General features: G+C 68.0%; 49 protein-coding genes and 1 riboswitch (1 of these 50 running past the window's edge). Of the genes, 30 read left to right on the forward strand and 19 right to left on the reverse strand.

Annotation, left to right across the window (positions count from 1 at the left end):
• A complete protein-coding gene (locus tag VV02_RS25105; protein ID WP_169787648.1) occupies positions 1 to 1,116 on the forward strand; it encodes an integrase core domain-containing protein in 1,116 nt (371 codons plus the stop codon).
• Between the two features lie 79 nt (positions 1,117 to 1,195).
• Here the strand turns inward: VV02_RS25105 and VV02_RS25110 are convergent, their stop codons facing one another.
• Genes VV02_RS25110 through pdhA form a run of 3 tightly spaced genes read right to left on the reverse strand, consistent with a single transcriptional unit; the run spans position 1,196 to position 4,897 of the window.
• A complete protein-coding gene (locus VV02_RS25110; RefSeq protein WP_052596120.1) occupies positions 1,196 to 2,665 on the reverse strand; it encodes a dihydrolipoamide acetyltransferase family protein in 1,470 nt (489 codons plus the stop codon).
• A 25-nt stretch (positions 2,666 to 2,690) separates the two neighbouring features.
• The gene (locus VV02_RS25115) at positions 2,691 to 3,680 is read right to left on the reverse strand and encodes an alpha-ketoacid dehydrogenase subunit beta (RefSeq protein WP_052596122.1); all 990 of its coding nucleotides are present in this window, start codon (positions 3,678 to 3,680) and stop codon (positions 2,691 to 2,693) included.
• Positions 3,680 to 4,897: a pyruvate dehydrogenase (acetyl-transferring) E1 component subunit alpha gene (gene pdhA / locus VV02_RS25120; protein ID WP_052597551.1), complete on the reverse strand. Its 1,218-nt coding sequence runs from the start codon at positions 4,895 to 4,897 to the stop codon at positions 3,680 to 3,682. The genes VV02_RS25115 and pdhA overlap by 1 nt, the downstream gene beginning before the upstream one ends.
• 337 nt (positions 4,898 to 5,234) lie before the next feature.
• Between pdhA and VV02_RS25125 the strand changes: the two genes are divergently transcribed.
• A complete protein-coding gene (locus VV02_RS25125; protein WP_052596123.1) occupies positions 5,235 to 6,482 on the forward strand; it encodes a hypothetical protein in 1,248 nt (415 codons plus the stop codon).
• 149 nt (positions 6,483 to 6,631) lie between these two features.
• Here the strand turns inward: VV02_RS25125 and VV02_RS25130 are convergent, their stop codons facing one another.
• Positions 6,632 to 7,813 carry an MFS transporter gene (locus tag VV02_RS25130; RefSeq protein WP_052596125.1) on the reverse strand — a complete coding sequence of 394 codons (1,182 nt, stop codon included), beginning with the start codon at positions 7,811 to 7,813 and terminating at the stop codon, positions 6,632 to 6,634.
• Positions 7,814 to 7,825: 12 nt separating this feature from the next.
• Positions 7,826 to 8,782: an NAD-dependent epimerase/dehydratase family protein gene (locus tag VV02_RS25135; protein ID WP_052596127.1), complete on the reverse strand. Its 957-nt coding sequence runs from the start codon at positions 8,780 to 8,782 to the stop codon at positions 7,826 to 7,828.
• Positions 8,783 to 8,872: 90 nt separating this feature from the next.
• On the opposite strand from VV02_RS25135, the gene VV02_RS25140 reads away from it, so the two are divergent.
• The 3 genes from VV02_RS25140 (at position 8,873) to VV02_RS25150 (ending at position 11,400) form a co-directional block, all read left to right on the forward strand.
• A complete protein-coding gene (locus VV02_RS25140; RefSeq protein WP_052596129.1) occupies positions 8,873 to 9,775 on the forward strand; it encodes an RNA polymerase sigma-70 factor in 903 nt (300 codons plus the stop codon).
• Between the two features lie 114 nt (positions 9,776 to 9,889).
• Positions 9,890 to 10,699, forward strand: coding sequence for a hypothetical protein (locus VV02_RS25145; RefSeq protein WP_052596131.1), 810 nt, complete (start codon positions 9,890 to 9,892; stop codon positions 10,697 to 10,699).
• Positions 10,700 to 10,704: 5 nt separating this feature from the next.
• Complete coding sequence (locus VV02_RS25150; protein ID WP_083450421.1) at positions 10,705 to 11,400, forward strand: class F sortase; 696 nt, start codon at positions 10,705 to 10,707, stop codon at positions 11,398 to 11,400.
• Between the two features lie 563 nt (positions 11,401 to 11,963).
• On the opposite strand, the gene hisC is transcribed toward VV02_RS25150, so the two are convergent.
• On the reverse strand, positions 11,964 to 13,058 hold the full coding sequence (hisC, locus tag VV02_RS25155) for a histidinol-phosphate transaminase (RefSeq protein ID WP_052596134.1): 1,095 nt from the start codon (positions 13,056 to 13,058) through the stop codon (positions 11,964 to 11,966).
• A 72-nt stretch (positions 13,059 to 13,130) separates the two neighbouring features.
• On the opposite strand from hisC, the gene VV02_RS25160 reads away from it, so the two are divergent.
• Positions 13,131 to 13,520 carry a phage holin family protein gene (locus VV02_RS25160; protein ID WP_052596135.1) on the forward strand — a complete coding sequence of 130 codons (390 nt, stop codon included), beginning with the start codon at positions 13,131 to 13,133 and terminating at the stop codon, positions 13,518 to 13,520.
• 72 nt (positions 13,521 to 13,592) lie between these two features.
• On the opposite strand, the gene VV02_RS26220 is transcribed toward VV02_RS25160, so the two are convergent.
• The 5 genes from VV02_RS26220 to VV02_RS25185 all read right to left on the reverse strand — a co-directional run bounded on the left by VV02_RS26220 (position 13,593) and on the right by VV02_RS25185 (position 19,062).
• Positions 13,593 to 14,645, reverse strand: a complete 1,053-nt coding sequence (locus VV02_RS26220) for an NUDIX hydrolase (RefSeq protein WP_083450422.1) — start codon at positions 14,643 to 14,645, stop codon at positions 13,593 to 13,595.
• Between the two features lie 84 nt (positions 14,646 to 14,729).
• Entirely contained in the window at positions 14,730 to 15,449 is a 720-nt protein-coding gene (locus VV02_RS25170) for a hypothetical protein (RefSeq protein ID WP_052596137.1), read from the reverse strand.
• 27 nt (positions 15,450 to 15,476) lie between these two features.
• Positions 15,477 to 16,367: a L,D-transpeptidase gene (locus VV02_RS25175; protein WP_052596139.1), complete on the reverse strand. Its 891-nt coding sequence runs from the start codon at positions 16,365 to 16,367 to the stop codon at positions 15,477 to 15,479.
• 112 nt (positions 16,368 to 16,479) lie between these two features.
• On the reverse strand, positions 16,480 to 18,405 hold the full coding sequence (locus tag VV02_RS25180; protein WP_083450423.1) for a S53 family peptidase: 1,926 nt from the start codon (positions 18,403 to 18,405) through the stop codon (positions 16,480 to 16,482).
• Between the two features lie 201 nt (positions 18,406 to 18,606).
• Positions 18,607 to 19,062 carry a hypothetical protein gene (locus tag VV02_RS25185; RefSeq protein ID WP_052596144.1) on the reverse strand — a complete coding sequence of 152 codons (456 nt, stop codon included), beginning with the start codon at positions 19,060 to 19,062 and terminating at the stop codon, positions 18,607 to 18,609.
• 103 nt (positions 19,063 to 19,165) lie between these two features.
• Between VV02_RS25185 and VV02_RS25190 the strand changes: the two genes are divergently transcribed.
• From VV02_RS25190 to VV02_RS25205, 4 genes are all read left to right on the forward strand, one after another.
• Positions 19,166 to 20,392: a 3-hydroxyacyl-CoA dehydrogenase NAD-binding domain-containing protein gene (locus VV02_RS25190; protein ID WP_052596146.1), complete on the forward strand. Its 1,227-nt coding sequence runs from the start codon at positions 19,166 to 19,168 to the stop codon at positions 20,390 to 20,392.
• 20 nt (positions 20,393 to 20,412) lie between these two features.
• A complete protein-coding gene (locus tag VV02_RS25195) occupies positions 20,413 to 20,847 on the forward strand; it encodes a hotdog fold thioesterase (protein WP_052596148.1) in 435 nt (144 codons plus the stop codon).
• Positions 20,844 to 22,157, forward strand: a complete 1,314-nt coding sequence (locus VV02_RS25200) for a phenylacetate--CoA ligase family protein (RefSeq protein ID WP_052596150.1) — start codon at positions 20,844 to 20,846, stop codon at positions 22,155 to 22,157. The genes VV02_RS25195 and VV02_RS25200 overlap by 4 nt, the downstream gene beginning before the upstream one ends.
• Before the next feature lie 168 nt (positions 22,158 to 22,325).
• The gene (locus tag VV02_RS25205) at positions 22,326 to 24,059 is read left to right on the forward strand and encodes an alpha/beta fold hydrolase (RefSeq protein ID WP_052596151.1); all 1,734 of its coding nucleotides are present in this window, start codon (positions 22,326 to 22,328) and stop codon (positions 24,057 to 24,059) included.
• 75 nt (positions 24,060 to 24,134) lie between these two features.
• Here VV02_RS25205 and VV02_RS25210 read toward each other — a convergent pair whose 3' ends face one another.
• Positions 24,135 to 24,773, reverse strand: a complete 639-nt coding sequence (locus VV02_RS25210) for a DivIVA domain-containing protein (protein ID WP_157063559.1) — start codon at positions 24,771 to 24,773, stop codon at positions 24,135 to 24,137.
• A gap of 97 nt (positions 24,774 to 24,870) precedes the next feature.
• Here VV02_RS25210 and galE point away from each other — a divergent pair, with 97 nt between their 5' ends.
• Positions 24,871 to 25,893: a UDP-glucose 4-epimerase GalE gene (gene galE, locus VV02_RS25215; RefSeq protein WP_179945371.1), complete on the forward strand. Its 1,023-nt coding sequence runs from the start codon at positions 24,871 to 24,873 to the stop codon at positions 25,891 to 25,893.
• A 46-nt stretch (positions 25,894 to 25,939) separates the two neighbouring features.
• Entirely contained in the window at positions 25,940 to 26,377 is a 438-nt protein-coding gene (locus VV02_RS25220) for a nitroreductase family deazaflavin-dependent oxidoreductase (RefSeq protein ID WP_052596158.1), read from the forward strand.
• 78 nt (positions 26,378 to 26,455) lie between these two features.
• On the opposite strand, the gene VV02_RS25225 is transcribed toward VV02_RS25220, so the two are convergent.
• Entirely contained in the window at positions 26,456 to 27,127 is a 672-nt protein-coding gene (locus VV02_RS25225; protein ID WP_052596160.1) for a mycothiol-dependent nitroreductase Rv2466c family protein, read from the reverse strand.
• Between the two features lie 160 nt (positions 27,128 to 27,287).
• Here VV02_RS25225 and VV02_RS25230 point away from each other — a divergent pair, with 160 nt between their 5' ends.
• From VV02_RS25230 to VV02_RS25240, 3 genes are all read left to right on the forward strand, one after another.
• Positions 27,288 to 27,806: a DinB family protein gene (locus tag VV02_RS25230; RefSeq protein WP_052597555.1), complete on the forward strand. Its 519-nt coding sequence runs from the start codon at positions 27,288 to 27,290 to the stop codon at positions 27,804 to 27,806.
• Between the two features lie 70 nt (positions 27,807 to 27,876).
• Complete coding sequence (locus VV02_RS25235) at positions 27,877 to 28,389, forward strand: XRE family transcriptional regulator (RefSeq protein ID WP_052596162.1); 513 nt, start codon at positions 27,877 to 27,879, stop codon at positions 28,387 to 28,389.
• Positions 28,386 to 28,724, forward strand: a complete 339-nt coding sequence (locus VV02_RS25240) for a HepT-like ribonuclease domain-containing protein (RefSeq protein WP_052596164.1) — start codon at positions 28,386 to 28,388, stop codon at positions 28,722 to 28,724. Before VV02_RS25235 ends, VV02_RS25240 begins: the two co-directional genes overlap by 4 nt.
• 52 nt (positions 28,725 to 28,776) lie before the next feature.
• Here VV02_RS25240 and VV02_RS25245 read toward each other — a convergent pair whose 3' ends face one another.
• The gene (locus VV02_RS25245; RefSeq protein ID WP_157063560.1) at positions 28,777 to 29,205 is read right to left on the reverse strand and encodes a hypothetical protein; all 429 of its coding nucleotides are present in this window, start codon (positions 29,203 to 29,205) and stop codon (positions 28,777 to 28,779) included.
• Positions 29,206 to 29,270: 65 nt separating this feature from the next.
• Positions 29,271 to 29,335, forward strand: a riboswitch (guanidine-III (ykkC-III) riboswitch).
• Between the two features lie 15 nt (positions 29,336 to 29,350).
• Between VV02_RS25245 and VV02_RS25250 the strand changes: the two genes are divergently transcribed.
• The gene (locus VV02_RS25250; RefSeq protein ID WP_052596168.1) at positions 29,351 to 29,665 is read left to right on the forward strand and encodes a DMT family transporter; all 315 of its coding nucleotides are present in this window, start codon (positions 29,351 to 29,353) and stop codon (positions 29,663 to 29,665) included.
• Here VV02_RS25250 and VV02_RS25255 read toward each other — a convergent pair.
• Positions 29,597 to 30,922: an MFS transporter gene (locus VV02_RS25255; protein ID WP_179945372.1), complete on the reverse strand. Its 1,326-nt coding sequence runs from the start codon at positions 30,920 to 30,922 to the stop codon at positions 29,597 to 29,599. The genes VV02_RS25250 and VV02_RS25255 overlap by 69 nt on opposite strands.
• Positions 30,923 to 31,005: 83 nt before the next feature.
• On the opposite strand from VV02_RS25255, the gene VV02_RS25260 reads away from it, so the two are divergent.
• Complete coding sequence (locus tag VV02_RS25260) at positions 31,006 to 31,896, forward strand: winged helix-turn-helix transcriptional regulator (protein WP_052596171.1); 891 nt, start codon at positions 31,006 to 31,008, stop codon at positions 31,894 to 31,896.
• A 238-nt stretch (positions 31,897 to 32,134) separates the two neighbouring features.
• Here the strand turns inward: VV02_RS25260 and argS are convergent, their stop codons facing one another.
• Positions 32,135 to 33,886, reverse strand: coding sequence for an arginine--tRNA ligase (gene argS, locus VV02_RS25265; protein ID WP_052596173.1), 1,752 nt, complete (start codon positions 33,884 to 33,886; stop codon positions 32,135 to 32,137).
• A 112-nt stretch (positions 33,887 to 33,998) separates the two neighbouring features.
• On the opposite strand from argS, the gene VV02_RS25270 reads away from it, so the two are divergent.
• From VV02_RS25270 to VV02_RS25285, 4 genes are all read left to right on the forward strand, one after another.
• The gene (locus tag VV02_RS25270) at positions 33,999 to 37,877 is read left to right on the forward strand and encodes a Pls/PosA family non-ribosomal peptide synthetase (RefSeq protein ID WP_052596176.1); all 3,879 of its coding nucleotides are present in this window, start codon (positions 33,999 to 34,001) and stop codon (positions 37,875 to 37,877) included.
• Complete coding sequence (locus VV02_RS25275) at positions 37,874 to 39,193, forward strand: M1 family metallopeptidase (protein WP_157063561.1); 1,320 nt, start codon at positions 37,874 to 37,876, stop codon at positions 39,191 to 39,193. The genes VV02_RS25270 and VV02_RS25275 overlap by 4 nt, the downstream gene beginning before the upstream one ends.
• Positions 39,194 to 39,227: 34 nt before the next feature.
• Positions 39,228 to 40,031 (forward strand): hypothetical protein, encoded by an 804-nt coding sequence (locus VV02_RS25280; protein WP_052596181.1) that lies wholly within the window; start codon positions 39,228 to 39,230, stop codon positions 40,029 to 40,031.
• Between the two features lie 70 nt (positions 40,032 to 40,101).
• Positions 40,102 to 40,923: a hypothetical protein gene (locus tag VV02_RS25285; RefSeq protein WP_052596183.1), complete on the forward strand. Its 822-nt coding sequence runs from the start codon at positions 40,102 to 40,104 to the stop codon at positions 40,921 to 40,923.
• A 106-nt stretch (positions 40,924 to 41,029) separates the two neighbouring features.
• Here VV02_RS25285 and VV02_RS25290 read toward each other — a convergent pair whose 3' ends face one another.
• Positions 41,030 to 41,866 (reverse strand): methyltransferase domain-containing protein, encoded by an 837-nt coding sequence (locus VV02_RS25290; protein ID WP_052596185.1) that lies wholly within the window; start codon positions 41,864 to 41,866, stop codon positions 41,030 to 41,032.
• A 75-nt stretch (positions 41,867 to 41,941) separates the two neighbouring features.
• Here VV02_RS25290 and VV02_RS25295 point away from each other — a divergent pair, with 75 nt between their 5' ends.
• The 4 genes from VV02_RS25295 (at position 41,942) to VV02_RS25310 (ending at position 48,173) form a co-directional block, all read left to right on the forward strand.
• On the forward strand, positions 41,942 to 43,363 hold the full coding sequence (locus VV02_RS25295; RefSeq protein WP_052596187.1) for a cytochrome ubiquinol oxidase subunit I: 1,422 nt from the start codon (positions 41,942 to 41,944) through the stop codon (positions 43,361 to 43,363).
• 84 nt (positions 43,364 to 43,447) lie between these two features.
• A complete protein-coding gene (cydB, locus tag VV02_RS25300) occupies positions 43,448 to 44,482 on the forward strand; it encodes a cytochrome d ubiquinol oxidase subunit II (protein ID WP_052596189.1) in 1,035 nt (344 codons plus the stop codon).
• Positions 44,482 to 47,790 carry a thiol reductant ABC exporter subunit CydC gene (gene cydC, locus VV02_RS25305; RefSeq protein ID WP_052596191.1) on the forward strand — a complete coding sequence of 1,103 codons (3,309 nt, stop codon included), beginning with the start codon at positions 44,482 to 44,484 and terminating at the stop codon, positions 47,788 to 47,790. Before cydB ends, cydC begins: the two co-directional genes overlap by 1 nt.
• A complete protein-coding gene (locus VV02_RS25310) occupies positions 47,787 to 48,173 on the forward strand; it encodes a BlaI/MecI/CopY family transcriptional regulator (RefSeq protein ID WP_052596192.1) in 387 nt (128 codons plus the stop codon). The genes cydC and VV02_RS25310 overlap by 4 nt, the downstream gene beginning before the upstream one ends.
• On the opposite strand, the gene VV02_RS25315 is transcribed toward VV02_RS25310, so the two are convergent.
• Positions 48,145 to 49,569 (reverse strand): MFS transporter, encoded by a 1,425-nt coding sequence (locus VV02_RS25315; protein WP_052596194.1) that lies wholly within the window; start codon positions 49,567 to 49,569, stop codon positions 48,145 to 48,147. The two genes, VV02_RS25310 and VV02_RS25315, sit on opposite strands and share 29 nt — an antisense overlap.
• Before the next feature lie 58 nt (positions 49,570 to 49,627).
• On the opposite strand from VV02_RS25315, the gene VV02_RS25320 reads away from it, so the two are divergent.
• The 4 genes from VV02_RS25320 (at position 49,628) to VV02_RS25335 (ending at position 54,833) form a co-directional block, all read left to right on the forward strand.
• A complete protein-coding gene (locus VV02_RS25320) occupies positions 49,628 to 50,104 on the forward strand; it encodes a winged helix-turn-helix transcriptional regulator (RefSeq protein WP_052596196.1) in 477 nt (158 codons plus the stop codon).
• Positions 50,105 to 50,186: 82 nt separating this feature from the next.
• Positions 50,187 to 51,185 (forward strand): hypothetical protein, encoded by a 999-nt coding sequence (locus VV02_RS25325; protein WP_052596198.1) that lies wholly within the window; start codon positions 50,187 to 50,189, stop codon positions 51,183 to 51,185.
• 677 nt (positions 51,186 to 51,862) lie between these two features.
• Entirely contained in the window at positions 51,863 to 52,378 is a 516-nt protein-coding gene (locus VV02_RS25330; protein WP_052596200.1) for a TetR/AcrR family transcriptional regulator, read from the forward strand.
• Positions 52,379 to 52,517: 139 nt separating this feature from the next.
• Positions 52,518 to 54,833 (forward strand): MMPL family transporter, encoded by a 2,316-nt coding sequence (locus VV02_RS25335; RefSeq protein WP_052596202.1) that lies wholly within the window; start codon positions 52,518 to 52,520, stop codon positions 54,831 to 54,833.
• 104 nt (positions 54,834 to 54,937) lie between these two features.
• On the opposite strand, the gene VV02_RS25340 is transcribed toward VV02_RS25335, so the two are convergent.
• A complete protein-coding gene (locus VV02_RS25340) occupies positions 54,938 to 57,487 on the reverse strand; it encodes a tetratricopeptide repeat protein (protein WP_157063563.1) in 2,550 nt (849 codons plus the stop codon).
• 117 nt (positions 57,488 to 57,604) lie between these two features.
• Between VV02_RS25340 and VV02_RS25345 the strand changes: the two genes are divergently transcribed.
• Positions 57,605 to 57,671, forward strand: the beginning of a protein-coding gene (locus VV02_RS25345) for a helix-turn-helix domain-containing protein (RefSeq protein WP_083450625.1). 263 nt of this gene lie beyond the right edge of the window; only the first 67 of its 330 coding nucleotides appear in the window; the start codon lies at positions 57,605 to 57,607; the stop codon falls past the right edge of the window.

Consider the following 57,671-nt stretch of genomic DNA (forward strand, 5'->3'; position numbering starts at 1 on the left):
GTGGCGGCATTTTGTGCCCAGCAGGGCCTGTCGCGTAAGTCGTTCTACAAGTACTTGGCCCGGTTTGCCGCTTCAGGAGTGTCGGGCTTCTACCCCGATTCGCGCCGCCCGCACGCCTGTCCGACAGCCGTCTCGTCCGTTGTCGAGGACCTGATTGTGTTGGCCCGCAAGCGTTTAGAGGATCAGGGCTGGGACGCCGGAGCGAACTCGATCGTGTACTGGCTGCTGGATCACCCCGCTGAGTGGCCGGTCACGATGCACGGTGTCCCATCGCGGTCGACGATCAACCGAGTCCTTAAGCGTCGCGGTCTGCTGGTCCTGGTGCCACGGCGGGCTCCCAGCCGGCATCGGCGTCGGTTCGAGGCCGCCCACCCCAACACCCGTTGGCAGATGGACGGATTCGAGTACACCCTGGCCTCCGGAGCCATCGTTGTCGTGCTGCACCTCGTGGATGACTGCTCACGGATGGACCTGGCTTGCCACGCCGCTCGCAGCGAGAACTCCCAGGACGTGTGGGCGGCATTCGCCGGCGCAGTCCAGAGGTACGGGCTGCCAGCACAGCTGCTCACCGACAACGGCACCGCGTTCTCAGGTCGCCGTCGAGGCTGGACATCGACCCTGGAAACGAACGCCAATGTCCTCGGCGTGCACCACTTCACCTCCTCGGTCGGACACCCGCAAACCTGCGGCAAGGTCGAACGAGCCCATCAGACCTGCTTGAAATGGCTCCGCAAACGCCCGCCTGCCCAGGACCTCGCACAGTTGCAAGACCTGCTGGATCGCTACCGCGAGCACTACAACCATCGGCGGCGTCACCAACATCTCGATGGCCTGACACCAGCCCAGCGCTACGAGCTAGGTCCCAAAGACCAGCCCGGGCCAGCCACGACTGCACCGGTCTATGTAACCCGCCGCATCGTGGCCAAGAACGGCTCCATCGGGATCGAAGGCGTCCTGGTCGGCGTCAGCAAGAAAGTCGCCTCGCAGGAGGTCCTCGTGATCCACCGCGGACGCCACCTGGCCATCTTCATCGGCAACAACCTCATACGCGAGATCACCCTCACTGTCGCCAAAGGTGGCTACCAACGAATCGCCAAAGCGTCACCGAAGTCCTGAACCGCAAACTGTCACCGATGTCCTGAGACATCACAGTGCGCTCGAGCGCACGGTGACCAGGACCCTGTCGTGCCAGTGCTCAGCCCCAGACGAGTCCGCGGCTCGGGTCCTCAAGGATCGCGGCCACATCGGCCAGGAACCGCGAGCCGAGCTCGCCATCGATCAACCGGTGGTCGAACGACACCGCCAGCTGGGTGACGTGCCGCGGGACGATCGCGTCGTTGCCGTCCGCGTCGGTCACCACCCACGGCTGCTTGCGGATCGCGCCGAAGCAGACGATCGCCGACTCGCCCGGGTTGATGATCGGGGTGCCGGTGTCGACGCCGAAGACGCCCACGTTGGTGATCGTGATGGTGCCGCCGGACATCTCGGCCGGCTGCGTACGACCCTCCCGGGCCGTGGCGATCAGCCCACCGAGCGCGGCGGCCAGGCCGCGCAGGTCGAGTGACTGGGCTTCCTTGATGTTGGGCACCAGCAGCCCACGCGGCGTGGCCGCCGCGATGCCGAGGTTGACGTAGCTCTTCTGGACGATCTCCTGCGCCGCCTCGTCCCAGGTCGCGTTGATACCCGGGTTGCGCCGGATCGCGACGCACAGCGCCTTGGCCAGCACCAGCAGCGGCGTGACCTTCACGTCGCGGAACTCGCGATCAGCCTTGAGCCTCTCGACGAGCTCCACCGTGCGCGTGACGTCGACGGTGATGAACTCCGTCACGTGCGGCGCCGTGAACGCCGAGCCGACCATCGCCTGCGCCGTCATCTTGCGCACGCCCTTGACCGGGATCCGCGTCTCCCGCTCCCCGGCCACCATGCCGTACGCCGGTGGCGCACCTTGTGCCGTCGGCGTCACCTCGGGCACGCCACCAGCAATGAAGGCCTCGACGTCCGCGCGCGACACGACACCGTCCTCGCGCGTCGGAATCACCTGGGACAGATCAATCCCGTTGTCCTTGGCGAACTTCCGCACCGGAGGCTTAGCCAGCACCTTGGTCTCGATACGGCTCGCGCCAGGGCGCTCGCCTACTCGACCAGCGGTGGCGGCCGGAGAAGTGACGTCCGGGAGAGGCGCAGGCAGGGGGGCCTGCGGAGCGGACTGGATGGGCCTGGCGGGAGGCGGAGCTTGCGAGGCCGGATGGTCGGTCCGCGCAGCAGGCCCCCCTGCCGGAGCCGGACTCGAACCAGCAGCCTTACGTGCTCGACGGCTAGTCGTACCGGCGGATGGCCCGTACCCGACGAGGTTGGCAACCCGCTCACCTTCATCTTCAGACGAAGCCGCGGGCGCTACCAACGGGGCCGAATCTTCTTCAGCACCAACCACATCCACCGTGACAATGGGAGCACCCACATCAACCGTGGTGCCCTCGGCGACCAGGATCTCAACGACCGTGCCCTCCCAGGGGATGGGCAGCTCGACGAGCGATTTGGCGGTCTCGATCTCGACCACGATGTCGTTGGTCTTGACGGTGTCGCCCGCCTTGACCTTCCAGGTGACGATCTCCGCCTCGACCAGACCCTCACCGGGATCGGGGAGGTTGAACTGCTTCACAGCCATGAAACCCGTTCTCCTTGCTCGCGGCTCAGTACGCCAGGGACTTGTCGACGGCGTCCAGGACACGATCGAGGTTGGGGAGGAACTCCTCCTCGAAACGGCTGGGCGGGTAGGGGATGTTGTAGCCGCCGACGCGCAGCACCGGCGCCTCCAGGTGATAGAAGCACTCCTGCTGGATGAACGACGCGACCTCGGAGCCCATGGCCAGGAACGTTGACGCCTCGTGCACGACGACGATGCGACCGGTCCGCTTGGCAGCCTCCGCGATCGCACCGGTGTCGAGCGGGGAGAGCGAGCGCAGGTCGAGGACGTGCAGCGAGATGCCTTCTGCTGCAGCGGCTTCCGCGGCTTGCAGGCACGTCTTGACCATCGGACCGTAGGTGACGAGCGTGACGTCGGTGCCCTCACGGCGTACGGCCGCTTGGTGCAGTCCGAGCGGCGCGCCGACGGTCTCGTCGAGGTCGACCTCGGCGCGCTCGTGGTAGCGACGCTTGGGCTCGTAGAACACGACCGGGTCATCGGAGGCGATGGCCTGCTGCATCATCCAGTACGCGTCAGCCGGGTCCGCGCACGTGACGACTCGCAGGCCGGCCGTGTGGGCGAAGTAGGCCTCGTTGGACTCGGAGTGGTGCTCGACCGCGCCGATGCCGCCGCCGTAGGGGATGCGGATGACCATCGGCAGACGCAGCGCACCCAGCGAGCGGGCGTGCATCTTGGCGACCTGGCTGATGATCTGGTCGAACGCCGGGTAGACGAACCCGTCGAACTGGATCTCGACCACGGGCCGGTAGCCGCGCAGGCACAGGCCGATCGCGGTGCCGACGATGCCGGACTCCGCGAGCGGCGTGTCGATGACGCGGTCCTCGCCGAAGTCCTTCTGAAGGCCTTCGGTGATGCGGAAGACGCCGCCGAGCTTGCCGACGTCCTCACCCATCAGGACCACCTTGGGGTCCGCCTCCATCGCGGCGCGGAGGCCGGAGTTGAGACCCTTGGCGAGCGTGAGCTTCTGGGCGGCCATCAGTGACCCGCTCCCTCGAACGATGCGTGGTAGGAGACGAATTCGGCCTTCTCAGCGGCCACGACCGGGTGCTCGTCGACATAGATGTCGTCGAACATCGTCGGCAGCTCGGGGTCGGGCATCTCCTGGCAGGCCTTGCGGATGCGCGCGGCCAGCTCATCGGCTTCGGCGTCGACGCCGTCGAAGAACTCCTGGTCGGCGTAGCCCTTGGTCTCCAGGAAACCGCGCATTCGCTTGATCGGGTCCTTCTCACGCCAGATGTCGACCTCGGCCGCGACGCGGTACTTGGTCGGGTCATCGGAGGTGGTGTGGGCACCCATCCGATAGGTGAACGCCTCGATCAGCGTCGGGCCCTGCCCGGACCGGGCGGCGTCCAGCGCAACCTTCGCGACGGCGTACGTCGCGAGCACGTCGTTGCCATCGACCCGGACACCCGGGAAGCCGAAGCCGCGGGCGCGCAAGTAGGGCGGGATGCGGAACTGCTTGTAGTTGGGCTCGGAGATCGCCCACTGGTTGTTCTGCACGAAGAACACGACGGGCGCGTTGGCGACGCCGGCGAAGACCAGCGCCTCGTTGTAGTCGCCCTGTGCCGTGCCGCCGTCGCCGGTGAACGCCATGACGGCGGTGTCGCGGGACTCATCGCCCGTGCCGACCGCGCCGTCGCGCTGCACGCCCATGGCGTAGCCGGTCGCGTGCAGCATCTGGTTGCCGATGACGATCGTGTAGAGGTGGAAGTTGTTCTCGTTGGAGTCCCAGCCACCGTTGTTGACTCCGCGGAACATGCCGAGGAGGTTTTCGGGCGGGACGCCCTTGCACCAGGCGACGCCGTGCTCCCGATAGCCCGGGAAGGCGTAGTCCTGCTTGCGCATCGCGCGGCCGGCGCCGACCTGAGCGGCTTCCTGGCCGAGGAGCGAGGGCCACAGCCCCAACTCACCTTGGCGCTGCAGCGCGTGGCCTTCGGCGTCCACCCGTCGCACGAGCACGAGGTCGCGATACATCGCGCGCCCGTCCTCGGGGGTGAGCGCCTCGACGATCGCGGCGTAAGGGGCATTGGTCTCGTTGGTCGCCAGACGGTTGCCCTCGGCATCGAGGAACTGGACCATGTCGGGTCCGCCGTCGGTGATGTCATGCTCTCCGGGAGGGGTCACCACGTTCTCATGGTGTCGCACCACGCCTTCGGGATGCACGTCGGTCACTGCGTCTCCTTCTCTTGCCATCGACACGGTGTGGTCGACGGTTCGCGTCCCCCGCACAGCCGGGGTCTCCGGCGTACGACGGTCGGCGTCACGTCGTTGTGGCGCCGCTCACAGTCCTGTGCTTCGCAGGCTACCTGCGCCCCTCGCAGTCTCACCAATCGGGACGGACGGGCGGTCGTACGCCGGTGCGCGCCGAAATCTTTCGCCGGCGGCCCGCGAAACGAAAATTCAAGGCTTGGTCAACAAAAGGGCAGGCTTACCTGATTTGTCTCTTGATACCGAGTGGTCGTGCTCAGAATGCGACCAACGGCCGCATTCGGGGATTCGGTGGGCGGCCGTTCACCAAGGAGGAAATCTTTTGAAGAAGACCCTTGCCTGGTCAGTGACGACCGTCGCTGCCCTCGCCCTGTCAGTCGGTACGGCTCTGCCCAGTCAGGCATCGCCCGGCCCGTCGAGCCCGTCCGCCAAGTACCTCAACGCCAAGTCCAACGTCTCCGCCAAGGACCAGGCCACGATCGACCGGATCATGAAGCGCCTCCCGGCCAACTGGGAGACGCGTCGCGACAACGTCCTCAAGAAGCACAACATCGAGGCGTCGCCGGTCCAGGACGTGCTGAAGGCCAAGGTTGCCAATGTCATCAACCCGGGCGACTACGAGTGCGGGCCGACCAAGCTCGACGCCTACGTCGACTCGATCCTTAAGGACGTCGACCCGGGCAACCTGTTCCTGCTGAGCATCCTCGGCGCCCTGGACTTCCCGACGTACGACTCGTTGATCTACGGCACGTCCAAGGGCGCTGACTACCAGCTCCCGGCGGCGTACAAGGCACCGCTGACCACGACGTTCGGCTACGCCCAGCGCTTCTGGGACGTCCGCCTCAACGACGTGCAGCTGATGGCGATGCACGGCTCGATGATCACCGACCCGGTCCGTGTCGCTCGGATGGTCACGTTGTTCTACGGCCTCGAGGGCCAGGACGCGATCGACATGGCCAACGACATCATCAGCGTCGTGAAGGGCGACGCGGGTCTGCAGAACGGTGAGAACCCGATCTTCACCCTCAACGCGTTCGCCTTCTCGGCCGTCGGCGAGACCGACCCGGTGTTCAAGAACCTGAAGGACAAGATGATCTTCGGCGACGGCATCCTCGCCGCGCTCAAGGGCATCGGCCTCAACCAGGTCGGTCCGAAGGCGGTTCTCGGTCACGAGATGTCGCACCACGTGCAGTACGAGGACAACCTGTTCGACTCCGACCTCACCGGCCCGGAGGCGACTCGTCGCACCGAGCTGATGGCGGATGCGTTCGGCACGTACTTCGTGACGCACAAGAAGGGCCTCGGCCTGGGACCGAACCAGGTCCTGCAGGCGCAGCAGTCCTTCTACGACGTGGGTGACTGCCAGTTCGACTCCAGCGGTCACCACGGCACGCCCAACCAGCGGCGCGCTGCGTCCGCGTGGGGTGCTGCGGTCGTCGCCGCGTCGAACAACCCCAACAAGGTGCTGCCGAGCATGTCGCTCGACAAGAAGTTCGAGAAGGTGCTGCCGCAGCTGGTCGCGCCGGACGCCCCGACCTCGGTCAAGGCGTACATGAGCGTCGCCAAGTAGGCACTCACACCGCACGCCACGGGGCGCCTGTCACCTTCGGGTGGCGGGCGCCTCGTCGTACGTCCCCCGCTTCCGGGCCGACAGTGCAAGCCGCGTCGCTTCCCGAGTTTCGGTAGCGACGCGGCTTGCACTGTCGGCCAAGAAGGGGGTCAGGCGCGGCGGAGGGCGCGTTGGCCCAGAGCGGCGAGTACGACGGCGGCCGCGCCGGCGATGACCGGCACCCAGAAGCCGTCGTGCGCGCCGTGCTGCTCGATCACCCAGCCGCTCGCGGCGGACCCCGCGGCCACCCCGATGATGAGGCCGGTCAGCACGATGCTCATCGCCTCGTTGACCTGCCGGGCGGGCACCAGCCGCTGCGAGAGGTTCATGCTCGTGATGAGCGTGGGTGCAGTGGCGACACCCGCGATCAGCATCACCACACTCAGCCAGAAGATGCTGTGCGCCAGCAGCACGGGCGCCTCGAGCACGACCATCGCCACGGTGCCGACGAGCAGCGAGGTCGACAGCGGCAGGCTGACCGCACGTGCGCCGTAGATCAGGCCGGCGCTGGCCGAGCCGACCGCGAACAATGCGAGCACCAGGCCCGACCAGCCCTTCTGCCCGAGGTCCTCGGCCACCGCGATGGTGGTGACCTCGTTGGAGCCAAAGATCGCGCCGGTCATGAACATCACCACGGACAGCAGGGCGATGCCCGGCCGCAGCAGAGCCAGCCCGGTCGACTCGTGCGATCCGGGGTGCACAGGCGGCTCGGTCGCACGCGCGGAGAGGAAGACCAGTGAACCGATCGAGTAGCACAGCCCCGCGACGATAAGGCCCGCCTCCGGGAAGACCTGCGTCGACAGCAGCACCGCGAGCGCCGGGCCCGCGACGAAGGACAGCTCGTCGATGACCTGCTCGAACGACATCGCGGTGTGCAGCCGCTCGGGCTCGTCGGCGAGCAGGTGGGACCACCGAGCGCGCGACATCGTGCCGGTACTGGCCACCACGGCCGAGCAGCCGTAGGCGACGAACAGCGTCCATGCCGGCGCCGATGTCAGGGACAGCACGATCAGTGCCGAGCCCCACAATGCCGACCAGAACGCCAGTGGCAGCGTCACCCGTCGTTGGCCGAACCGGTCGATCAGTCGACCGACCACCGCGGCAGTGAGGGCGAGCACCACGAGCCCGACCGCGGAGACGGCGCCGGCGAGGCCGTACGACTCACGACGGCCCGAGACCATCGCCACGACCGCCACGCCGAACATCGCTCCGCCCGTGCGAGCGAGGGCCGCGCCGAGCACGAATCGGCGCGCGCCCGGCGTACGCAGCAGAGGAAGGTACGCCGAGAGCACGCCCTCATCACATCAGGCGGCTGGACCGACCCCTGCGGTGGCCCGGAAGCCGTCGCGCCAGGAGGCGTACGTCGGGGTCCAGCCGAGCTCACGCTTGGCCTTGGCGTTGGACGAGCCGCGCCCGGTGGTCATCATCCCGACCGCGAAGCCGCCGGCGAGCGGCTTGGCCAGCCAGGCCGGTACGCGGAGCGGAGGTTTGGCACCGACGACCTCCGACAGGTACGGCAGCCACACGCTGACCGGCGCCGGCTCGTCGTCGACGATGTTGTAGATCCCCGGACCTCCGTGGTCGACCGCTACGACAGCAGCCGAGGCCGCGTCCTCGATGTGCGTGAAGGAGAAGACGCCGCTCGCGTCACCGACGAGCGGGAGCTTGCGACCGCGTACCTGCTCCCACATCTCACCGCCCGGCGCGAGCGCGTTGCCAGGACCGTAGAACGCGCCGTAGCGCAGCACGACACCCTCGATGTCGACTGCCTCGCTCACGACGCGCTCCATGTAGCGGATCGCTGCCAAGGTCTCCTTGCTGTCCGAATGTGGTTGCGTATCAAGCGGATCCGCCTCCGTCTTGACCGGACCGCCAGTGCGCTCGTTGGGCCAGCCGGTGTACGACGCCGCGATGAATCGCTTCGCCCCCGCCTCCCGAGCCGCGGCCAGCAGGTGGTCCGTACCGTCCGTGCGCAGCAGGTTGGTCCGGTGGAACTGCCGGTCGAAGTGCTTCATGTCCTTCAGCGACGCCAGCGCGGTCATCTGATGGATGACGACATCCGGCTCGGCAGCCAGCACCGCGGCCCGGACCGAGTCCGCATCCAGCCCGTCCATCACCGCGGGTACGACGCCCGCGTCCCTCAGCCGTCGCGCCCCGGCCTCGGACGTGGTGCTGCCCGTGACGTCGTGTCCGGCCCGAATCAGCTGTGGCACCAGGTGCTTTCCGACGGCTCCACTGGCTCCGGCGACGAAGATCTTCATGGTTCGTGCTCCTCATCTCTCGTTGGTCTGGCCCGTACGACGAATGAGGACCGCGGCGTGTGACATCACGCGCGGTGAGAGGCTGGAGGCATGACCGATCTCGCCGTGGAGCACGACCAGCTGCGGCCGCTCATGTTCTCGATCGCCTACCGGATGCTCGGCAGCGTCGCGGAGGCCGAGGACGTCGTACAGGACGCGTTCCTGCGCATGCACGAGAGCGGCGTCGACGCGAGCTCGCCGGACGCGTACGCCACGACCGTCACGACGCGCCTCGCGATCGATGTGCTGCGGTCGGCCCGGCACCAGCGAGAGACGTACGTCGGGTCCTGGGTGCCCGAGCCGCTGCTCGCGGCCGACCCCGATCCGAGCCACCGGATCGAGATGGACGAGACGGTGTCGGTCGCGTTCCTCATCGTGCTGGAGCGACTCTCGCCTCTGGAGCGGGCGGTGTTCGTGCTCCGCGAGGCGTTCGACTACCCCTACCCGCGCATCGCCGAGATCGTCGAGCGAGCCGAGGCGAGCTGCCGTCAGCTGATGACGCGGGCTCGCCAGCACGTGCACGACGCGCAGCCGCGCTTCCCCGCCGACGACGGGCGACGTACGGCCATTGCGGGCGCCTTCATGGAGGCCGTGCGCAGCGGCGAGCTCGGTGCACTGGAGCGGCTGCTGGCCGAGGACGTCACCTTCCAGGGCGACGGCGGCGGCAAGGCGCCGGCGATCTCCAAGCCGCTGCGCGGGCGTACGCAGGTGGCTCGCTTCCTGGGCGGCCTCCTGCGACAAGGCGCTCGGCTCGGCGCCGTGGTGGAGGCCGTCGAAGCGAACGGCCAGCCGTCAGTGCGGGTTTCGAGCGCCGACGGTGCTGTCCTGTCCGTGCTGTCGGTCGAGGTGGCCGGGGACGAGGTCGTCGCGGTGCACAACCAGCTCAACCCCGACAAGCTGCGTCACCTCGGCGACGTCGGCAACCTGTACGAGCTGCTTCGCTCCGCTCCCTGATTCCCGTCTGCATCGGCACCCATCCGTCTCGGCGACGGTGCCGAACTCCTTCCGCAAACCCCGGTGGGTCGGCGTCACATGACCCGTCGCGGCATTCAATCGAAGGAGCTTGAGATGCGCACCACCATGAAGGCCGCCTTGGCGGTCCCCGCAACATGCGCGCTGATCTTCGTCGGCGCGGGAGGCGCCATGGCGTCCGGTCTGCACGCCGACGACGACGCGACGTACACGATGAAGCTGACCGACACGATGGGCAACAAGAGCGGCTCGTCGTCGACCGCCAAGGTCACCGTCGAGGGGGACAAGCTCTCGGTCGAGATCAACGGCAAGGGCTTCACTCCGAACTCGCCGCACGCCCAGCACTTCCACGGCTCGTTCTCGGAGAACAAGAACTTCACCTGCCCGACGTCCGCTGCTGACAAGGACGGCGATGGACAGGTGAACACCGAAGAGGGTCTGCCGATGTACGGCGACATCATGATCTCGCTGACCACCACGGGCGACACCAGCCCCAAGAGCGGTCTCGCGATCGACCGGATGCCGACCGCTGACGCAGAGGGCAACCTGTCCTACACCCGCACGATCGACCTTCCGGCCGGCGCCGGCGCCAAGCTGAAGAACCTGCACATCGTGCAGCACGGCCTGGACGCGAACGGCAACGGCAAGTACGACCTCGACGCCCTCGGTGAGTCGACGTTCGCGAAATCCCTTGGTGCCAGTGGGGTTCCGGAGGAAGCCACCAACCCGGCTACCTGCGGCACGATCTCCGGCGCCGCAGTCGGTGCAGCGCCCACGGGTGGTGTCGACACCGGTGACGGCACGACTGGTGGTGTCGAGGCCATGGGCACTCTCGGTCTCGGTGCTCTCGCTCTGACCGGTGCAGGCGGCGCGATGGCCTACCGCCGTCGGCTCAACCAGCGCTGATCAACATGCCCATCAAGCCCGGTCGTGGTCGACTCCGTATGGTGTCGGCCGCGGCCGCGGTCCTTGCCCTCTCCGGGGCAGGACTGGTCGCGTACGGGTTGTCACAGCAGGACACTGCGACGCCTCCGTCACCCGGCACGTCAGGTCATCACCACGGCGCGGCCCCTCCGCCTGCGAGCACAACCACGCGGGCGGCCGGGCGGGCCGGGGCGGCGTACGTCCTGCCGGTCGGCCAGCAGATGGCCCGGTCTCAGCCGACCCGAGTCCGAATCCCTTCGCTCGGCGTCTCGAGCGACATGATCAAGCTCGGACTCCAGCCGAACAAGCGCATGGCGGTCCCCCAGAACGGTTCGCAGAGTGGCTGGTTCGACCAGAGCCGCACTCCTGGCGAGCTCGGTCCGGCCATCGTGGCGGCGCACGTCACATGGCACGGCAAGCGAGGGGTGTTCTTCAACCTCGGCGCCATGAAGGAGGGTCAGAAGGTCGAGGTCGACCGTGCAGACGGCTCGACGGCGATCTTCCAGGTCGAGGACATCGGCCAGTACCCGAAGGCGAAGTTCCCCACTGACAAGGTCTACGGCAGCGTCGATCACGCCGCGCTCCGGCTGATCACCTGCGGTGGGGTCTACGACGGCGATGCCGGCCATCACCTCGACAACGTCGTGGTGTTCGCCAAGCTCGTCGGCACGAAGAAGGCCTAAAAGCCCCGGCGTACGACGGTAGGTGGCCTTCCCGTCGTACGCCGGTTGTGGCAAGTGCCGCGCAGATCGCGGCCAGCGGCACCTCTGCACCGATCGCCAGCGCCAAGGCTGTGGCGAAGTCCCCGCCGGGCGCTGCGGTCGTCACGTCGAACCAGGCATCGACGAGGAGCAACGATGCGGTGGCAGCGACGGCTGCGGTCAGCCGCGCATCGCGGTTGACCGCCAGGACACCTGTCGCGATCAGGCCCAACGCCTCCGCAGCATCCAGCCCCACCCACGCGAGGCGCCAATGACTGGCGGTGGCGGTGGTCGGCAAGGTCATCGCGAGGACGACGAGCCACGGTACGAGGAGCAGGCCCGCGGTCAGCAGCAATGGACCCGCAGCTCGCTCCCGTCGACTCTGGCGGCCGGCACGAGGGGAGATGGGTCCCCTGGACGTTCGGGTCGTCATGCTGAGGACGCTATGAACGGCCTCTCCCGAACGCCGTCACTCCTAAGAGCCATCCCGGCCTACATCCCGCGCCGACCAGTGTCACCTTCAGGGGCTAGAGGGCACGTGCCCCTCACCGAGCTCGGAAGGCGCCCGCGACCTCGATCAGTCGGTCGTTGGCCTCGGTCTCGGCAACGGTGCAGCGGCACCCCTCGCCGGCGAACGGTCGTACGACCAGGCCCGCCTCGTCGGCGGCCTTCGCGAAGTCGACGGTGTCGTCTCCCAACGGCAGCCAGACGAAGTTGGCCTCGCTGTCGGGCACCGGCCAGCCTTGCTCGCGCAGCGCCGCGATCACCCGACTGCGTTCTGCCACAAGGGAGTTCACGCGCTCGGCCAGCTCGTCGAAGGCGTCCAAACTGGCGATCGCCGCCTCCTGGGCCAGGGTGCTGACACCGAACGGCACCGCTGCCTTGCGCAGTGCAGCAGCAACCGGCTCGTGCGCGACGGCGTAGCCCACGCGGAGCCCGGCGAGACCGTACGCCTTCGAAAACGTCCGCAGCACAGCGACATTCGCGTGCTTGCGGTAGAGGTCGAGAGCCACCGGCGCAGCCTCGTCGCCACCGAACTCGAGGTAGGCCTCGTCGATGACCACGAGGACGTCGGACGGCACCTTGGCCAGGAACGCGTCGAGCTCGTCCGCGTGGACCGCAGGCCCGGTGGGGTTGTTAGGGGTGCACACGAGGATGAGGCGGGTGCGGTCGGTGATCGCCGCCGCCATCGCGTCGAGGTCGTGACGTGACTCGGCGGTCAACGGCACCTGCACGGCCTTGGCGCCGGCGAGCGCCGTCACGATCGGGTAGGCCTCGAACGACCGCCACGCGTAGATGACCTCGTCGCCCGGCTCGCAGGTGATCTGCATCAGCTGACCGAGCACACCCACGCTGCCCGTGCCGGTCGCAATGTCCTCAGCCGGTACGTCGAGCGCCTCGGCGAGCCGCTGGGTCAGGCCCGAGACGGCCATGTCCGGGTAGCGGTTCATCGAGGTCGCCGCCTCCTGCACCACCTTCAGGACCGAGGGCAGCGGCGGGTAGGGGTTCTCGTTGGAGGAGATCTTGTACGTCGTCACGTCGGTCCGCGCAGCCGCGGGCTTGCCGGGCTTGTAGCCGGGAACGCCGTCGAGCGTGGAGCGCAGCCGAACGTCGTTGGTCGGCGAGGTCTGGTCGGTCATACCCCCACTCTAGAAGCCGCTCCCTGCGCGTCCCGGCGGGTATTGGGCAGTCCGTCCTGCCAGGATGTGACCATGGTCAACTTTGCGATCAAGACCGGGATCAACGCGGTAGCCCTGTGGGTCGCCGCAGCCGTGATCTCCGGCATCACTCTCGTGCAGGACGGCGCCGAGACCAGCTCCAAGGTCATCACGATCGTCCTCGTCGCGGCGATCTTCGGACTGATCAACGCGATCATCAAGCCGATCGCCGTGCTGTTCTCCCTGCCGGCGCTGATCCTCACGCTCGGCCTGTTCACGCTGGTGATCAACGCGTTCATGCTGGAGATCCTGTCGTGGATCTCGGACAAGCTGGACCTGTCCTTCCACGTCGAGCACTTCTGGTGGGACGCGATCAGCGGCGCGGTCATCATTACGCTGGTCAGCTGGATCCTCAACATCTTCCTGCGCGACGACGAGGACTGACCCACCCGCCCTCCTACACAAATTGACTGGGGTAGCACGCATGCGTGCTACCCCAGTCAATTTGTGTTGGGGTCACCAGGCGGGGTCGTCGCCGTTCTCGAGGTACGCCGTCCCTGCCTTCTCGTCGACCTGGCGCACTGCGCGCTCCACCAGTCTCCCGGTGTAGTCCGCAGCACGCTCTTTGACGGTCGCCTCGTCCGCCCAGTGGATCCCGCGAATCTCCCTGGGCTCCAACACAACTCGGGCAAGATCATCGGCTGTGACCTCGACGTCGTACAAGAACAGCATCGCGTCGTCCCAGCCGTTCCACGGCGGCAGCCAGCTCACGACGGCGAGCGACCGGATGCGGCCCTCGACGCCGAGCTCCTCGCGGATCTCGCGCAGCACCGCGTGCGCCGGTGACTCACCGGGGTCGACCACTCCACCCGGGAGGTCCCAGAAGCGTTTGTAGACCAGCTCGCACAGCAGCACCTGGCCGTCGTCGTTGCGCACGAGTGCCTGCGCGATGGCGCGCTTGGTCGGCAGGCCGGCGTTGAGCGTCGCGGTGAACGCCTCGCGGCTGAAGGGTTCCGGGTCATCGACCAGCCGTCCCATCAGGACCATCGGCCCGCGCACCCCGTGCGTCTCCCCATAGCCGCGCACGAGCCCTTCCTTGCGCAGCCCGGCTCGCGACGCCGTCCGCAGCGAGGAGCGGTTGTCGGGGTCGACGTACGCCTCCACCCGCGCCAGGTCGAGCTCACCGAACGCGTAGTCGACGAGCAGGCGTACGGCGTGACTGCCGTGGCCCTGACCGCGGTAGCGCGGGAACATCGCCCACGAGAGGTGACCGGTGCGGTCCCGGTCGGCGATCTGTCGTAGCTCGACGGTGCCGGCCACCTCGCCACGCACCTCGACGAGAAAGCTCACCACGCGCCGGCCGTCGGCGTACGCCGCGTGCCAGTCCCGGATCGCCTGCGCCTGCCGCTGCGCGGTCGGCACGACGTCGGTGAAGCCGAACCACCGCGCGATCTCGTCGTCGTGCTGCAGGCGCGCCACGTCGACGTCAGCCTGAGACCAGGGACGGAGGACGACATCTCCATCGGTCAGTGTCGGCTGGGGCGGCACGGACGCAGCGGGCGACGTCATGCCTTGACCCTATGCGGCCCCGACCGGGCACGACGACGCCCCCGTCACGCAGTGCGTGACGGGGGCGTTGACGATCGATTCAGGTCAGCCCGTGACGGGGAGACCGGTGGTCGACGGCGTCGGGGTGGGGGGCTCGGACGGCTCCCCGGTCGGCGACGCGGTCGGGCTCTCGGTGGGCGTGCCCGTCGAGGTGCCGGTCGGCGTGGAGGTGCCGGTCGGCGTGCTCGTCGAGGTCGGCGAGCTCGTGGACGTCTCGGTGCCGGTCGGCGTGCTGGCGTCACCGCAGGCGGCGTAGCCGAGCTTGATGTACTTGCCCTCGCCGATGGCGTCCTTCAGGTCGACGTACGCGCCGACCTTGCCGTCACCCTCGGTCTTGCCGAAGGTCACGGTGCCCTCGGCGCCGCTCTTGCCCGTGAACTGCGCGAGCGAGACCGACGAACCGGCAGCCTTGGCGCCGGCCGAGCCGCCACCGGCGACGGAGACGGTGTACTTGCCCGCGTCACAGTTGACCGTGACGCTGATGCCCGAGGCACCGAGCGCCGGGATGGCCAACTTCGTGACCTTGGCCGAAGCCTTGGAACCGCTGGACGACGAGGTCGCGGAGGCGGTGAAGAAACCGTCCTTGTCACTGACCGAGCCGTTGGAGTAGCTCGCGTGCACATCGGTGGTGGTCGCCCAGGCAGCGCCACCAGCAGCGGCCTTGACCGGCGCAGCGACACCTCCGGTGCTGGTCACGACCAGGCCGATCGCACCCGCGACGCCTGCGGCGAATGATGCGCCGAACAGCGCGGTGTTGCGCTTCATAACTCGTCCTCCCTAAGGACTTTCAGATCAAGCGGTGATGGAAACAGGCGTCCCTGCCGGCAACTTGCCGAAGATGTCGAGGGCCGCTTCCGGGACCCGCACGCAACCGTGCGAGATCTTGCCGGTACGGCCGGCCTTGGTAGGCCAGCCGTGGACGGCAACGGTCCCGGGGCCGCCGCCGTACGAGTCGAGGGTGTCCGAGTGGGCACCCAGTGCATAGATGACGGGCGAGAAGGTCTGCTTGGGGTCCACGAACCCGGTCAGCAGGAAGGTCTCACCCTGCGGGGTGGGCGAGGAGTCGAGTCCGTGGCCGACTGACCACTGGCCCATCTTCTCCTTGCCCTTGTCGACGGTCAGCGAGTTCTCGCTGAGGTCGATCCGCACTGACCACGCCGTGCTTGCGGTCTTCTGGCCCGTGTCGGGGATCCACGCGGACGCGCCGTTGGGACGAGCCGGCAGGCGCACCTTGATCCAGTTGGCCTGGTGGCCGATGACCGGCAACCAGGTCGCCTGGTGGATCTGCTTGGCCGGGATGATCGTGACCGGCTGAGCACCAGGCTTGGCGAAGGCCGTCGTCGCCGTGGCAACGTTGACCACGTGGCCGCCGCTGGCAGTCTTCAGATCGATCGGCGCGGTCGACACCTTGGTGTCGGTCGTCGCCTGAGGCAGTCGGTCCAGCACGTCCTTGGGTACGTCCGGCACAGGAATCGTGCCGCCCTGCTCAGCCTGGACCGACGAGGAGGCAAGAGGCGTCTTGGACGCCGCCTGCTTGTCCGAGTCGTCCGAGCTGCCCATCACCTTGACGGCGATGACGGCCAGGAGCGCGACGGCCGCGAAGCCGGCACCCACACCGACCACTGTCGTCGTGAGACGTGAGCGACCGGATTCCTCCGAGCCGCCGTTCTGATGACTGCCCATCTCTCCTCAACTGATGCGTGGTGCCCCGGACACCGGGTGTCGGCGCACAGACTTCCGTACGCCGACACCCAGGTCACCTTGCTGTCGGTCCTGACGAGTCAGGACCGGCCGATCACTTGCCGAAGTTGGCCAGGAACGACGCGCCGCTCGGCGTGCCGACACCAGTCACGTTGTCCCAACCAGCAGCGCTGGCGAGGCCCTCGGGCTTGGCGTCGAAGCCGACCAGGTTGTACGCACCGTCGTTGGACGGCGCCCAGACGCCGGCCTTGTTGACAGCGTTGACGTCCTTGATCGCGCCGGTGCCCTTGAGCTTGTAGATCCACGGCGAAGCCAGACCGATCTTCTTGCCGTTCTGCGCCTTGGACAGGCCGACGATGGCAGCCATCGCGGGCGAGCTCAGGCTGGTGCCGCCGATGGCGGAGTAGCCCACCTGGCCACCGCTGGTGTAGCGGATGGTGAAGCCGGTGTAGGGGTCACCGATCGCGGAGACGTCCGGCAGTGCGCGCATCGAGGTCGTGCCCGTGACGACACCCTTCTGCCAGGTCGGCTGCGTGTAGGAAGCGCTGACGCCACCACCCGCACCGCTGGTCGGGGTCTGGGTGGCCGTCACGTCGACGATGCCCGCGGTCGAGTCCAGGCTCGGCTGCTTGTAGAAGCGGTTCTCCCAGCCGGTCACGACCGGCTGCGAACCGTCCTCGGCCAGACCGACCGACGTACCGCCGACAGCGGTGACGTTGGTGCTGGAGGCCGGGTGACCGACACCCTTCGCGCCACCGGTGTTGCGGGTGTGGTTGTCGCCCCAGTCACCGGTGGAGGCGAAGACGCTGATGCCGGTGAGCGCGGCCTGCTGGAACGGACGGTCCCAGGCAGCCTTGTCAGCGGCGGTCATGCCGGCGTCCGTGGTGGAACCGAACGACATCGAGATCGTGGAGACCTTGTGCTCGTTGACCATCTTGGCCAGCGACGTGGTCAGCGCGTCGTCGAAGCAGCTCGCAGCACCGTAGTAGTAGATCGGTGCAGCAGGAGCGATCGCGTGGCTCGACTGCACGTCGAGGGCGTGCTCGCCCTTGACACCGTCGGGGTCACACTGCGGCATGTGCGAGTCGGGCGCCGCGATGCTGGCGGTGTAGCTGTCCAGCTTCGGGTAACCGGCCTCGGTCATGTAGTCGTTGGTGATCGTCTTCATGTTGGTGTCGCCACCCCAGAGCAGGATGCCCACGGCGGGCTTCTGCGCCTTGGCGCCGTCCGTGCCGTACATCTTGACCAGGTCCTGCGGGAGGTAACCGCACAGGTAGTTGGACTCCTGGCCCCACTTCTTGGCGGTCGGCGCGACGTTCTTGCCCCAGTAGGCGGCGCAGTCCTGCGAGCCCGCAGCGTTGGCAGCCTTGCCACCCATGTGGGTCAGCGTGGAGCCCTTCTTGCCCTTGGTGCTGGCCGACTTCGGAGCCAGCGCGGTGCGCTGGTTGCCGATCTTGGTGTTGTGCGTCTGCATGCGGTGCAGGGTGTTGAGGCCCGCGACACCGGCCAGACCCAGCGAGGCCGGGACCTTGGGGTCAGCGTTGACGGTCAGACCCGTGGTCGCACCGAGCGTGGCGCGCTGCATGGTGACACCGAACGCCTTGTTGACGGCCTTGACGTCGGAGCGGACCGACACGGTGCCCGCGTCACGGCTGACCTCCGAGACGGTGAGGCCGTTCTTCTTGGCCCACTTCGAGACCTTGTCGACCTGGGCCTGAGTGGGCGCGAACTTCTCGCGGTACTGAGCCGGGGTCATCGTGACGCCCTGGGCGATCAGCTTGTCCGCCTCGGCCTGGTTGCGCAGCGGGAGCTGCAGGGTGGCGCTCACCTTGGTGGTGGTGGAGGCCGAGCCGTGCACGACCACGCGCTGGTTCGAGCCCGTGGCGACCGAAGTGCCCGAGTTGTTCAGCGACACCTTCCAGTCATCCTCGCCACCACTTGCGGCGAAGGCCGCGGCAGTCGGGATGATGGCAAGAGTGGTCGCGGCAGCGGTCAGGGCTGCCAAATTACGACGCTTCATACTGCTTCCGCTCCTTGGGAGTGACGGAGATGCTCTGACTAACGGCGAGGAAGACGTCACGGCGACCGCTAGCTCGTCAAGACGGCGTCACGTCGAACCCCCGAGGGCGAGCACCCCGGAGAGGCGCACGCGTCGCTATTTTTAGCAATTACTGCGGAGTTGGGGAAGGCGCTTGACAGAAAGTGACAGTGGGGGTTCGGCTCAGGCCGAAGTGTTCACCACCACGACACTCGACGTCACGAAGACATCCTTGCCACATGTGCTCTTGGCACCTGCCGCGACATGCCCGGTGACGTGGACCTTCGTCTGCACGGCGGGACCGACCGTCGGCTTGTCGGTCAGCCGGGCACGCGGCTCGATACCGCCCCGGGACAACTTGCGAACGGCCGGCGTCACGCCGGGCCCGGTGAGGGCGTACGCCGTGCCGTCAGTCCCCTGGAACAGCACACAGGTCATGCCCGGGAAGCCGATCAGGCCCTCGACCTGGCTGTCCCCCTCACTCGAGGTGCCCTGGCCCGGCGTGGTCGGCGCACTCGACGACGGTGGTGCGGGCGTGGTGGTGCCACTCGATCCCTCGTGGGAGCCGTCATCTGAGCACCCGGCCAGCAACGTGACGGTCAAGGCGAGTCCCCCCGCAGCGATCAACGAACGACGCATTCTCTGCCTCCTTGGTCTCCCAGCATGACGTCTGAACCCGGCCCCGGGTTGGCAGACCCTGGGCGCGCGTGACGGACCCGCGCCCTGCTGGGAGCATGGGCGCATGGTCCTCAATGACGACGACCCCTCCCTCGCTGCTGCTCTCGACCCGGCCACCGCCGTGGCCGTCATCGGCACCGGGGCGATGGGCTCGGGCATCGCACAGGTCGCCGCACAGAGCGGCCACACTGTGCACCTCGTCGACGCCGCGCCCGGGGCCGCGCAGGCGGCCCGCGACCGGCTCGGTACGACCTTCGAGCGTCTCGTGGCCAAAGGCAAGTTCACCTCCGCCGAGGCAACCAAGACCCTGGACCGTCTCGTCGTCGCCGAGTCCGTCGCCGCACTCCCGCCCGTCGGGCTGGTCATCGAGGCCGCGCGTGAGGACCTGGCCACCAAGCGTGAGCTGTTCGGCGACCTCGAGCAGCGCCAGCCCGCAGCCGTCCTAGCCACCAACACCTCCAGCCTCGACACCTCGGCGATCGCGGACGGCCTGCGCCACCCGGACCGCCTGATCGGGCTGCACTTCTTCAACCCGCCGGCGCTGATGCGCCTCGTCGAGGTCATCCACGGGCCGCACAACGCGACCGACGCGGGACGCGAGATCCTCGACCAGGCGACCGATCTCGTACGCCGATGGGGCAAGACTCCCGTCCGCTGCACGTCGACGCCCGGCTTCATCGTCAACCGGGTCGCTCGGCCGTTCTACGGCGAGGCGCAACGGATGGTCGGAGACGGGTCCATCGAACCGGCGACCCTCGACCTCGCGATGCGTGACGCCGGCTTCCGCATGGGACCGATGGAGCTCACCGATCTCATCGGGCAAGACGTCAACCTCGCCGTCGGCACCTCGGTCTGGGAACAGACCGGACGCGATCCGCGCTACGAACCGACCGACTTTCAGCGCGATCTGGTCGCGGCTGGGCGACTGGGCCGCAAGAGCGGAAACGGCGTATTCGCCTACGACGCCAACGGAATTGCGCAGAACGCCCACGCCGACGCAACGCGCGCCGCTACGCTTTCGGCGGCCGAATCCCCCGTGGTCACCAACCCTGTCGCGCGCACCCTCGCCATGCTTGTCAACGAGGCCGTCGACCTGGTCGCGCGGGGTGAAGCCACCGCCGAGGACGTAGACACCGCAATGCAACTCGGCACGAACTATCCCAAGGGGCCGTTCGCCTGGGGCCAAGAAATTGGCTTCGACACGGTCGCCGACCAGCTGGCCACGCTGGACCGCGCCTTTCCGGGCGGGCGTTATCGCCCGAGTCCGGCTCTGCGCCAACGGCGGCCGTGACGTAGGACGGAGGCGCGCCGATGAGCTCTGAAGCCGATCTCAACCACGTCCGATCGATGTGGGCGGCGGATCACGCCTCGACCTTGCTCGGCATCGAGCTGGTCGACGTCGGCGTCGAGAACGGCCTCGGCTTCGCCAGGACGCGGATGCCCGTCACCCACAGCATGGTCAACGGGCTCGACATCCAGCACGGCGGATACATCTTCATGCTCGCCGACTCGACCTTCTCGCTCGCGTGCAACGCGGCCGGCCGTTTCACCGTCGCCGCTGGTGCGGACATCGTCTACGTGACTTCCGGCTACCTTGGGGACGTGCTCATCGCCGACGCGCGCGAGCGCGCCACCTATGGCCGCAGCGGCATCACCGACGTGTCCGTGTCCCGTGAGGCCGACGGCCAGCTGGTCGCGGAGTTCCGTGGCCAGTCCAGATCTCTGGCCCAGCACCGGGACCCATGAGCTCGAGTCTTCCGCCGATCAGCGACGTCACGCCGCTCCTCGATGAAGCGGAGACGTGGTCGATCGATCAGCTGCGCGAGCACCAGCTCCAGCTGCTGCGGCAGACGCTGCACCGGGTCTACGAGCACGTGCCGCACTACACAGCGGCGTTCGACGCAGCGGGGTTTCACCCCAACGACCTGCACGAGCTGGCCGACCTGCGGCACGCCCCCCTGACCGCGAAGGCCGAGCTGCGCGACAACTACCCGTTCGGGCTCCTCGCGGTGCCCCGCGAGGACGTCGTCCGGGTGCACGCCTCCAGCGGTACGACGGGTCGGCCCACGGTGGTCGGCTACACCAAGGAGGACATCGCGACCTGGGCCGGGCTGGTGGCGCGCTCGTTGCGCTCGGCCGGCGTACGGCCCGGGGATGTCGTGCACGTGGCCTACGGCTACGGCCTGTTCACCGGCGGTCTCGGAGCGCATTACGGCGCCGAGGCGCTCGGCTGCACGGTGGTGCCGATGTCCGGTGGGCAGTCCGCGCGGCAGGTGCAGCTGATCCACGACTTCGGCGCGCGCGTCATCATGGTGACCCCGTCGTACTTCTTGTCGTTGCTGGACGAGATGGACCGGCAGGGTCTCGACCCGCGCGAGTCCCCGCTCGAGATAGGGGTTTTCGGAGCTGAGCCGTGGACACCAGCGATGCGGACCGAGATCGAGGAGCGTGCCGGGATGCACGCGGTCGACCTCTACGGGCTGTCCGAGGTGATGGGTCCTGGCGTCGCGCAGGAAGCCGTCGAGACCAAGGACGGACTGACGATCTGGGAGGACCACTTCTATCCCGAGATCATCGACCCGATCACCGAGCAGCCAGTCGCCGAGGGCGAGGTGGGCGAGCTGGTATTCACCTCCTTGTCCAAGCAGGCGATGCCGGTCATCCGCTACCGCACCCGCGACCTGACCCGACTCCTGCCCGGCACGGCGCGTCCCGCGATGCGGCGGATGGAGAAGATCACCGGCCGCAGCGACGACCTGATGATCGTGCGCGGCGTCAACGTCTTCCCGACCCAGATCGAAGAGCTGGTCCTGCAGCTCCCCGGCCTGACGCCCTACTTCCAGTGCGTCCTCACCCGGCCGGACCGGCTCGACGAGCTGACCGTGCGGGTCGAGGCGGACCCGAACACAAGTGAGGACACCCGAATGCGCCTCGCTGCCGAGCTGAGTGGCAGGATCAAGGAGCGCATCGGCGCGAGTGCTGCCGTCGAGATCGTCGATCCGGACGGGATCGAACGATCAGTCGGCAAGGCACGTCGGATCCTGGATCAGCGCTGACCCGCTGACCGGTCAGGCGCCCTGCCGGGGGAGATTTCGGCGCACGTCGAAACCGTTGGCCGAGGCGCCCGAGGAACCGACAGACTGCCCCGCGACGTCTGCACTGCAGCATTCGGGCTCGTACGCCATGGCGTACGAACGCCCGGCCACACACCTGAGGAGCAACTGATGACCCGCCACTCCGCCCGGTTTGCCGCTCTCGGCGCCATGGCGCTCTTCGTCACCGCGAGCGCGACCGCGTGTCAGAGCGACGACCCGTCACCGAGCGCCACCGGATCCGCCTCGTCCTCCGCACCGGGCATCGCCAGCGGCGAGCCGAACCCGAAGTCGGCCGATCTGGCGAAGTACACCTCCCAGAAGCCGACCTGGGACGAGAAGCTCTGCCCCAAGAGCATGGCGTCGCTGACCCTGCTGTCCAACCGCACCGACTGCGCCAAGGTCACGGCGCCCAAGGACTACACCGACCCGAAGAAGGGCGACATCACCCTCCTGGTCGCGCGCACCAAGGGCAAGGCCCCCAACTCGCGCATCCTGTTCACCAACCCGGGCGGCCCCGGCGGTCCGGCGGCCCGCTTCTCGGCGCTGGTCTCCCAGCTGTCCCCGCTCGGCAAGACGCACGATGTGATCGGCGTGGACCCGCGCGGCACCGGCGAGAGCACCCCGGTCAGCTGCGAGCCGGCCAAGAGCCACGTCTCCGACGACCGCGACCAGAGCCCGGCAGCCATCTCCGACATCCAGTCCGGTGTCAAGAAGGCCGTCGACGACTGCGTCGCCAAGCACGGCGACTACCTCCCCTACATCACGACCGACAACACCGCCCGCGACCAGGACCTGGTGCGCCAGATCCTCGGCGCGGACAAGGTCGACTACTACGGCGTCTCGGCCGGCACCTGGCTGGGCGCGCGCTACGCCACGCTGTTCCCGCAGCACGTGGGTCGATTCGTGCTCGACAGCAACACCAACTTCACCGGCCTGTTCTCGGACTCGTTCGGCACCCAGCCGATGTCCTTCCAGCGCCGCTGGGACCAGCAGTTCCTGCCGTGGGCGGGTCGGCATGACACGACCTACCACCTCGGCAAGGACGCCGGCACCGTCAAGGCGAGCTACGAGCGGATCCGCAAGGCCGCCAGCGAGAAGAAGCTCGACCTCTTCACGCCCAACATCATCGATCACGTGATGGCACAGCAGCTGTACGGCGATGAGGGCTTCCGCAGCGCGGCTCAGCTCCTCAGCCTGCTGAACTCCGCGGCCAACGGTGACAAGGCCGCGCTCGAGAAGGCCAAGCGTTCCGCGGTCGGCGGCGGTGCTCCCGAGTACACCGACTACCGCGAGGACACCACCTTCATGGCGGTGACCTGCAACGACACCCCGTGGAGCAAGGACGCGAACTCCTACGCCGAGACGGCCAAGAAGGACGGTCCGAAGTACCCGCTCATCGGCTACGACTCCTCGAGCCCCTGCGCCTACTGGCCCTACACCGCACCGCAGATCAAGGTCGACCTCAAGGGCGCCCCGCCCATGATGATGGTGCAGACCGAGCTGGACCCGGCGACGGCGTACGAAGGCGCCATCAAGGCCCACCAGGACGTCTCGGCCAACACCCGGTTCCTGTCGGTGGACAACCAGGGCAACCACGGTGCGCTGGTCGGCACCACCAACGGTTGCGTCTCGACCGCTGGCTACGACTTCCTCACCAAGGGCAAGCTCATCGCCAAGGACTCGGTCTGCCCGGCCGTGCCGCTGACCGGTGAGAAGCAGGTCTACGAGGTCGGCACCAAGATCGCGGGCGACAAGCTCCCGACCGCCGACGCCTACGCGAAGGACAAGCCGAGCCTGGCCCAGCAGATCCTCCAGGAGCTGCTGCAGATGCTGGTCGACGCAACGCGTCCGCCGACCCGCTGATCGGCGTACGCCGGCTGCTGGACTGACGAAGGGCTCCTCACCTGCGGGTGAGGAGCCCTTCGTCATTCGCCGCGGTCAGCCTGTGGCGGGGCCATCGATCGGTCGGGGCGCGGGTGACGAGCCGATGCGCCGGTTCACCTGCTTGGACGGAGCGTCGCCCTCAGGAGTCGCCTCGGCGAGCTGGTCCAAGAAGAGGTCCACGGCCTCGGCGTCGTAGCCGGCGCGGAAGCGGGACGAGCGGTTGAACCGCGCTGACTGGACGTCGGGCAGCTCCTCGCCGTGGCCCATCGCGACGAGGACCTCGTCGAGGAAGTCGTCGACGTCGGTCTCGATGTAGCCGGTCCGGCTGCCCTTGGCTCGCGGGAAGGCGGCGTCGCGCACCCAGTCCTGCTGGACCTGGGTCCAGCCGAGGCCGCGGTCGCCGTCGGCCTCGCTCTCGAGGGCAGGCGCGGCTGCGGGCTCATCACCGGTGTACTCATCGCGCCATTCCTTGAGCACGAACAGCAGGGCGTCGACGCGCCCCTGGTCGTAGCCCATGCGGAAGGGGCTGGTCGGGAAGACCAGCTGCACGGGGTCCGGGATCTGCTGGCCGGCCTTCATACAGGCCAGCACGTGGTCGAGGTAGGTGTCCACATCGAGCACGTGGTAGCCACCCCGCCGTTCAGAGAACTGCGTGCCACCCACCTTGGCGATGTGCTGTTCAGTCCATTGCACGGTGTCAGGATCGCATCCGCGGGGCCAGAACTCCCAACTCTTGACGGTTGACCGAGCCGGACACCCTCCTTGGAGGCTCCCGCCTACAGTGGTCGCCATGCGCGTTCTGGTCTCCGGCGGTGCCGGCTACATCGGCTCTCACACCGTCCTGTCCCTCCTCGAAGCCGGGCACGACGTGCTCGTGGTCGATGACTTCACCAACAGCAAGCCGACGGTCACGTCGCGGCTGGAATCCCTTTCGGGACAACACATTCCGCTGCAGTCCTTCGATCTGACCGACGTCGACAAGACGGAGCGGCTCTTCGCGCACGAGCAGATCGACGCGGTCATCCACTTCGCCGGCCTGAAGGCCGTCGGCGAGAGCGTGACCAAGCCGCTGGAGTACTACGCGAACAACCTCGGCTCGACGCTGTCGCTCGTGCGTGCGATGTCGAAGCACAACGTCCGGCACCTGGTGTTCTCGTCGTCGGCCACGGTCTACGGCGACCACGCGCCCGTGCCCTACCAGGAGACCTACGAACCGCTCGCCTCATCCAGCCCGTACGGCTGGACCAAGGTGATGCAGGAGCAGATCCTCAGCGATGTGGCCGCCGCGTCCGACGGCCTGAAGATCGCACTGCTGCGCTACTTCAACCCTGTCGGCGCGCACACCTCCGGCGAGATCGGTGAGGACCCGCAGGGCATCCCCAACAACCTGATGCCGTTCATCGCCCAGGTCGCCGTCGGGCGCCGCGAAAAGCTGTCGTTGTACGGCGACGACTACCCCACCAAGGACGGCACCTGCGAGCGCGACTACATCCACGTGCTCGACCTCGCGGCCGGCCACGTCGCGGCCGTCGAGCACCTGGAGTCGATGAGCGAGCCGGTGCGCGCGTTCAACCTCGGCACCGGCGAGGGTACGTCCGTGCTCCAGATGATCCACGCCTTCGAGAAGGCCGTGGGTCGCGAGCTGCCGTACGAGGTGGTTGGGCGCCGCGCCGGCGACCTGCCGGCGTACTGGGCTGACTCGACTCGCGCGGAGACCGAATTGGGTTGGAAGGCAACGCGATCCATCGAGGACATGTGTGCCGACACGTGGCGCTGGCAGTCGCAGAACCCGCAGGGTTACCCCGACGCCTGACCTCTCGATCCACCCGACCCGCTACATCTGTAGTTATGGTGTCGGCATGCGTACCCCTGTGCCTTCGGACTTCGCCTTCAAGTACGGCACCTTGCTGCACCGGACCGCTTTCGACCTGACCAAAGGCCGGCTGGGCGGGCGCCTCATCGGTATGCCCGTCGTACGCCTGACCACGACGGGGGCCAAGAGTGGGCAGGCGCGCGAAACCATGCTCACCGCACCGATCTCCGAGGACGACCGGGTGGTGCTCATCGCATCCAAGGGTGGCAGCCCGAAGCATCCGGCGTGGTACCACAACCTGCGTGCCAACCCCGAGGTGCAGCTCACGAGGCGGGGGCGGCAGGAGCCGTGGGTCGCCCGGACGGCGAGCGAGGCGGAGAAGGCCGAGCTCTGGCCACGGATCGTGCGGGCCTACAAGGGGTACGACGCCTACCAGCAGGCGACGGACCGACCCATCCCTGTGGTCATCCTCGAACGCCCCTGAGGCCCACCACGAAGGTCCTGGGCCGCGCGCGTTGGAGCGCGCGCTGCCCAGGACCTTGTTTCGTACGCCGGGGCCCGGTCAGTCGAACTCGGGGTCCTCGTGGCGGGTCCGCTTGATCTCGAAGAAGTGGGGGTACGACGCCAGCGTCACCGAGGCGTCCCACAGCTTGCCGGCCTCTTCGCCGCGCGGGATGCGGGACAGCACCGGTCCGAAGAACGCGACCCCGTTGATGTGGATCGTCGGCGTGCCCACGTCGTCACCGACGGCGTCCATGCCGGCGTGGTGGCTCTTGCGCAGCGCCTCGTCGAACTCGGTCGAGTCGGCAGCGGCGGCCAGCTCGGCCGGCAGCCCGACCTCCTCGAGGGAGTCCTTGATGACCGCGTTGAGGCGCTCGATCCGGTCCTCCTGGTTGTACTTGTCCTTCTGCTGGTGGATGCGAGTGCCCATCGCGGTGTAGAGCGGTAGCAGCACCTCCTCGCCGTGCTGCTGCTCAGCGGCGATCGCGACCCGGACGGGGCCCCAGCCGTTGTCGAGCAGCTCCTTGTACTGGTCCGGCAGGCCCTCGCGGCCCTCGTTCAGCACGGACAGGCTCATCACGTGGAAGCTCGCGGAGATGTCGCGAACCTTCTCCACCTCGAGGATCCAGCGCGAGGTGATCCAGCACCACGGGCACAGCGGGTCGAACCAGAAGTCCGCCTTGTCCTTGCCCTCGGTCGACGCCGGCGCGTTCTCCTGGACTGCTTGGGTCACGGTTGCTCCTTGGTGAGTTCAGCATCGCGGGCGGAGGCGCTCGCTCTTACTGACCAACCTTGCACCCGACCGAATCCTTCCCGGGCTGCTCGCATTCTGGCGTCGGCGAGCGATCGATTGTGGACCCGCCCTAGCACCTGCAATGGCGCACACTGCGAACGTGACCTGGACTGCCCCTGACGTCGCCGACCCCACCACGCCCCGCAACGCCGACGAGCGCACGACCCTCGAGGCGTGGCTGGAGAAGCACCGCGCCGCGCTGCTGCGCAAGTGTGCCGGCCTGACGAGCTCGCAGCTCGCCGAGCAGGCGATGCCGCCATCCGACCTGTCGTTGCTCGGACTGCTCGGTCACGTGACCGAGGTCGAACGCACGTGGTTCCGAATCCTGTTGCGCGGCGAGGAGATTGGGCCTCCGTTCGCGATCGATACAACCACTCCGGGGTGGTACGCCTCCGTCACGTCATCGTCCGCGCCGGAGTTGTACGCCGGTCTGCTGGCCGAGCAGGACGCCTGCCGGGCCGCCGTCGCGGAGCTTGAGCTGGACGACACCTTCGAGGGAGCGACCACCGGGCCGAACTCGCTGCGCTGGATCTATCTGCAGGTCATCCAGGAGTACGCCCGTCACAACGGCCACGCCGACCTGCTCCGCCAGGCCATCGACGGCACCACCGGCGAGTGACGTCGTAGGTGCCGTTCACGACGCGATATCGCACATTGTCGATATCGACGATCCGCGATAGCGTCGATCCATGAGTCAGTCCGCCGGCGAAGTCCTCCACGATGCGCGGGTTCGCGCGGGCATGACCCAGGTTGCGCTCGCCAAACGCGCTCAGCTCGCTCAGAGTGTCATCAGTGCATACGAGTCCGGTCGTCGCGAGCCGTCGTTGCCGATGCTTCAAAAGCTCGTGGCCGCAACGGGATTCGAGCTCACGCTGAAGATTGAGGATCGACGTCTGCCTGGACCTTTGGAGGGCAAGCTGGGTCGTCGCATCCAGGACCATCGCGCCGAGATCCTCGGCGTTGCAGCGTCATACGGCATCACCAATCTCCGTGTCTTCGGGAGTGTGGCTCGCGGGGAGGAGACGGACGCCAGCGACATCGACTTCATCGCGCGACTGCCTGACGGCCTCGGTCTGATCGGTCTCGCCAGGGTGCAGCAAGACCTGCAGCGAATCGTCGATGCTCCCGTCGATCTCGTTCCCGAGGGCTCACTCAAGCGCGCGATCCGTACTCGGGTCGACCACGAAGCACTTCCGATATGACCCGCGACGAGTCCTTACGACTGCACGGCATTCTGGACGCAGTGGCCGCCATCCGCACATATCTCGCTCGCGGCGAGCTCTCCGACGACCTCGTCTTCGACGCCGTCTGCATGCGTTTCGTCGAGATTGGTGAGGCCGTCAAGGATCTGCCATCGCACCTTCGCGACTCCGAACCCGACTTGCCCTGGTCCACCATCACCGGGTTACGCGACCGGCTCGCCCACCGCTACTTCGACACGTCGCGTGAGGTGATCGCTGCGACCGCTGGTCAGGACCTGTCGGACCTGGAGGCAGCCGCAACGCGCATGCTCGACCGCCTGCAGGTGCCGGACTAGGTCCACATCAGATCGACGCCGAAGCGCTCGTCCGCGGCAGAAGGTTCGAGCGCTATGACGCTCGAACCGTCTGCCGATCTCCTCGCTGCTGCCACCACTGCACGACCCATGCCACGAGGTTGATCGCGGCGATCAGGAACATGCCGCCCAGGACGATCCACTGTTCCGTGTCCACATCGGTGTCATTGAGCTGCCAGGACACCAGGGCGGACCCCAGCGCGACTACGGGCACAAAGGACCAACCGATGTCCCGCGGCTGGACTGTCCGGCTCCAGCGATTGAACACGTGCAGGACCAATCCGCAGAGCACGAGCGCGACGCCGATCCCGAGTAGGACACGCAGGCAGGCCTCCAACCACGACGTGTGGGTTCCTTCCAGGCTTGACCCCGCAATCACGGCCGCTGGCACGCCGACCAGGAAGCAGCCGAACCTCCAGAACTCCAGCCGCGACATCGGCGGTTTCGGCGCTCCCTCAGTCATGCGCGCAGCGTACGGCCGAGGTCAGCGCCAAGTGGACCCATTCGACCAAGCGTGCGACCATCGGAATCAGGCGCCATGAGTGCGCCACCGGACGAGGGAGCAGTACCCGGCCAGCGACAAGACTGCCAGCAACAGGAGTCTTGTCATGTCGTGGATCGTGCTCGTCGTATCCGGTGTCCTTGAGGCCGTCTGGGCCACTGCGCTCAGCCGCACCGAGGGCTTCACTCGTCTCTGGCCGACCGTCGTCTTCGCCGTCTCCGTGACCCTCAGCATGGGCGGCCTCGCCCTCGCGCTGCGTCAGATCCCGGTCGGCACGGGGTACGCCGTGTGGGTCGGCATCGGGGCCGCGCTCACCGTGACCTACGGGATGGTGACCGGCGCCGAATCCACGTCAGTGTTGAAGATTGCGCTGATCCTGGGTCTGGTCGGCTGCGTCATCGGCCTCAAGCTCACCCACTGAACCGGCCTCGCCCTCGGCGTGCTCAGCGGACTCCGGGAAGTCACGCAGGTGGCGTACCGGGCTGAGCACCAGGACGAGCGGTCCCACCAGAGAGACGCCCGCGAGCAGGAAGAGCGCCTCGCGCAAGCCGACCCACTGCCCGACCGCACCTGCCACCAGACCACCGACCGGGATCGCGCCCCACGACACGAACCGCACCGTCGCCATCACGCGCGACAGCAGCTCGGGTGGGGCGGCGATCTGCCGGTAGGTGCGCGTCGTCGTACTCACCACGACGACACCGAGCGCGAAGACGATGTTGCCGAGGGCGAAGGCGACGTACGCCGGCACGCCGCTCCCGAGCGGCAGCACGAAAGCGCCGACGACAGAGACGAATCCGCCGACGAGGCACAGGCGGGCTGAGCCGATCGACCGGACGAGAGCGGGCACGAGCGCAGCGCCGATCAAGGAGCCGACTCCCTCGGCCGCCAGGAGGAACCCGACGAGACCGGCGGGAGCATCGACCTCCCGCACCAGGTAGACGGCGAAGAGTGCGAGCTGGCCGCCGCAGACGAAGTTGATCGCCGTGGCGTCCCACATGCAGGGGCCCATGATCGGGTGCCGACTGACGAACCGCCAGCCCTTGCGGATGCGCTCGCCCATGGGAGACGTGTCGACGGGCGGCTGGTGCGGGACGTCGGGGAGGCTGCGCAGCAGCAGGGCCGAGGCGACATAGCTGATCGCATCGAGGAGCAGGGTCGGCACGGCGCCCATGAGCTGTACGGCGAGGCCACCGATCGATGGTCCGCCCAGCTGGCTCGCCGCGTGCGTCCCGCTCATCAGGCTGTTGCGCGCCTGGAGCTGGTCCTTCGGCACGACGCGCGGGAGGAAGGTGAAGTTGGCGACGTCGAAGATCACGTTGGCGAACGAGATGACAAGAGCGACCACGATCAACTGGGTCAGGGTGAGCCGGTCCAGCCACCACGCCACAGGCACCGAGGCGATCGCGATCGCGCGCGTCATGTCCATCGCGACCTGCGTGCCTCGCAACGGCAGCCGCTGCACGATCACGCCGGACGGCAGCCCGATCACGATCCACGCCACGTAGCTCGCCGCCGCAATCAGACCCATCTGGAACGGCGTCGCGTGCAGCACCAGCACACCCGTCAGCGGCAACGCGATCGTGGTGACGGCCGATCCGACGCTGCTCGTGGCGCTGGCAGACCAGTAGGTCCAGAACATCCGGTTCTCCCGGGACTGTGCTGTGGCGCTGGACATGCGGCCCTCCGTCTTGTCAGTTCCAATCTGGAACTTACTATGGACGAAGACAGGACGCACCCCAGAACAGGCAGGCTGTACCCATGCGCCGTGAGGACCTGACCGACGATGACTGCGGGATCGCGCAGACCCTCGGCGTCGTCGGCGACTGGTGGTCGTGGCTTCTCGTGCGCGAGATCGCAGGCGGCACAACGAGATTCGACGGATTGCACGGTTCGCTCGGGATCAGCCGACGAGCCCTGACCGAGCGCCTTGGCTCACTCGTCGACGACGGCGTGCTCGAGCGTCGGGCGTACATCGAGCGGCCCGCGCGGTACGACTACGTGCTGACCCGCCGCGGCGAGGGACTGCTGCCGGTGCTGGTGGCGATGCAGGAGTTCGGTGACCGCCACCTGCACGGCGACGGCGCTCTCACTGCGACCGCCGCGTCCGACTCGGCCGAAGCAGCTCGGGTCCACGACCTGCTCGGGCGAGCGCTCCCCGAGCTCGACCTGCCGGCGTACGACGGGCGCACGGTCGGCGTACGCCCGTCCGGTGGGTGGCGGGTCTTGTACGTGTTCCCGGGTGCGTTCGCGCCCGACGCGCAGGGTTACCCACCCGGATGGGGCGACGTGCCCGGCGCCGCCGGTTGCACCCTGGAGTCCATGACGTACGCCGACCGACACCCCTCGTTCGTGGCTCTCGGGGCGGACGTGGTCGGGGTCAGTACCCAGCGGCCGGACCAGCAGGCGGCGTTCGTCGCGCACGCGGGTCTGCCGTTCGATCTCGTCTCGGACCAGGATCTTCAGCTGGCTGCGGCGCTGCGGCTGCCGACGTTCCGAGCGAGCGGGGTCGACCGGTTCAAGAGGCAGTCGCTGCTGGTCGACCCGGACGGGATGGTGCGCCACACGCAGATGCCGATCACCGACCCAGCCGGCTCCGTCGACGACATGCTCGAGACGCTGACGTCGCTGGTCGAAGCGCCCGCGGGTTGAGCCGGGCGAGCCCCTCGTCGGTCGAGTAGGCGAGCCCCTCGTCGGTCGAGTAGGCGAGCCCCTCGTCGGTCGAGTAGGCGAGCCCCAAGGGGCGAGCCGTATCGAGACCAGGTGCGCGCGGGCACCTGGTCTCGATACGCCTCCGCTAGCGCTCCGGCTACTCGACCAGCGGTGGGCGGCGCTCCGGCTACTCGACCAGCGGTGGGCGGCGCTCCGGCTACTCGACCAGCGGTGGTGGCTACATCTGGTCGGGGGACTCGATGCCGAGCAGGCCGAGACCTTCGACCAGGACTCGCAGCGTCAGGGCACACAGCGCGAGCCGCGAGTCCTTGACTGCCGCGTCCTCAGCCTTGAGCACCGGGCACTGCTCGTAGAACGTGGTGAACGTCTGGGCCAGGTCGAACAGGTACGCCGCCAGCCGGTGCGGCTCCAACGTCTCGCCGACCTGCGCCACGACCGACCCGTAGTCGAGCAGCCGCAGCGCCAGCGCACGCTCAGCCGGCTCGGTCAGCACGATCGGCCCGCTCGGGTCGACCGAGTCGGCCCGCCGCAGGATCGAACGGATCCGAGCGGTGGCGTACTGCAGGTAGGGACCAGTGTTGCCCTGCAGCGCGACCATGCGGTCGAGGTCGAAGGTGTACTCGCTGTCGTGCGAGATCGACAGGTCGGCGTACTTGATCGCGCCGATGCCGACCTTGTCGCTGATCTCCTTGCGCGTCACGTCGTCCAGATCGGGCCGCGACTCCGCGATCACCTCGGCCGCCCGTGCGAGGGCCGCGTCGACCAGGGACTGCAGCGTGACCAGATCGCCCGACCGCGTACGCAGGATCTTGCCGTCGGAGCCGAGCACATTGCCGATCTGCACGTGGATCGGCTCGGTCCCCTCCACCCAGCCGGCCTTGGCGGTGGTCTCCCACGCCATCCGGAAGTGCATGTTCTGAGGCGCGCCGACGACGTACAGCGCCCGATCGGCCTTGAGGTCGAGGGAGTAGTGACGCAGGGTCGCGATGTCGGAGATGGCATAGCCATATCCGCCGTCGGACTTGCGTATCATCAACGGCACCGGCTTGTCCTCGCGGCCGATGTATCCGTCCAGGAAGACGCACAACGCACCCTCGCTGATGACGGCAATTCCCTTGTCCTCCAACGCGTCACAGATGCCGGGGAACTCGTCGTTGTAGATCGACTCGCCGGCCAGATCGTCGTTGGTGAGGGAGATGTCGAGCTCGGCATAGACCCGGTTGATGTAGGTCTTGGTGAGGTCGATGATCTCCTGCCAGAGGCGAAGCGTCTCGGCATCGCCGCCCTGCAGCAGCGTGACCCGCTTGCGCGCGCGCACTGCGAACGAGTCGGCGTCGGTCGACGTCTCGGTCGCACTGAACTTGGCGCGGGCGCCCCGGTAGAACGCGTTGGGGTCGGAGCCAAGCAGCTTGGCCTCGTCACTGTCCTCGCCGACCTCGAGCAGGTGCTCGACCAGCATGCCGAATCCGGTGCCCCAGTCTCCGAGGTGGTTCTGCCGGATGACCGTGTGGCCGAGGCCTTCGAGAGTCCGGGCGAGCGCGTCGCCGACCACCGTCGTACGCAGGTGCCCGACGTGCATCTCCTTGGCCGCGTTGGGCGAGGAGTACTCGACGATGACGCGCTCGGGCGTCACGGGCGGCAGGAGCCCGTCGCCGGTGAGCAGGTCCGTGGCGGCGGAGGCGATCCACTCGCCCTTCAGGGTGATGTTGAGGAAGCCAGGGCCGGCGATCTCGACCGACTCGACCAGATCAGGCGCATCGAGGTGCTCGATGATCGCGGCGGCCACCTCGCGCGGCGGCTTGCCGACCTTCTTGGCCGCGGCCATCGCGGCGTTCACCTGCAGATCCGCGCTCGTCTGCTTCTTGTTGGCCGGACGGATCACCGGGTCCGCCTCTCGCCACTCAGGTCCGAAGGCAGCAGCCATCGCGGCCTGGACGTGAGGAGTGAGGACAGAGACGGGATCGGTCATGTGTCAAGGGTAGTAGCGCGGCGCCACTCGTTTGACGCCCGCTCGTCGCGCTGTCGGAGGTAGGAGAGACTGGGGCTCGTCACACCCGCACGAGCCCGATCGGACGCCACTCGTGACGCTGCTTCGAGCATCCCTCGCCCCGGACCCCCGCACGCTCGTCGACATCTTCACCGAGACCGTCGAGGAGTGTCCTGACGCACCCGCGCTCGACAGCGGCGCCACCGTCCTGACCTATGAGGAGCTGCACGAGTCCGCGCTGGAGCTGGCCGAGCAGCTCGCCGAGGTCGGCGTCGGACGGGGCGATCGCGTCGGCATCCGCATCAGGTCCGGCACGACCGACCTCTACGTCGCGATCATCGGCACGTTGCTGGCCGGCGCGGCCTACGTCCCTGTCGACGCCGACGATCCGGAGGAGCGGGCCCGCACGGTCTTCGGTGAGGCTGCGGTTGCGGTGGTCATCGGGGACGACCTCGTGCTGGACGTACGACGTGAGGCACCTGGTGTCGATACGTCCTCCGCTAGCGCTCCGGACTACTCGACCGGCGAGGGGCTCGAGTCTCCCTCGCTGGAGGACGACGCGTGGATCATCTTCACGTCCGGGTCCACCGGGACGCCCAAGGGTGTGGCTGTGTCGCACCGCAACGCGGCCGCGTTCGTGGACGCCGAGTCGCGCCTCTTCCTTCAGGAGGACCCACTCGGCGTGGACGACCGGGTGATGGCGGGCCTGTCCGTCGCGTTCGACGCCAGCTGTGAGGAGATGTGGCTGGCCTGGCGTTACGGCGCCTGTCTGGTGCCCGCGCCGCGGTCCCTCGTCCGCAGTGGGATGGACCTCGGCCCATGGCTCGTCGCCAACAGCATCACCGTCGTCTCGACCGTGCCGACCCTGCTCGCGCTGTGGCCGGTGGAGGCGCTCGCCAAGGTGCGCCTGCTGATCCTCGGCGGGGAGGCCGCACCGGTCGAGCTCGGGCAGCGCTACTGGACGGGCACGCGCGAGGTGTGGAACACGTACGGCCCGACCGAGGCGACCGTGGTCGCGTGTGCAGCGCCGCTGACCGGCGAAGAGCCTGTCCGCATCGGCCTCCCCCTCGATGGCTGGGACCTGGAAGTCGTTGATGCGCAAGGCAATCCGGTCGCCGAGGGCGCGACCGGCGAGCTGATCATCGGCGGGGTCGGTCTGGCCCGCTACCTCGACCCGGTCAAGGACGCCGAGAAGTACGCCGCCATGCCGACCCTCGGGTGGGACCGCGCCTATCGCAGTGGTGACCTCGTCGTACGCGACTCCGAGGGCTTGGTCTTCGGCGGTCGGGCGGACGAGCAGATCAAGCTGGGCGGACGACGGATCGAGCTCGGCGAGATCGATGCCGCGCTCAGCGGACTGCCGGGTGTTGACGGTGGCGCGGCGGCCGTGCGCACGACCAGCTCGGGCACCCAGATCCTGGTGGGATATGTCCGGGCCAGCGACGGGTTCGACCTGACGTCCGCCATGCAGCAGCTCCGCTCCGAGCTACCTGCGACGATGGTGCCGCGCCTCGCGTCCGTGGACACGCTGCCCACCCGGACGTCCGGCAAGATCGACCGCAACGCGCTGCCGTGGCCGGTCGCCACGCTGCGAGCGCCGGGCCGAGCCGCTCCCGTCGAGCTGACTGGGACGGCCAAGGACGTGGCAGACCTCTGGCTCGGGATCCTCGGTGCCGAGGTGACGTCCGAGAACGACGACTTCTTCGACCTCGGCGGCGGCAGCCTGACCGCGGCCCAGATGGTCTCGCGGCTGCGCGAGACGCAGCCCGAGGTCACGGTCGCCGACATCTACGACTACCCGACCGTGAAAACCCTTGCGGCACAGCTGGACTCGATGAGTGCACCTGCCGACCTGCGCGAGCGCCCTGTGCGGCCGACGCCACTCAAGACCCAGTTCGGGCAGCACGTGGGATTGGTTGGTCTGCGAGCACTGGCCGGCCTGCGCTGGGCCACCTGGTTGCTGCTCGGTGTCGCCCTGGTCGACCCCTTCACGAGTCGTGCCCTGCCGCACGCTCCGTGGTGGGCCATCGCGCTCCTCGCGATCGTGATGCTGACGCCACCTGGCCGGATGGCGTTGGCAGTGCTCGTGGTTCGCGTGCTGCTACGCGGCATCGGTCCGGGCAACTACCCACGCGGCGGCAAGGTGCACCTGCGTCTCTGGCTGGCCGAGCACGCGGTCGAGGAGATCGGCGCGACGCACCTGTCCGGAGCACCGTGGATGACTATGTGGGCCAGGGCGCTCGGCGCGAAGATCGGCAAGGACGTCGACCTGCACAGCTTCCCGCCGGTGACCGGTCTGCTCCGCGTCGGAGAGGCCGCGTCGATCGAGCCCGAGGTCGACCTGCGCGGCCACTGGCTCGACGGTGACCGTCTGCACATCGGTGAGCTGCACGTTCATCGCGAGGCTCGGGTCGGCACCCGGTCGACTCTCGCACCGGGCGCGGTTGTCGGTCGCAGGGCCGAGATCGCCCCAGGCTCAGCGGTTTTCGGCTCGGTCCCCGATGACGAGGCGTGGAGCGGCGCACCCGCTCGACGGACGGGCAAGGCACGCGGACCGTGGTCCAGCACGAGGCCACCACACCGCGCGGGCGGGATCGTGGCGTACGCCGTCCTCGCCATCGTGATCGCCGGCCTGCCGGTGATCGCGACCGCTGTGGGTGTCCTGGTCGGCACTACCGTGCTGGGTGACCGCAGCCTCGCTGCGATGGCCGTGCCCATGGTGGTGGCCGCTGGCCTCGTCGGGATGGTGACTCTCACGGTGCTCGTCTGGTTGCTGGCTCGGTTCCTCGGGCTCGGCCTGAAGACCGGCCACCACCCGGTGCACAGCCGGCAGGCGCTGCAGGCGTGGGGCACCCTGCGGGTGTTGGACGAGGCCCGGACCTGGCTCTTCCCGCTCTACTCCAGCGCGCTGACACCTCGGTGGCTGCGTTCGCTCGGCGCCAAGATCGGCCGCGAGGTCGAGGCCTCTACGGTGCTGATGATCCCGTCTCTGGTCTCGGTCGGCGAGCGCGCCTTCCTCGCCGACGACACGTTGGTCGGGCCTTATGAGCTCGGTGGCGGCTGGTTGCGGGTCGAGCGCACCAAGGTCGGCAAGCGCGCGTTCATCGGCAACTCCGGCATGACCGCACCCGGTCGCAAGGTCCCCAAGAAGGGACTCGTGGCTGTCCTGTCGGCTGCCCCCGGACGGGACGACAAGGCCAAGTCCGGCACATCGTGGCTTGGCAGCCCGCCCGTCCGGTTGCGGCGCCCGTCCAGCAAAGGCGACGACAGCCGTACGTATCAGCCGCCTCGGCGCCTCAAGGTCGCCCGCGGGGCCGTGGAGGTCTGCCGCATCGTCCCGGTGCTGCTCTCGTTCGGGCTGTGCGTCGCGGTCGCCTGGGTCCTGCTCGGCATCCAGGACCGGTGGGGCGTATGGGCACTCCTGGTCCTGACGGGTCCCGTGCTGATGGCCGGCGGAGCAGTCGCCGCGGGAGTCACGTCCGTGGCGAAGGCGTTGCTGGTCGGGCACATTCGGGCCGGCGATCACCCCCTATGGAGCTCGTTCGTCTGGCGCAACGAGCTGGCCGACACGTTCGTCGAGGTGCTGGCGGCGCCCTGGCTGGCGCGTACGGCCGCCGGCAGCCCGGTGCTCAACATGTGGCTGCGGTCGATGGGCGCCCTCATCGGCCGCGGCGTCTGGTGCGAGACGTACTGGTTGCCCGAGGCCGATCTCATCGAGCTGCGCGACGGCGCAACGGTCAACGCCGGCTGCGTCGTCCAGACCCACCTGTTCCACGACCGGGTGCTGTCGATGGACCGGGTCGTGCTCAAGGAAGGCGCCACGATCGGGCCGCACGGTGTCATCCTCCCGGCCGCCACGCTCGGCCGGCACGCTACCGTCGGGCCGGTGTCCCTGGTCATGCGTGGTGAATCCGTCCCCGACAAGACGCGATGGATCGGCAACCCGATCGGTCCGTGGATCGAGGATCAGTGAGGCGGCGGCCCGAGGCTGACCCGTACCTCCCGGGTCACGGCGACCCGTCGTACGCCGTCACCAACTACGACCTCGACCTCGACTACGCGCTCGAGAACAACCATCTGTCCGGTCGCGCCACGCTCACCCTGCGCGCCTGCGTGGACCTCGACGAGCTCACCCTCGACCTGCACGCGCTGAAGGTCGTCAAGGTCACCGGCCTCAAGGTCAAGCGCCACACCCATCGCAGCGGCCGCCTGCGACTGATGCTGGCCGAGTCCCTCGCCGCCGGGGACGAGGCGACGGTGACAATCGCCTACCGCGGGGTGCCCAAGGTCGTACCCGACAAGATCGGTGAGGCCGGCTGGGAAGAGCTCGAGGACGGCGTGATCGTCGCCTCGCAGCCCGGCGGCGCCCCCTCCTGGTTCCCCTGCAACGACCGGCCGGACGACAAGGCGACCTACCGGATCACGGTGACCGCCGCGTCCGACTACCTCGTCGTCGCCAACGGGCAGCGGACCGACCAACGCCGCCGCGCCAGTCGTACGACGTGGACCTACGAGATGACCGACCCAATGGCGACCTATCTCGCGACGGTGCAGATCGGCCGGTACGCCGAGCACAAGATCCGGGCCGCGGTCCCGATGACGGCAGCGGTGCCTCCCGCTCGCCGACGCGCATTCGACGACGCCTTCGGCGACCAGCCAAAGATGCTGGACCTCTACATCCGGTTGTTCGGGCCCTACCCGTTCGACAGCTATCGCGTCGTGATCACTGACGACGAGCTGGAGATCCCGCTGGAAGCCCAGGGGCTGTCGATCTTCGGGTCCAACTTCCTCAACCGCGACTGGGACTCCCAGCGACTCATCGCGCACGAGCTGTCGCACCAGTGGTTCGGCAATGCCGTGACTCTCGAGTCGCTGAAGGACATCTGGCTGCACGAAGGCTTCGCCTGCTACAGCGAGTGGCTGTGGTCGCAGGAGTCCGGTGGGCCCTCGACCGACCATCGCGCTCGCCATCACTGGGAGCGCCTCAGCCACCTCGGCCAGCGCCTGATCCTCGGCGACCCCGGCGCGGACGACGTGTTCGACGACCGGGTCTACAAGCGAGGAGCGTTGACACTGCACGCGATTCGGCTCACGATCGGCGACGACGCCTTCTTCGAGGCGCTGCGCACCTGGGTCGTACGACACCGCGGCGGCAACGTCCGGACCGAGGACTTCGTGCGGCTGGTCGAGAAGGTCTCCGGCACCTCGATCCAGGGGCTGATCGACGACTGGGTCTACAGCGGAACCCTGCCGCCACTTCCCGCGTCCAACCAGGCGGCTCCGGCCTGACCATCGCCCGCCAGTCGACCCGACGGAGGACACCGTGACGCTCAGCTCGACCGGCCGTCGTACGACCGCCCTCCTCGCGATCTCCTTCGCCGCCGTGCTCCTGGCGGGCTGCCGTGACGAGGCTCCTGCCGCGGCCCCGCCCTCCAGCACTGCCCCGACGTCCGCCACCTCAGCGGCGCCTTCGCCGACCAAGGCCGCGATCGACACAACCGATCCTGGCAATCTGGTCCGGGCTTCGCAGATCTCGGCGGGCCGGGCGGCCAACGGCCACGCGGTGACCTGGTCCCGCAGCAGCGGCGGCGAGATCACGCGGCTGGACGTCCGCGGGCGTACCGACGGGGCCAACCAGGAGGCCACGGTCAACTCGTCCCTCGCGGGCATCTGCACCACGCGGACCGCGGGGCGCGGCCGTTTCGTCAAGGGCGACTACACGTTCTGGTCCAAGAATCATGCCGATCGGGCGCGTGAAGTAGCCGGCAAGTGGGCTCCCGAGACCGACGAAGGGGCACGCAAGCCCGAAGTCGTCACCCTCCGGTTCGTCATCAACTCGCTCGAGACGCTGTACGCCTCCACGCCCATGTCGTCGTCCACGATGTCCGTGACACCAGTGACGTACGCCAGCCAGCAGGCGCTGCGGGTTGCGGCGCGTGACCCTGCAGCGAACCTGTCCATCACGGTGACCGCGACGCCCGATCACCTTCCCTTGCAAGTGATCTCGCCGTCCGTCCGGGTGACCTACTCGGAGTGGAACACCGTGCCTGCCTACGCCGCGCCGCCTGTTGCGGATCAGTTGCCTCAGGGGGAGGCTGCCGATCTGCTCTCCCACCTGCCCAAGTAGGCCGTAGACGCCGGTATACCGGCCCGCACTTACGATTGAGACGCACCGTCACGCACCTGGAGGACCCGTCATGAACTCGACTCGCCGTCGTACCGCTTTGCTGGTGTCGATCCCCCTGGGTGTCGCGATCCTCGCCGGGTGCGGCGACGCCGCGCCCACTGTGAGCGGCCAGGCGACGTCCGGCGTACAGCGGCCCACGGGGAGCACGGCTGAGCCCTCGGGTGCGACGTCGGCGTCAGGCGCGCCGACCACGTCCCCCAGCGCCGGCACGGAGGCGACCCACGACCCGAGCCAGATCATGAAGACCGCGAAGTCCTCGGCCAACAACGCCAAGAGTGCGCACGTGGTCGGTGACGTGGTCGACAATGGCAAGACGATGAACGTCGACCTGCGCGGGCAGGTCCAGGGCAAGAACCAGCAGGCGACCGTCAAGACTCAGGATGACGGCACCGTGTCGATCCTGACTCTCGGCAGCGACAACTACATCAAGGGCGACCGCACCTACTGGACCAAGCAGAACGCCCCGGCCGCCACGGTCGCACTGCTGACCGACAAGTGGGTCAAGGCGCCGGCCAACAAGTCGAGCTCGTTCGAGAAGTTCACCCTCAAGTCGCTGCTGGCGAGCACGACGAAGAGCTTCGACAGCTCGGAGATCAACTCCGTCAACACCTCGGTGACGGAGTTGACGCTCGCCGGTCAGTCAGCGCTCAAGCTCGCGCCGCGCCTGGCCACCAAGAGCTCATCGATCACCGTCACCGCGGACGCCAAGAATCTGCCGCTGCAGGTGGTCTCGGACAGTGGCACGGTGACCTACAGCGAGTGGGACGTCGTCCCGATGTACGCCGCACCGCCCGCCTCCCAGCAGGTCCAGATGCCCGGCGGCGCCGCCTGACCCACCCACGAACGCTGGTCGAGTAGCCGGAGCGTTAGCGGAGGCGTATCGAGACCCGGTGCGCGCGTGCGGCTGGTCTCGATACGGCTCGCCCTTGAGGGCTCGCCTACTCGACCGGCGGATGGGTGCTCTGGTGAGCGAGGGCGGCGAACATCGTCACGGACATGTGGAAGTCGCCGGCTGCGGCACCTGCCCGCAGATCATGCAACAGCTGGGTGTGCTGATCCTCATCGATGGCGCCGTCCGCCAGCGCACGGTCCGCGAGCATCTGCACCAGCGGACCTTCGGCCGCGGTCAGCGGCTGGACGAGCGCCTGCGACCCGATGTCATCGACCACCAGGCCCGCTGTGCTCAGCTGACCTCGCAGCAACCTCCCGGAGAACGGGTTGGGCAGACGCGCGTGCATGCTCTCCATCGCCGCCCGAACAACGGCCGGGTCCGCAGGATGCAGGATGGCGGTCCCCCAGTCGCTGTCGATGATGCAGACGCGACCCCCGGGCTTGAGCACCCGCGCGACCTCGGCCACCGCGCGCTCCGGCGCCTCGAGATGCTGCAGGACCCGCTCGCAGCGCACGACATCGACGCTCGCGTCCTCGAACGGCAGCGCGTAAGCATCGCCCTCGACGAACCGCACGTTCGGCTCGGCTGCCTCGGCGGCTCTCTGCTCGGCAAGGTCGCGCAGACCGGCGTTCGGCTCGACCCCGATCGCCTCACCGGTCGGCCCGAGCCGGGCAGCCAGCGCCAGCACCTCCGAACCCGTGCCCGAACCGACGTCGACGGCCCGCTCCCCCTCAGCCGGGGAAAGAGCGTCGAGCGCCCAGGCGCGCAATCGGCGTACATCGGGCAGCTGCGCCTGCATGTCGAGCACGAAGGCGAGCCGCTCGACCTGGCTGGGCTCGATCCGGTCGGCGCGGAACGACAGCGGTTGCTCGGAGTCGGCCATGCCAGCACGCTACGCCCGACCAGGTACTACGGTTTGTAGTAGTCTTATTACTACCGTTCGTAGTAGGAGGTCCTCGTGGAGCTCGACCTGGCTCGCTGGCAGTTCGCTGTCACGACCGTCTACCACTTCCTGTTCGTGCCGGTCACGATCGGGTTGTCGGCCTTCGTCGCGGGCTTCCACACGGCGTACCTCAAGAACCGCAACCCGCAGCACCTGCGCATGGCGAAGTTCCTCGGCAAGCTCTTCACCATCAACTTCGCGCTCGGGCTGGTGACCGGGATCGTGCAGGAGTTCCAGTTCGGGATGAACTGGTCGGACTACTCCCGCTTCGTCGGGGACATCTTCGGCGCACCGCTGGCGATCGAGGCGCTGCTGGCGTTCTTCCTCGAGTCGACGTTCCTGGGCTTGTGGATCTTCGGGTGGGGGCGCATCCCCGAGAAGCTGCACGTCGCCTGCATCTGGATCGTGCACATCGGCACGTTGATGTCGGCGTACTTCATCCTCGCGGCCAACTCGTTCATGCAGCACCCCGTCGGCTATCGGATCAACCCGACCACCGGCCGCGCCGAGCTGACCGACTTCGTCGCCGTGCTCACCAACAAGGTGCAGATGGTGACGTTCCCGCACACGGCCTTTGCGGCGTACCTCACCGGCGCGGCCGTCGTGCTCGGTGCCTCGATGTGGCAGCTGCACCGCCGCAAGGTCGAGGACGACATGCCGATGTACCGGACGGCCGCCCGCGTCGGCGCGATCGCGCTCATCATCGCCGGTGCCGGAGTCGCGATCTCGGGCGATCAGCAAGGCAAGGTCATGACCGAGGTTCAGCCGATGAAGATGGCCGCCGCCGAGGCGCTGTACGAGACCCAGGACTCCGCGCCGTTCTCGATCGTGACCATCTCCAGCCTCGACGGCAAGCAGGAGAAGGTCGCGATCACGGTGCCAAAGCTGTTGTCGTTCTTGGGAACTGGCGACTTCGACGGCACGATCCACGGCATCAACGACCTCGAGCGACAGTACGAGGCCAAGTACAACGCCGACCCGCTGACCCGGGCGGCGACGTACACCCCGACCTTGCCGCTGACGTACTGGTCGTTCCGCCTGATGATCGGGCTCGGCATGGCGTCAGTGGGAGTCGGGCTGCTGTCGCTCTGGATCCTGCGCGGCGGACGTACGCACGCGCGCGCTCGCTGGTGGCCGCTGCTGTCGGTTGCCGTCGCCCTCGGGCCGGTGCTGGGCAACGCGTTCGGCTGGATCTTCACTGAGACCGGTCGCCAGCCGTGGCTGATCTTCGGGGTCTTCACGACGAAATCTGGTGTCAGTCCTGGGGTTTCGGCTGGCGAAGTGCTCACGTCACTGATCGTTTTTACCACGCTGTACGCCGTCCTCGCCGTCATCGAGATCGGCCTCACCATCCGCTACGCCAGAGCCGGCGCCGAGCCCATCAAGGAGCAGGCCGCGACGTCCGAGGACGACGCGCCACTCCAGTTCGCCTACTAGGGCCATGCACTCTCACTTCTGTTCCTCCTCCGAGCGCCGTCGCAGGCTCCGGCGCGTCGGGCATCGTCACAGGAAGGGTCGACCATGGAGCTGACGACCGTCTGGTTCATCCTGATCACGGTGCTGTGGACGGGTTACTTCTGCCTCGAGGGGTTCGACTTCGGCGTCGGGATGCTGTTCCCGATCCTGGGCCGCACGGAGGACCGCAGGCGAGTGCTGCTCAACACGATCGGTCCGGTCTGGGACGGCAACGAGGTCTGGCTGATCACTGCTGCAGGCGCAACGTTCGCCGCCTTCCCGCATTGGTACGCAACGCTTTTCAGCGGTTTCTACCTGCCGCTGCTGCTGATCCTCGTCGCGCTGATCGTCCGGGCACTCGGCTTCGAGTACCGCCACAAGCGGAACGACCCGACCTGGCGACGCGGGTGGGACGCGATGATCGTGTTCGGCTCAGTGACGCCGGCGTTCGTGTGGGGGGTCGCGTTCGTCAACATGGTGCACGGTCTGCCCATCAATGCCGACATGGAGTTCACCGGATCGGTCATCAGCCTCCTCAACCCGCTGGCTCTCCTCGGTGGACTCACCACCGTGACGCTCTTCCTGCTCCACGGCTCCCTGTTCATCGCCCTCAAGACGGACGGTGAGATTCGTTCTGATGCAAGAGCTCTCGCGGGGAAGGTGGGCTTCGCCGCGGCCGGGCTCACGGGCGTACTCCTGCTCCTTCTGGGCACCGACCGCGGTGACTCGGCGAGCTGGATCACGGCGGCTGTCGCCGTCGGAGCACTGGCCGGTGCGCTCGCGATGAACGGGCGCGGCCATGAGGGCTGGGCGTTCATCGGCACCTTCCTCGCGATCGCCCTGCTGGTGATCACCTGGTTCCTGATGCTGTTCCCGGACGTCATGCCGTCTTCGACCAACGCCGCCTGGTCCCTCACCGCGGAGAACGCCGCCAGCAGCCACAAGACACTCACGATCATGACCTGGGTGGGCGCACTGTTCACACCGATTGTCGTTCTGTACCAAGGGTTTACGTACTGGACGTTCCGCAAGCGCATCGCCACTCATCACATCCCGCCAGCTCATGACGAGCGGGACTACGCACCGACAGCGGCGTCCTGATGCAGCCCTTCGACAGCAGGTTGATCAGGCAGGTCCCGGCCGTACGCCGACCGCTCGTCCTCCTGGGCGTACTCGGCGTCGTGGGCGGCGTCCTCGCCGTTGCGCAGGCGTTCGCGGTCGCGCAGCTGGTCGTCGCCGTCGTCCGGAGCGAAGACCTCGGGACGCCGTGCGCCTGGGTTGCCGGCGTACTCGCAGCGCGTGGAATCATCACGGGCACAGCAGAACTCGCGGCCGGCTGGACGGGCAGTCGAGTCGCCGGCGTCGTACGCCGACACCGCCTCGACCGCTGGCTGTCATCGACGGTCGAGCACCGCCCAGCTCCCGCCGAGATGGTCGCCCTGAGCACCGACGGCGCCGCCAGCATCGAGCCGTACGTCGCCCGCTACCTCCCGACCCTCGTCACCGCGTCCGTCGTGCCGGCCCTCGCAGTCGTGGCGCTCCTGGTCACCGATGTGTGGAGCGCGCTGATCGTGATCCTCACACTGCCGCTGCTGCCCGTCTTCGCGGCGCTGATCGGCAAGCACACCGAGCGGGCCACCGCCGGCCGGTGGTCCGAGCTGGTGTCGCTCGGTGGCCACTTCCTCGACGTCGTTCGCGGGCTCCCGACGCTGGTCGGCTACCAGCGAGCGACCGTGCAGGCGAGCACGGTCCGACAGATCAGTGACCGCCACCGCCGTGCCACCGTACGGACCCTGCGCACGGCCTTCCTGTCCTCGGCCGCACTGGAGCTGCTGGCCACGATCTCGGTCGCGATGGTTGCCGTCGGCGTCGGACTGCGGCTGGCGGGCGGGCACCTCGGGCTGGCCACCGCGCTCACCGCGATCCTGCTCGCACCCGAGGCCTACTGGCCGATTCGACGCGTGGGCCAGGAGTTCCACGCCGCCGCGGACGGCGCCCGCGCCCTGGACGACCTCCTCGACGATCGGGTGGTCATGACGCGCCCTGGAGGGCACGAGATGCCCACCCGATCGTCAAGGTCGATCGGTCAGCCCGACGCCGTCGCACGCGCTCACCAGCTCACCTACCGATACCCCGGAGCCGAGACCGACGTCGTACGCCGCCTCGACCTCACGCTGTCGCGCGGGCTGACCGCGGTGACGGGTCCGTCCGGGTGCGGCAAGACGACGCTCCTGGAGCTGCTGGCCGGCCTCCGCGAACCGACCGACGGCCGCATCGCCGCCCCGCGGGCCCACCTCGTCACACAGCGCCCCTTCATCGCGCCCGCCACCCTCGACACCAATCTCGCTCTCTCTGCGGGCCCCCAGGTCGCGCGCCCCCTCCACGAACGCCTGGCCGACGTACCCGCCAGCACGGTCCTCGGCGACGACGGGTTCGGGCTGTCTGCCGGCCAGCGCGCACTGCTCGCCATCGAACGAGCACGTCGCAGTGACGCGACCATGCTGCTGCTCGACGAACCGACCGCGCACCTCGACGCGGAGGCGGCCGCCGACGTACGGGAGCTGCTGACGGACCTGGCTCGCGACCGCATCGTCATAGTCGTCACGCATGACCCCGAGCTCGCTGCCGCAGCCGACCATCAGGTCGCGCTGGCCGAGACCGGCGGACGACGTGAGGAGGCGTGCGCTCCACCGCACCAATCCTCACGTCGAGCCGACTCACCGCCGCAGCCCCACCGCGATCAACCTGACAACAGGTCCACGACGGTCGACCGAACGCCACGGCGATCGTCAAGGACGCTGGTGGCGGGGCTGGTCGGTGGGCTCGCGGCCTCATCCGGAGTCGCCCTCACCGCGACCAGCGGCTGGCTCGTCGTCCGGGCGAGTGAGCGACCCGTCGTCCTCACTCTCCTGACCGCGATCGTGGCGGTCCGCGCGTTCGGGATCGGCCGCCCGGTGCTGCGGTACGCCGAACGCGTGCTCTCCCACGACGTCGCCCTCGCCGAGCTCACCGAGCGACGGGTCGACGCCTACCGCCGCCTCATCCCCCTGACACCTGCCCGGCTCGGGCGCCGTCGCCGCAGCGATCTGCTGACCGGCTTCGTCCGCGACCTGGACGACATCGTCGACGCCACCGTCCGCGTCCACATCCCGCTCATCGCCACCGTGATGGCGAGCGTCGTCGCCATCGGCGTGACCCTCGCCATCGTGCCGGCATCCGCACTCGTCGTCGTCGGCCTCGTTGCCGCGGTCGCTGTGATCGCCGTCATCGACTGGCTGTGCGAACGCCGAACCCAGGCCACCTCCCTGCAGGCGAGGTCCGACGTCGCACGCGCCGCGCACCTCGCATCATCGAACGCCCTTGAGCTGCAAGCCATCTCGGCGTCCGACTACGCGATCACTCAGCTTGATGAGGCACAGGTGCGGGCCGAGAGCGGCGCCCTCAGACAAGCAGGCGGACGGGCGATCGGGCAGGCCGGTACGTCTGTGCTGGTCGGCCTGTCGACCATCACCATGGCAGCAGTGGTCGCCACTGCGGACATCACTGCTCCCGCCGCTGCCCTGCTGCTGCTTGTGCCACTCGCCCTGGGCGAGGTGCTCAGCGGGCTCCCCGACGCGATGGGCGCGCTCGCACGATCGCGGGCCGCCGAGCGTCGGGTGAGGGCGCTCCTCTCCCAGGAGCCGGCCGTGGCCGAGCCCCTGACTTCCGTGACCGGGATGCACCACCCAGCAACCGGCGTACCCCGCCTCCGCCTCACGGACGTGAGCGCCACCTGGGACGGCCGGCAGGCGGCGCTCCCCGCGACCACCCTGACCATTGAGCCGGGAGAGCACCTGGCCGTGACCGGTCCGAACGGCAGCGGCAAGTCGACGCTGCTGGCCGTGCTCGCACGCCACCTCGACCCTGTCTCAGGTCGCTACGCGCTCGATGACCGGGACGTGCGTACGCGCCCGCTCGATGACGTACGCCGACGAATCGCCTTCGTCGAGGACGAACCCCACGTGTTCGCCGGGACCGTCCGCGCCAACCTGCTGCTCGCACGACCGGGCGCCGATGACCGAGCCGTGACGCACGCGCTGGTCGACGCCGGACTCGGTCGATGGCTCGCCGGCCTGCCCGAAGGACTTGGTACGACGCTGGGCTCGGCCGGACGAGGCGTGTCCGGTGGCGAGCGGGCTCGGTTGGGTATCGCGCGGGCGCTGCTGTCCGAGCGACCGGTCGTCCTGCTCGACGAACCCGTGGCACACCTGGACCACCCGACGGCCGCGGCAGTGCTGGAGGATCTCCATGTGGCGACCGCATCGCGAACGGTCGTACTGGTCACCCACCAGCAGATGGCGGAAGATCGATGTGACACTGTGCTCCGGTGGGGCGCATCCCATCAGGTGCCGGCGAGGAGCATGCCATGAGCAGAGGAAGCGGGAGTCCAGGACTGGGCGATCTCGAGTCTGCCGTCATGCAGGTGCTCTGGACGTCCGAGAGCCCGCTGTCGGTGCGCGAGGTGCACGCCGCGCTGACCGGCCGCGACCTGGCTTACACGACCGTGATGACCGTGCTCGACCGGCTGGCCAAGAAGGGCCTCGCCGACCGCGAGCGCGACGGGCGGGCCTGGCGATACACCGCGCGGGCCTCTCGCGAAGAGCTCACCGCCCAGGTGCTGCGGACGACGCTCGGTGGCCTCGATCCCGCTGACCGGACCGCGGCGCTGCTGCACTTCCTGGGCGAGTCGAGCTCCCATGAGCGTGACGAGCTGCGCGAGGCCCTCAACAAGCTGGAGCAGCAGGACCGCTAGCCGGGCGACGGACCATCACCAGGCTCACGAGCATGGCGACGACCGACGCTGCCGCACTGACCCACAGCACGCGGGCGAAGGCCTCGTGCGGCGTACCCGAATCGCTCGAGCTCGCCAGCAGAGCGACCACCAGACTCACCCCAAGCACCGTCCCGATCTGCCTGGCAACGTTGACGATTGCGCCACCAGTAGCCGACCACTCAGGCGGCAACGAGGCGGTCGCGACGCCGACGATCATCGGCAGCGTGAGCCCGACCCCGGCGCCCGCGAGCAGCCAACCTGGGAGGATCTGCGCGGCGTACGACGGCTGGTCGCCGATGCTGAGGGCGACCAGCGCAAGACCGCCCGCCCAGAGCAAGCACCCGAGAGCGGCGACCCTCGGCGCACGCAGCCGCGGAGCGAGACGTCCACCCAGCTGAGCAAAGATCGGAACGACGAACGGGCCTGGGGCGACTGCGAGTCCGGCCCTCAGTGCGTCGTACCCCCACGCCGTCTGCATGAACAGGATGGTCGGTAGCAGGCCCGCCGCGAAAGCCACGTTGAAGGTCACCATGGCCAGGTTGGCTCGACTGAACGACGGGATGCGCAGCAGCGCGGGGGCGACGATCGGGTCCTCAGCTCGGCGGGTGTGCCAGACAAGCACCGCCGACGCGAGGACGGCCGCGACAAAGGTGCCGACCACGGACGCGCTCCCCCAACCCCAGTCCGGACCCTGCACGATCGCGACCGCGAGCAGACCGACTGCAAGAGCCAGCAGCACGGCACCGAAGGCGTCCATCGGCTCGCTCTCCGACCGGCGGAATTCCTGAATCACGCTGCGTCCCAGCAGGATCAGCGCAATGCCGACAGGCAGGTTGATGACGAAGATCCACTGCCAGCTGAGCTGGACGAGCAGCCCGCCGAGGACCGGCCCTGCTGCGGCGGCGAGGGCGCTCGTGGTCGCCCACAGGCGGATGGCGCCGGCTCGCTTGTCGGCCGGGACGGAGACGATCAGCAGGCCGAGACTGGCCGGCGTCATGATCGCCGCGCCCACGGCCTGCAGGCAGCGGGCTCCGACCAGGAACCACAGCGCAGGGCTCACCGCGCAGGCCACCGACGCGACCGTGAACAGCCCGACGCCGACCAGGAAGCCGGTCTTGCGCCCGACCCGGTCAGCCCAGCGGCCGGCGGGGATCAGGAGCGCGGCGTACACGATGGCGTATGCATTGATGATCCAGCTGACGTCACCCAGGGAGGACCCGGCGAAGCTGCGGCCGATGTCATCGACGGCGACGTTGACGACGAACAGGTCGAGCGAGGCCATGAACGTCGAGCCGCAGAGCACGGGAAGCAGCAGCCGGGTGGACGTCGCTGACGACGCGGTGCGTGCCGACCGCATCTGACTGTGGATAGACATAGTCAGACCGTAGCGTCCCTGGCTAGCATCCGTCCAAGTCAGCATCTAAAGTGTGGCCATGGCAGCAGTGATGCACGGAGCCCTCGCCGACCTCGACCGCTGGGAGCCTGGCGACCGATGCTCGATCTCTCGCGCTTTGGATGTCGTCGGCACCCGGACTGCCATTCTCATCCTGCGCGAGTCCTACTACGGCACCACCCGATTCGACGGTTTCGCGCGGCGCGTCGGCATCAGTGACGCCGTCGCCTCCGCCCGCCTCAGGGCGCTGGTCGACGAGGGCCTGCTCGCGAAGCGGCCGTACCAGGAGCCGGGCCAGCGCACTCGCCACGAGTACACACTGACGCCCAAAGGCACGGCCCTGATGCCGGTCGTCTTCGGCCTGATGCAGTGGGGTGACACCTACCTCCAAGGCGACGGCGGCCCGATGCAGCTGCTCGCCGACGACACGGGCGAGCCGCTGACCGTCGCGGTCAGCACCGAGCAGGGCCGCCGCGTCCCGCTCGATGAGGTCCGCGTGACCCAGCGCCACCCCTGACGCGGCCCTCCCCACGACGGAGGGGTACGCCTCCCTCACCTGAGGGAACCGCCGCGCGTCCGCGGGCGGCACCGTGCATGACATGGCCACCGCATCGCCTGTTGCCACCTCGCCGCCACAGCAGCTGACCCAGCGACACTCCCAGCTGGTGCGCGCCCTGCTGACCTGGGCGGTGGCGTACGGCCTGACCCGCTTGGCCTTCGCGCTCGGCCACCACCCGACGTTCCGGCCGATCCCCGATGACGTCCTGCTCCCGGGCTGGCCGATGGTCGCACTGTGCGTCGCGGCCGGCGCTGTCGGCGTACGCCTGGGCCGACTTGAGCGGCACCACCGGCCGACGCTGGTGGTCGCCGGCGTCGTTGGCGCGGCTCTCGTCGCCGAGAGCATCCTGCTGCTGCTCGACCTGGTCAGCGTGCTGAGTCTCGGCACCTTCTTGCCGGTGTACGCCGTCAGCGCGACCAGCCGTCTCGGTTGCCTCGCCGGCGGCCTCCTTGTCCTGGGCCTCGCGCGGACCACGTCTCGGCTCGTGTCAGAGGGCTGCCCGTCGTGCGACCGCGAGGGGTCGGTCGATCACTGGAGCGCGCTGCGGAGCGGGCCGGTGCCTCGCCGGGCCTGGGTCGCCGCTCATCTCGCCGTCGCGGGCATGGTCGCCCGAGTCGTCGGCCAACTGGCCATCGGGCTGGACACCGGGCCTCAGGGCGAGAACGGCACCAACCCGCTGCTCTTCGAGGGTGGCTTCCTGCTCGCCGGGTCAGTTCTGCCACTCGCGATGGTCTACGGGTGGGGGCGGGTCTGGCCGCGTTGGGTGCTCCCGCTGCGTGGTCGTACGGTGCAGCGCTGGCTGGTGGCCGGACCCGGCTTGGTGCTGTCCGCCGGCATCACGATCTACTTCGGAATTTGCCTGGTACAGATGACGATTGAGCAGATCACGACCGGCCGACCGTACGGCGACACCACCATCCCAGACGCCTTCTTCTGGGTGGCGGTCCCGGCGTACCTCGTGTGGGGTGTGGCCATGGGGTTCGCTGCCGTCTCCTACTACCAGCGCACTCGCCCGCCGTGCCGCCACTGCCAGCGCTGACCCCGCACCTCCGTTGGTCGAGTAGCCGGAGCGCTAGCGAAGGCGTATCGAGACCAGGTGACCGTGAGGGCCGAGTCTCCCCACGCCGCAACAGGTTTCGGCTCGTACTCAACCAGTCCGAACTGTGCGGGATCTGAGTAAAGACCACTCGAGCGCCTCCTCAGGCGCTGAAGCCATCAAGCATCTGAGGAGGGGCCACTCGAACGCCTTCTCAGACCAGGCGACATCCGGGCAGTCCGCAGCCGAGCCGAGGGGTATGGGTGTCGTCGAGAAGTACAACATCGTTGTACAGATGCGCAACGCCGTTGTACTTCTTCACAGACCCATGCCACCCCTCGCTGGTCGAGTAGCCGGAGCGCTAGCGAAGGCGTATCGAGACCAGGTGCCTGCACATCTGAGTAGGCGGTCGAGTGGTCACTCCTCAGACACTCGCCGCCACCTCCGCTGGCTCAACCAGCGCTGGAAAGGTGCTGAAACCGTGGTGAAGCCGACTCGAATCCCGGGCATCGCATGCTCCACCCATGCGACTCACGTCACACGACCACCAATTGCACTTCATGCCCCAGAGTGCAATGATGCACTTTGTGAGCGAAAGTGCAGTTAGTGGGGACGCCGAGTCGGGCCGCGAGGCCCGGCGATACGCGAATGCACGCCGACTCACGCTCTGTGCGCAGTCATTGACCGACGAGCGCGGCCTGGACGGCTTCACGATGGACGAGCTGGCCGACGCGGCCGGTGTGTCCCGAAGGACGCTGTTCAACTACTTCCCGAGCAAGGACGACGCCGTCCTTGGGCCGTTCCCTCTGGTGGACAGCGAGTGCATACAGGAGTTCCGGGCCGGGGGACCCACCGGTGACCTGATCGATGATCTGGCCATCGTCATGGACCAGCTCCTGCGAGCCAAGGATGTCTCGCGCGAGCAGATCGTTCTCGGGCAACGTGTGCTCGAGAGCAATCCCAAGCTGATGGCGTTGGCACACAAGCGTTTTCATGCAGTCGCCGAAGAATTCATCGCGGAGATCGAAGTCCGCGAAGGCAAGGCATTCGATCCGATCCGAGCCAAGGTCGCCATCACCCTGCTGGCGGCGCTCTTCGCTCAGACGCTCGACGCCTACATCTCCGACGAGCGTGGACGAGCGCTCGCTGACCTCTATGCGATCGCCCTGCGCCACGCCAAGGAGCTCCTCGCCTAGGTCCGCCTGACCCAACCCGCGCAACGAGGCGCGTCGTTCATCCGACCCTGCCATCCGTACGGCCACACCCAGACCACCCGTCCCACGGGGATAGAGCAGTCCCATTTACCCGCCATCCCACCCTTACCAGGAGTCCACCATGGCAACCCTGTTGTACCGACTCGGCAAAACCGCCTACAGGCGGTGGCCGTTCTTCATCGCCGGATGGCTTCTTGTCATCGTCGGTGTCGGCACGATCGCCGGCACCATGTCCAAGCCGATGTCCGACGCCTTCTCCATCCCCGGCATTCCTTCTGAGAAGGCCGCGGACATGCAGAAGGAGCTGTTCCCCGGAGCCCAGACCGGCTTCGACGAGGCCTCGGCCAACATGGTCGTCGCCGCTCCCAAGGGTCACACCCTGAAGGAGGCGAAGTACTCGGGCGCGGTCGACGACCTCATCAAGCAGATGGGCGCCGTGCCACAGATGCCGAAGGCGCCGATGCTCAACCCGGTCACCGCCAACGGTCCCGGCTTCGAGCAGACCGTCAGCGCGATGGTCAAGCAGGGCATGTCGAAGCCGAACGCCGAGGCGGCCGTCCGAGGCACCTTGTCCAAGGACTCACGCGTCGGCACCCTGCAGTGGTCGTTCGACGTCAAGACGGTGACCGACGTCAAACCCGCAACCCAGGACAAGGTCCTGGACGTGATGGACCAGGCACGCAAGAGCGGCCTCACGGTCGAGGTCAACGGCTCCGGCATGCAGAAGTTCACCGAGCCGGGGGGCTCCAGTGAGCTGATCGGTATCGGCGTCGCGCTGATCGTGCTGTTCCTGACCTTCGGCGCGCTCGTCTCCGCGGGCCTGCCGATCATCACCGCGGTGTACGGCGTCGCACTCGGCACCATCGGCGTCACCGCCATGACAGCGTTCATGGACATCGGTTCCAGTACGCCGATCCTCGCCTCGATGATCGGCCTCGCCGTCGGCATCGACTACACGCTGTTCATCCTGGCCCGCTATCGCTCCGAGATGGAGAAGACCGAAGACCGACTGGAAGCAGTGGGTCGAGCGGTCGGAACCGCAGGATCTGCAGTCGTTTTCGCCGGTCTGACCGTGCTCATCGCGCTGTCCGCTCTGGCTGTCGTCGGCATCCCGTTCCTGACTGCCATGGGTCTCGCGGCCGCCGCCACGGTGCTCATCGCCGTGCTGGTCGCCCTGACTCTGCTGCCCGCCATCCTGGGTCTGCTGAAGTCCAAGGCGTTCGGTGGTCAGCTGCGCAAGTTCAACCCGAAGCGGGACGCGGACGGCAAGATCCTCAACAACGGTGTCCGTTGGGCCCGGCTCGTCGGCAAGCAGCCGGTGGTCGTGGGCCTGCTGGTCCTCATCGGTCTGGGTTCTCTCGCCATCCCGGTGAAGGATCTGCACCTGGCGCTGCCGACGGACTCGACCGCTGCTGCGTCCACCACTCAGCGCAAGGCGTCCGACCTCATGGCGGACAACTTCGGTGCGGGCCGCGAGGCTCCGTTCCTGGTGGTCGTCGACGGTCGCAAGGTGAGCGACGCGGCTGCCCGGCCGGCGGCGTACAACGAGGTCGTCACCTGGGCCAAGGGTCACGAGGGCGTCGTGGACGCTCGTGTGGTCGGAAAGAACCTGCAAGGCACCGGCGCCATGGTGTCGATCACGCCGAGCACCGGACCGGACGACACCAAGACCGAGGACCTGCTCGCGTCACTGCGTGACGACCAGAGCGCGATCGAGTCCAAGAGCGGCACGGCCGTCGGCGTCACGGGCATCAACGCGATCCAGACGGACGTGTCCGAACGCCTCACCAGTGCGCTGCCGGTCTACCTGGCCGTGGTGATCGGGCTAGCGTTCATCCTGCTGATGCTGGTGTTCCGCTCGATCCTGGTGCCGCTCACGGCGACGCTCGGGTTCCTGCTGTCCGTGCTCGCCACGCTCGGTGCGACGGTCGCGGTCTTCCAGAACGGCCTGTTCGGGCTGGTCGACGGGCAGCCGCTCGTCAGCTTCATGCCGATCTTCCTGATCGGGATCGTGTTCGGCCTCGCGATGGACTATCAGGTGTTCCTGGTGACCCGCATCCGTGAGGCGCACGTGCACGGTGCCACCACGAGAGAGGCTGTCGTGGACGGCTTTCGCAACAGCGCTCGTGTGGTCAGTGCCGCCGCCGTCATCATGATCTCGGTGTTCGCCGCGTTCATGCTGATGCCCGACGCACTGATCAAGTCGATCGGTTTCGCCCTCGCGGTCGCGGTCTTCTTCGACGCGTTCATCATCCGCATGGCCTTGATCCCCGCCCTGATGTACCTCATGGGTGAGAAGGCCTGGTGGCTGCCGAAGTGGCTCGACCGCATCCTGCCCAACGTCGATGTCGAGGGCGAGAGCCTGACCAAGCTGCAGGCTTCGCAGCCGAAGCACGTCAGCGACGACGTCGACGAGGACGAGCTCGTCCGGGTCTGACGTTCGGAGGATCAGACCCTCACGCAGAAGAAAGCCGTACGGCGGCCGCTCACCCGAGCGGCCGTCGTACGGCTTTCGTCGTGCTGCTCCAGGCGTGCGCCGGGTCAGTTGCCCAGCTCGGCAAGCAGCCTGGGCAGGGTGGTGATCGAGAGGGCGACGCTCATCTGCTCGTACGCTGCCTGCGTCTTCTTCGCCAGCACCCGGGCCTCGTCCGGATGCCCTGTGCTGTGCAGACACCACGCCATGCCTTCTTGCGCCCTGGCCGCCTCAAGAACCAGATCGCCACTCGCGATCTCGAGGGCCTCCCGATAGCGCTTCTCCGCATCACCGAATCGGCCGACGCTGCGCAACATGTCTCCGGCGATGGTCCTAGTGTCGGCACGAAAGAACGGTTCGGCGATCTCGTCAGCGAGCGCGATGGCTTCGCTGTGCTCGATGTCGATGTCGACGGACTCCAGCGTTGCGGCACGTGTCTCGATGCGAGCCCCGACATTGAGCGCATCGCAGACGAAGGGCAGATCTCGCAGTCGTCGTGAGATCTCGAGGCCCTCTCGCTGCAGCTCGCGCGCCTCGTCGAACCGTCCCTGGAGCAGTCTGACCTCGCCGAACGACTCCAGCGCGCGGCCGCGCTGCCTCTCCCCGTTCGAGGCTTCAGCGGCGGCGGCAACGGCGTCCTCGTAGCAGCCCGCGGCTTCGTCCAGCCGACCCAGTCTGGTCAGCACCGAGCCGCGGTTCTGCAGGCTGGTGCCACGACGATGATCGTCGCCGAGGTCGCGGTAGATCTCGACAATGTCGCGCAGCTGGCCCTCCACCTCCACGTAGCGCGCGGCCCGCCAGTCGAGACCGATCAGGAGTACCAGCGCGCTGGCCTCGCCAACGCGGTCGCCTGACTCACGACTCTGGACCAGAGCATCTTCAGCCGTCCGACGACCCAGCTCCAGATGTCCTGCCGTGACATGTGCCCAGCCCAGCCGCGACAGTGCCTTACCCAGCGCGGCCCCCGTCGTGCACTGCACCGCGAGGTGGTGGATCAGTGACGCCTCGTCGAGCCGTCCTGTGGACATCAGGAATCGGAACAGGATGAGCGAGAAGTGGTCGACGCACTCTCCGAGTGCGTGGTCTGCGGCGTAGGACGCTACCGCCACCACGTTGGCAATCTCCCGCTCGAGCCACTCGACGGCCTCGTCGAGGGTGGGTTCAACGACGGACATGCCGGATGGCGCATCAAGGCTGGGCCAGTACGACTTCTCCTGCGGCGCGTACACACTCATCGCGAGGTACGCCTCGAACCGGTAGTGATCAAGGAGTCGCCACATGGCCGCCCTGCTCACGCGTGGCACATCGATCTCGTGCCCTGCTGCCAGCGCGTGGACACGTACGAGGTCGTGCAGCTCGACCCGACCCCGCCGGCTGACGCTGGCCAAGGACGCGTCTGTCAGCTCGCTCACCCTGCGCCGCGTCGTCTCGACAGACTCGTCGATCAGCGCGGCCGCCGCTTCGATGCCCCAGTCGGTTCCGGGGTGCAGGGCCAGTCGCCGCAGCGTGTCCTGGGCCGCCAGCGAGAGTCCGTCGACGGAAAGGCTGATCGCGCCTTCCACCTCCGACTCGATGCGCAGCAACGAGCGGCGCTGCTCCACGAGGTCCGCATGGTCGGCCACGGTCAGATCCGCGCGCCGCCGCATGCTCGACCCCAGCACGGCGATCCCCAGTGGCAGCCGGCCGACGGACTCAACCAGTCGCTGCGCTCCTCCGACATCCTCGCCGGATCGGACGCTCATCCTCTGCAGCGCCTCGAGCGCTTCGTCCTCGTCGAAAACCTCGAGGTTGATGGGAATGCCGTCCTGCGGACCGACCAGCGGCCGCCTGCTGGTCACCACCACGGCCGTGCCTGACACGTCAGGGATCAGTGGACGGATCTGTTCGACGCTCGCCGCGTTGTCCAGCAGGATGAGCGCCCGCTTGCCGGACAGCCGTTCGCACAACAGGGCAGCCCGTCCAGCCACGTCCTTCGTGCTGATCTGTGAGCCGGGCACACCGAGCTGGCGCAGGAAACCGTCCAGTGCGGCTGTCGGGTCGACCGGGGGACGGCGATCGTCAAAACCACGCAGATTCACTGCCAGCACAGCGTCCTGCCCGTGGCCGTCAGCGATGAGCAGGTGACTCGCTCGTACGGCCAAGGTGGTCTTACCGACACCGGCCATCCCGGAGATGGCGACCACCGGCGTACCACCGTCGACGGCTCGCACCTCGGCCAGAATCCGCGACAGCTCGTCGGCCCGGCCGACGAAGGGTGCGAGGTCCTCCGGCAGCGCGGCCGCGACGGCAGCGATGGCTGACTCGTTGGCCTCACCCGCAACCACCTGACACGCGTGCAGCCACTGCGCCGCAGCCTCGTCACCGGCCAGCGCCCGTGCGATGTCCACGACGACATCGCGGTCCACGCGAGCCCGACCACCCTGGAACGAGCGATAGACCGTGTTGTACGACGGCAGCTCGGGAATCCCCCGCGCCTGACGCGACTTCGACACCTCGCGGTGCACCGCCCGATAGCTCAGACCGGACCACGCCCTGAGCGCCCGCAGGCTCTCCGCGAGGTCGTCGTGCGTACGCACGTTGGACAGCTCGGGCCTGGGCGCTGCAGAAGGGCTCGTCACGGGTCTCCCCAGCTCGTGATTCACGGGTGATCGACATTGATCGAGGTCTGACCACCGTGCCACACGGTCCACCAGGCTTCCATCAGCGGACGGACCAGACCTGGGGAGGGCCTCGTCATGAGCGCAGTGGCACAAGCGATCGACTATCCATCACTCACGGATCGCCAGCTGCAGATCCTGGGGT

Source organism: Luteipulveratus mongoliensis (assembly GCF_001190945.1).
GTDB classification, from domain to species: Bacteria; Actinomycetota; Actinomycetes; order Actinomycetales; family Dermatophilaceae; genus Luteipulveratus; species Luteipulveratus mongoliensis.

Coding starts and splice junctions, on each gene's coding strand:
- VV02_RS25110 (WP_052596120.1), bottom strand. CDS start 2,665: ATGGCTGTGAAGCAGTTCAACCTCCCCGATCCCGGTGAGGGTCTGGTC.
- VV02_RS25115 (WP_052596122.1), bottom strand. CDS start 3,680: ATGGCCGCCCAGAAGCTCACGCTCGCCAAGGGTCTCAACTCCGGCCTC.
- pdhA (WP_052597551.1), bottom strand. CDS start 4,897: ATGGCAAGAGAAGGAGACGCAGTGACCGACGTGCATCCCGAAGGCGTG.
- VV02_RS25135 (WP_052596127.1), bottom strand. CDS start 8,782: ATGAAGATCTTCGTCGCCGGAGCCAGTGGAGCCGTCGGAAAGCACCTG.
- VV02_RS25140 (WP_052596129.1), top strand. CDS start 8,873: ATGACCGATCTCGCCGTGGAGCACGACCAGCTGCGGCCGCTCATGTTC.
- VV02_RS25145 (WP_052596131.1), top strand. CDS start 9,890: ATGCGCACCACCATGAAGGCCGCCTTGGCGGTCCCCGCAACATGCGCG.
- VV02_RS25150 (WP_083450421.1), top strand. CDS start 10,705: ATGCCCATCAAGCCCGGTCGTGGTCGACTCCGTATGGTGTCGGCCGCG.
- hisC (WP_052596134.1), bottom strand. CDS start 13,058: ATGACCGACCAGACCTCGCCGACCAACGACGTTCGGCTGCGCTCCACG.
- VV02_RS25160 (WP_052596135.1), top strand. CDS start 13,131: ATGGTCAACTTTGCGATCAAGACCGGGATCAACGCGGTAGCCCTGTGG.
- VV02_RS26220 (WP_083450422.1), bottom strand. CDS start 14,645: ATGACGTCGCCCGCTGCGTCCGTGCCGCCCCAGCCGACACTGACCGAT.
- VV02_RS25170 (WP_052596137.1), bottom strand. CDS start 15,449: ATGAAGCGCAACACCGCGCTGTTCGGCGCATCATTCGCCGCAGGCGTC.
- VV02_RS25175 (WP_052596139.1), bottom strand. CDS start 16,367: ATGGGCAGTCATCAGAACGGCGGCTCGGAGGAATCCGGTCGCTCACGT.
- VV02_RS25180 (WP_083450423.1), bottom strand. CDS start 18,405: ATGAAGCGTCGTAATTTGGCAGCCCTGACCGCTGCCGCGACCACTCTT.
- VV02_RS25185 (WP_052596144.1), bottom strand. CDS start 19,062: ATGCGTCGTTCGTTGATCGCTGCGGGGGGACTCGCCTTGACCGTCACG.
- VV02_RS25190 (WP_052596146.1), top strand. CDS start 19,166: ATGGTCCTCAATGACGACGACCCCTCCCTCGCTGCTGCTCTCGACCCG.
- VV02_RS25195 (WP_052596148.1), top strand. CDS start 20,413: ATGAGCTCTGAAGCCGATCTCAACCACGTCCGATCGATGTGGGCGGCG.
- VV02_RS25200 (WP_052596150.1), top strand. CDS start 20,844: ATGAGCTCGAGTCTTCCGCCGATCAGCGACGTCACGCCGCTCCTCGAT.
- VV02_RS25205 (WP_052596151.1), top strand. CDS start 22,326: ATGACCCGCCACTCCGCCCGGTTTGCCGCTCTCGGCGCCATGGCGCTC.
- galE (WP_179945371.1), top strand. CDS start 24,871: ATGCGCGTTCTGGTCTCCGGCGGTGCCGGCTACATCGGCTCTCACACC.
- VV02_RS25220 (WP_052596158.1), top strand. CDS start 25,940: ATGCGTACCCCTGTGCCTTCGGACTTCGCCTTCAAGTACGGCACCTTG.
- VV02_RS25235 (WP_052596162.1), top strand. CDS start 27,877: ATGAGTCAGTCCGCCGGCGAAGTCCTCCACGATGCGCGGGTTCGCGCG.
- VV02_RS25240 (WP_052596164.1), top strand. CDS start 28,386: ATGACCCGCGACGAGTCCTTACGACTGCACGGCATTCTGGACGCAGTG.
- VV02_RS25245 (WP_157063560.1), bottom strand. CDS start 29,205: ATGACTGAGGGAGCGCCGAAACCGCCGATGTCGCGGCTGGAGTTCTGG.
- VV02_RS25250 (WP_052596168.1), top strand. CDS start 29,351: ATGTCGTGGATCGTGCTCGTCGTATCCGGTGTCCTTGAGGCCGTCTGG.
- VV02_RS25255 (WP_179945372.1), bottom strand. CDS start 30,922: ATGTCCAGCGCCACAGCACAGTCCCGGGAGAACCGGATGTTCTGGACC.
- VV02_RS25260 (WP_052596171.1), top strand. CDS start 31,006: ATGCGCCGTGAGGACCTGACCGACGATGACTGCGGGATCGCGCAGACC.
- argS (WP_052596173.1), bottom strand. CDS start 33,886: ATGACCGATCCCGTCTCTGTCCTCACTCCTCACGTCCAGGCCGCGATG.
- VV02_RS25285 (WP_052596183.1), top strand. CDS start 40,102: ATGAACTCGACTCGCCGTCGTACCGCTTTGCTGGTGTCGATCCCCCTG.
- VV02_RS25290 (WP_052596185.1), bottom strand. CDS start 41,866: ATGGCCGACTCCGAGCAACCGCTGTCGTTCCGCGCCGACCGGATCGAG.
- cydB (WP_052596189.1), top strand. CDS start 43,448: ATGGAGCTGACGACCGTCTGGTTCATCCTGATCACGGTGCTGTGGACG.
- cydC (WP_052596191.1), top strand. CDS start 44,482: ATGCAGCCCTTCGACAGCAGGTTGATCAGGCAGGTCCCGGCCGTACGC.
- VV02_RS25310 (WP_052596192.1), top strand. CDS start 47,787: ATGAGCAGAGGAAGCGGGAGTCCAGGACTGGGCGATCTCGAGTCTGCC.
- VV02_RS25315 (WP_052596194.1), bottom strand. CDS start 49,569: ATGTCTATCCACAGTCAGATGCGGTCGGCACGCACCGCGTCGTCAGCG.
- VV02_RS25320 (WP_052596196.1), top strand. CDS start 49,628: ATGGCAGCAGTGATGCACGGAGCCCTCGCCGACCTCGACCGCTGGGAG.
- VV02_RS25325 (WP_052596198.1), top strand. CDS start 50,187: ATGGCCACCGCATCGCCTGTTGCCACCTCGCCGCCACAGCAGCTGACC.
- VV02_RS25335 (WP_052596202.1), top strand. CDS start 52,518: ATGGCAACCCTGTTGTACCGACTCGGCAAAACCGCCTACAGGCGGTGG.